The organism is Mesorhizobium erdmanii USDA 3471 (assembly GCF_000472705.1).
Taxonomy (GTDB): domain Bacteria; phylum Pseudomonadota; class Alphaproteobacteria; order Rhizobiales; family Rhizobiaceae; genus Mesorhizobium; species Mesorhizobium erdmanii.
In genome coordinates this window covers 113,256-170,668 of sequence record NZ_KI421453.1, presented here as the reverse complement: position 1 = coordinate 170,668, position 57,413 = coordinate 113,256, and the positions used below count along the sequence as shown (strand labels likewise).

At 64.4% G+C, this 57,413-nt stretch carries 50 protein-coding genes and 1 riboswitch (2 of these 51 cut by a window edge); of the genes, 28 read left to right on the top strand and 22 right to left on the bottom strand.

Features of this window, described 5'->3' with window-relative positions; all coding sequences use genetic code 11:
* The 5 genes in view from A3AU_RS01000000136245 to A3AU_RS0128225 are tightly spaced (each overlapping or abutting the next) and all read left to right on the top strand, a layout consistent with a single transcriptional unit that may run on beyond the window.
* Positions 1-172, top strand: the final stretch of a protein-coding gene (locus A3AU_RS01000000136245; protein WP_032918293.1) for a Gfo/Idh/MocA family protein. It extends 905 nt beyond the left edge of the window; only the last 172 of its 1,077 coding nucleotides appear in the window; its start codon lies beyond the left edge, outside the window; it ends in the stop codon at positions 170-172.
* Positions 172-993, top strand: a complete 822-nt coding sequence (locus A3AU_RS0128240; RefSeq protein WP_027055866.1) for a sugar phosphate isomerase/epimerase family protein — start codon at positions 172-174, stop codon at positions 991-993. The genes A3AU_RS01000000136245 and A3AU_RS0128240 overlap by 1 nt, the downstream gene beginning before the upstream one ends.
* Positions 990-1,823, top strand: a complete 834-nt coding sequence (locus tag A3AU_RS0128235; RefSeq protein WP_027055865.1) for an alpha/beta fold hydrolase — start codon at positions 990-992, stop codon at positions 1,821-1,823. The genes A3AU_RS0128240 and A3AU_RS0128235 overlap by 4 nt, the downstream gene beginning before the upstream one ends.
* Entirely contained in the window at positions 1,820-2,542 is a 723-nt protein-coding gene (locus tag A3AU_RS0128230) for a ribulose-phosphate 3-epimerase (RefSeq protein WP_027055864.1), read from the top strand. Before A3AU_RS0128235 ends, A3AU_RS0128230 begins: the two co-directional genes overlap by 4 nt.
* Positions 2,539-3,558 (top strand): ROK family protein, encoded by a 1,020-nt coding sequence (locus tag A3AU_RS0128225; RefSeq protein ID WP_027055863.1) that lies wholly within the window; start codon positions 2,539-2,541, stop codon positions 3,556-3,558. Before A3AU_RS0128230 ends, A3AU_RS0128225 begins: the two co-directional genes overlap by 4 nt.
* A 108-nt stretch (positions 3,559-3,666) precedes the next feature.
* On the opposite strand, the gene A3AU_RS0128220 is transcribed toward A3AU_RS0128225, so the two are convergent.
* Positions 3,667-4,995: a dicarboxylate/amino acid:cation symporter gene (locus tag A3AU_RS0128220; protein WP_051355493.1), complete on the bottom strand. Its 1,329-nt coding sequence runs from the start codon at positions 4,993-4,995 to the stop codon at positions 3,667-3,669.
* Between the two features lie 292 nt (positions 4,996-5,287).
* Between A3AU_RS0128220 and A3AU_RS0128215 the strand changes: the two genes are divergently transcribed.
* The 3 genes from A3AU_RS0128215 (at position 5,288) to A3AU_RS0128205 (ending at position 8,982) form a co-directional block, all read left to right on the top strand.
* Entirely contained in the window at positions 5,288-7,108 is a 1,821-nt protein-coding gene (locus A3AU_RS0128215; RefSeq protein ID WP_051355492.1) for a sensor histidine kinase, read from the top strand.
* Positions 7,105-8,490, top strand: a complete 1,386-nt coding sequence (locus A3AU_RS0128210; RefSeq protein ID WP_027055860.1) for a sigma-54-dependent transcriptional regulator — start codon at positions 7,105-7,107, stop codon at positions 8,488-8,490. The genes A3AU_RS0128215 and A3AU_RS0128210 overlap by 4 nt, the downstream gene beginning before the upstream one ends.
* Before the next feature lie 63 nt (positions 8,491-8,553).
* A complete protein-coding gene (locus A3AU_RS0128205) occupies positions 8,554-8,982 on the top strand; it encodes a GNAT family N-acetyltransferase (protein ID WP_027055859.1) in 429 nt (142 codons plus the stop codon).
* Here the strand turns inward: A3AU_RS0128205 and A3AU_RS0128200 are convergent, their stop codons facing one another.
* From A3AU_RS0128200 to murA, 9 genes are all read right to left on the bottom strand, one after another.
* Positions 8,983-10,098, bottom strand: a complete 1,116-nt coding sequence (locus tag A3AU_RS0128200; RefSeq protein WP_027055858.1) for an anhydro-N-acetylmuramic acid kinase — start codon at positions 10,096-10,098, stop codon at positions 8,983-8,985.
* Between the two features lie 10 nt (positions 10,099-10,108).
* The gene (locus A3AU_RS0128195) at positions 10,109-11,113 is read right to left on the bottom strand and encodes a serine hydrolase domain-containing protein (protein WP_027055857.1); all 1,005 of its coding nucleotides are present in this window, start codon (positions 11,111-11,113) and stop codon (positions 10,109-10,111) included.
* 229 nt (positions 11,114-11,342) lie between these two features.
* Positions 11,343-13,091, bottom strand: a complete 1,749-nt coding sequence (locus A3AU_RS0128190) for an ABC transporter ATP-binding protein (RefSeq protein WP_027055856.1) — start codon at positions 13,089-13,091, stop codon at positions 11,343-11,345.
* Positions 13,088-13,927: an ABC transporter permease gene (locus A3AU_RS0128185; protein ID WP_027055855.1), complete on the bottom strand. Its 840-nt coding sequence runs from the start codon at positions 13,925-13,927 to the stop codon at positions 13,088-13,090. The genes A3AU_RS0128190 and A3AU_RS0128185 overlap by 4 nt, the downstream gene beginning before the upstream one ends.
* Complete coding sequence (locus A3AU_RS0128180; RefSeq protein WP_027055854.1) at positions 13,927-14,886, bottom strand: ABC transporter permease; 960 nt, start codon at positions 14,884-14,886, stop codon at positions 13,927-13,929. Before A3AU_RS0128180 ends, A3AU_RS0128185 begins: the two co-directional genes overlap by 1 nt.
* 115 nt (positions 14,887-15,001) lie before the next feature.
* A complete protein-coding gene (locus A3AU_RS0128175) occupies positions 15,002-16,519 on the bottom strand; it encodes an ABC transporter substrate-binding protein (RefSeq protein ID WP_027055853.1) in 1,518 nt (505 codons plus the stop codon).
* 123 nt (positions 16,520-16,642) lie between these two features.
* Positions 16,643-17,566 carry an N-acetylmuramic acid 6-phosphate etherase gene (gene murQ / locus A3AU_RS0128170; RefSeq protein ID WP_027055852.1) on the bottom strand — a complete coding sequence of 308 codons (924 nt, stop codon included), beginning with the start codon at positions 17,564-17,566 and terminating at the stop codon, positions 16,643-16,645.
* 168 nt (positions 17,567-17,734) lie between these two features.
* A complete protein-coding gene (locus A3AU_RS0128165; protein WP_027055851.1) occupies positions 17,735-18,613 on the bottom strand; it encodes a glucosamine kinase nucleotide-binding domain-containing protein in 879 nt (292 codons plus the stop codon).
* Complete coding sequence (gene murA / locus A3AU_RS0128160) at positions 18,610-19,866, bottom strand: UDP-N-acetylglucosamine 1-carboxyvinyltransferase (protein ID WP_027055850.1); 1,257 nt, start codon at positions 19,864-19,866, stop codon at positions 18,610-18,612. Before murA ends, A3AU_RS0128165 begins: the two co-directional genes overlap by 4 nt.
* A 180-nt stretch (positions 19,867-20,046) precedes the next feature.
* Here murA and A3AU_RS0128155 point away from each other — a divergent pair, with 180 nt between their 5' ends.
* Positions 20,047-20,907: a MurR/RpiR family transcriptional regulator gene (locus tag A3AU_RS0128155; RefSeq protein ID WP_027055849.1), complete on the top strand. Its 861-nt coding sequence runs from the start codon at positions 20,047-20,049 to the stop codon at positions 20,905-20,907.
* A gap of 92 nt (positions 20,908-20,999) precedes the next feature.
* Here the strand turns inward: A3AU_RS0128155 and A3AU_RS0128150 are convergent, their stop codons facing one another.
* The 3 genes from A3AU_RS0128150 to A3AU_RS0128135 all read right to left on the bottom strand — a co-directional run bounded on the left by A3AU_RS0128150 (position 21,000) and on the right by A3AU_RS0128135 (position 25,725).
* Positions 21,000-22,355 (bottom strand): glutamine synthetase family protein, encoded by a 1,356-nt coding sequence (locus A3AU_RS0128150; RefSeq protein WP_027055848.1) that lies wholly within the window; start codon positions 22,353-22,355, stop codon positions 21,000-21,002.
* Positions 22,356-22,774: 419 nt separating this feature from the next.
* A complete protein-coding gene (locus A3AU_RS0128140) occupies positions 22,775-23,473 on the bottom strand; it encodes a GntR family transcriptional regulator (RefSeq protein ID WP_027055846.1) in 699 nt (232 codons plus the stop codon).
* Between the two features lie 191 nt (positions 23,474-23,664).
* Positions 23,665-25,725 (bottom strand): N,N-dimethylformamidase beta subunit family domain-containing protein, encoded by a 2,061-nt coding sequence (locus A3AU_RS0128135; RefSeq protein WP_027055845.1) that lies wholly within the window; start codon positions 25,723-25,725, stop codon positions 23,665-23,667.
* A gap of 441 nt (positions 25,726-26,166) precedes the next feature.
* On the opposite strand from A3AU_RS0128135, the gene ftsZ reads away from it, so the two are divergent.
* From ftsZ to A3AU_RS0128070, 12 genes are all read left to right on the top strand, one after another.
* Positions 26,167-27,201: a cell division protein FtsZ gene (gene ftsZ, locus A3AU_RS0128130; protein ID WP_027055844.1), complete on the top strand. Its 1,035-nt coding sequence runs from the start codon at positions 26,167-26,169 to the stop codon at positions 27,199-27,201.
* 332 nt (positions 27,202-27,533) lie between these two features.
* Entirely contained in the window at positions 27,534-28,508 is a 975-nt protein-coding gene (locus tag A3AU_RS0128120; RefSeq protein WP_027055842.1) for a sugar-binding transcriptional regulator, read from the top strand.
* 45 nt (positions 28,509-28,553) lie between these two features.
* Complete coding sequence (locus tag A3AU_RS0128115) at positions 28,554-29,999, top strand: ABC transporter substrate-binding protein (protein WP_027055841.1); 1,446 nt, start codon at positions 28,554-28,556, stop codon at positions 29,997-29,999.
* A gap of 160 nt (positions 30,000-30,159) precedes the next feature.
* On the top strand, positions 30,160-31,083 hold the full coding sequence (locus A3AU_RS0128110) for a carbohydrate ABC transporter permease (protein WP_023777019.1): 924 nt from the start codon (positions 30,160-30,162) through the stop codon (positions 31,081-31,083).
* Between the two features lie 9 nt (positions 31,084-31,092).
* On the top strand, positions 31,093-31,950 hold the full coding sequence (locus tag A3AU_RS0128105; protein ID WP_013896836.1) for a carbohydrate ABC transporter permease: 858 nt from the start codon (positions 31,093-31,095) through the stop codon (positions 31,948-31,950).
* Positions 31,951-31,952: 2 nt separating this feature from the next.
* Positions 31,953-33,071: an ABC transporter ATP-binding protein gene (locus tag A3AU_RS0128100; protein ID WP_027055840.1), complete on the top strand. Its 1,119-nt coding sequence runs from the start codon at positions 31,953-31,955 to the stop codon at positions 33,069-33,071.
* Positions 33,068-34,192, top strand: coding sequence for an ABC transporter ATP-binding protein (locus A3AU_RS0128095; RefSeq protein ID WP_027055839.1), 1,125 nt, complete (start codon positions 33,068-33,070; stop codon positions 34,190-34,192). Before A3AU_RS0128100 ends, A3AU_RS0128095 begins: the two co-directional genes overlap by 4 nt.
* The gene (locus tag A3AU_RS0128090) at positions 34,192-35,745 is read left to right on the top strand and encodes an FGGY-family carbohydrate kinase (protein ID WP_027055838.1); all 1,554 of its coding nucleotides are present in this window, start codon (positions 34,192-34,194) and stop codon (positions 35,743-35,745) included. Before A3AU_RS0128095 ends, A3AU_RS0128090 begins: the two co-directional genes overlap by 1 nt.
* A gap of 10 nt (positions 35,746-35,755) precedes the next feature.
* A complete protein-coding gene (locus tag A3AU_RS0128085; RefSeq protein ID WP_027055837.1) occupies positions 35,756-36,796 on the top strand; it encodes a 2-hydroxyacid dehydrogenase in 1,041 nt (346 codons plus the stop codon).
* Between the two features lie 45 nt (positions 36,797-36,841).
* Positions 36,842-38,359, top strand: a complete 1,518-nt coding sequence (locus A3AU_RS0128080; protein WP_027055836.1) for a glycerol-3-phosphate dehydrogenase — start codon at positions 36,842-36,844, stop codon at positions 38,357-38,359.
* A complete protein-coding gene (locus tag A3AU_RS0128075) occupies positions 38,359-39,417 on the top strand; it encodes a class II aldolase/adducin family protein (protein WP_027055835.1) in 1,059 nt (352 codons plus the stop codon). Before A3AU_RS0128080 ends, A3AU_RS0128075 begins: the two co-directional genes overlap by 1 nt.
* A gap of 49 nt (positions 39,418-39,466) precedes the next feature.
* Positions 39,467-40,408 (top strand): sugar phosphate isomerase/epimerase family protein, encoded by a 942-nt coding sequence (locus tag A3AU_RS0128070; RefSeq protein ID WP_027055834.1) that lies wholly within the window; start codon positions 39,467-39,469, stop codon positions 40,406-40,408.
* 64 nt (positions 40,409-40,472) lie between these two features.
* Here the strand turns inward: A3AU_RS0128070 and fba are convergent, their stop codons facing one another.
* The gene (gene fba / locus A3AU_RS0128065) at positions 40,473-41,537 is read right to left on the bottom strand and encodes a class II fructose-bisphosphate aldolase (RefSeq protein ID WP_027055833.1); all 1,065 of its coding nucleotides are present in this window, start codon (positions 41,535-41,537) and stop codon (positions 40,473-40,475) included.
* Positions 41,538-41,811: 274 nt separating this feature from the next.
* Between fba and A3AU_RS0128060 the strand changes: the two genes are divergently transcribed.
* Genes A3AU_RS0128060 through derI form a run of 3 tightly spaced genes read left to right on the top strand, consistent with a single transcriptional unit; the run spans position 41,812 to position 43,829 of the window.
* On the top strand, positions 41,812-42,582 hold the full coding sequence (locus A3AU_RS0128060) for a DeoR/GlpR family DNA-binding transcription regulator (protein ID WP_027055832.1): 771 nt from the start codon (positions 41,812-41,814) through the stop codon (positions 42,580-42,582).
* A gap of 18 nt (positions 42,583-42,600) precedes the next feature.
* Complete coding sequence (locus tag A3AU_RS0128055) at positions 42,601-43,359, top strand: triose-phosphate isomerase (protein WP_027055831.1); 759 nt, start codon at positions 42,601-42,603, stop codon at positions 43,357-43,359.
* A gap of 29 nt (positions 43,360-43,388) precedes the next feature.
* Complete coding sequence (gene derI, locus A3AU_RS0128050) at positions 43,389-43,829, top strand: D-erythrulose-4-phosphate isomerase (RefSeq protein WP_027041287.1); 441 nt, start codon at positions 43,389-43,391, stop codon at positions 43,827-43,829.
* Here the strand turns inward: derI and dhaL are convergent.
* The 4 genes from dhaL to A3AU_RS0128030 form a co-directional block, all read right to left on the bottom strand.
* Positions 43,826-44,461, bottom strand: coding sequence for a dihydroxyacetone kinase subunit DhaL (gene dhaL / locus A3AU_RS0128045; protein WP_027055830.1), 636 nt, complete (start codon positions 44,459-44,461; stop codon positions 43,826-43,828). The two genes, derI and dhaL, sit on opposite strands and share 4 nt — an antisense overlap.
* A gap of 15 nt (positions 44,462-44,476) precedes the next feature.
* Entirely contained in the window at positions 44,477-45,490 is a 1,014-nt protein-coding gene (locus A3AU_RS0128040; protein WP_209444676.1) for a dihydroxyacetone kinase subunit DhaK, read from the bottom strand.
* 62 nt (positions 45,491-45,552) lie between these two features.
* Positions 45,553-46,026 carry a 6,7-dimethyl-8-ribityllumazine synthase gene (locus A3AU_RS0128035; RefSeq protein WP_027055828.1) on the bottom strand — a complete coding sequence of 158 codons (474 nt, stop codon included), beginning with the start codon at positions 46,024-46,026 and terminating at the stop codon, positions 45,553-45,555.
* 77 nt (positions 46,027-46,103) lie between these two features.
* A riboswitch (FMN riboswitch) is annotated at positions 46,104-46,319 on the bottom strand.
* 103 nt (positions 46,320-46,422) lie between these two features.
* Positions 46,423-47,595, bottom strand: coding sequence for an MFS transporter (locus A3AU_RS0128030; protein ID WP_027055827.1), 1,173 nt, complete (start codon positions 47,593-47,595; stop codon positions 46,423-46,425).
* 48 nt (positions 47,596-47,643) lie between these two features.
* Between A3AU_RS0128030 and A3AU_RS0128025 the strand changes: the two genes are divergently transcribed.
* Positions 47,644-48,183: an Lrp/AsnC family transcriptional regulator gene (locus A3AU_RS0128025; RefSeq protein ID WP_027055826.1), complete on the top strand. Its 540-nt coding sequence runs from the start codon at positions 47,644-47,646 to the stop codon at positions 48,181-48,183.
* A 35-nt stretch (positions 48,184-48,218) separates the two neighbouring features.
* Here A3AU_RS0128025 and mtnA read toward each other — a convergent pair whose 3' ends face one another.
* Both mtnA and mtnK read right to left on the bottom strand, forming a co-directional pair.
* Positions 48,219-49,313, bottom strand: a complete 1,095-nt coding sequence (gene mtnA, locus A3AU_RS0128020) for an S-methyl-5-thioribose-1-phosphate isomerase (RefSeq protein ID WP_027055825.1) — start codon at positions 49,311-49,313, stop codon at positions 48,219-48,221.
* A complete protein-coding gene (gene mtnK, locus A3AU_RS0128015; RefSeq protein ID WP_027055824.1) occupies positions 49,310-50,584 on the bottom strand; it encodes an S-methyl-5-thioribose kinase in 1,275 nt (424 codons plus the stop codon). The genes mtnA and mtnK overlap by 4 nt, the downstream gene beginning before the upstream one ends.
* A gap of 137 nt (positions 50,585-50,721) precedes the next feature.
* Between mtnK and A3AU_RS0128010 the strand changes: the two genes are divergently transcribed.
* The 3 genes from A3AU_RS0128010 (at position 50,722) to A3AU_RS0128000 (ending at position 54,410) form a co-directional block, all read left to right on the top strand.
* The gene (locus tag A3AU_RS0128010) at positions 50,722-52,233 is read left to right on the top strand and encodes a sugar ABC transporter ATP-binding protein (protein WP_027055823.1); all 1,512 of its coding nucleotides are present in this window, start codon (positions 50,722-50,724) and stop codon (positions 52,231-52,233) included.
* An 81-nt stretch (positions 52,234-52,314) separates the two neighbouring features.
* Positions 52,315-53,310, top strand: a complete 996-nt coding sequence (locus A3AU_RS0128005; RefSeq protein ID WP_027055822.1) for an ABC transporter permease — start codon at positions 52,315-52,317, stop codon at positions 53,308-53,310.
* Positions 53,311-53,357: 47 nt separating this feature from the next.
* Positions 53,358-54,410, top strand: coding sequence for a substrate-binding domain-containing protein (locus A3AU_RS0128000; protein ID WP_027055821.1), 1,053 nt, complete (start codon positions 53,358-53,360; stop codon positions 54,408-54,410).
* Between the two features lie 67 nt (positions 54,411-54,477).
* Here A3AU_RS0128000 and A3AU_RS0127995 read toward each other — a convergent pair whose 3' ends face one another.
* Entirely contained in the window at positions 54,478-56,532 is a 2,055-nt protein-coding gene (locus tag A3AU_RS0127995; RefSeq protein ID WP_027055820.1) for a bifunctional aldolase/short-chain dehydrogenase, read from the bottom strand.
* Positions 56,533-56,614: 82 nt separating this feature from the next.
* On the bottom strand, positions 56,615-57,413 hold the 3' portion of the coding sequence (locus A3AU_RS0127990) for a sugar-binding transcriptional regulator (RefSeq protein ID WP_027055819.1). The gene runs 167 nt beyond the window's last position; the window shows 799 of its 966 coding nt (coding positions 168-966); the start codon falls outside the window, past its right edge; the stop codon is at positions 56,615-56,617.

The following is a 57,413-nucleotide window of genomic DNA, read 5'->3' as shown; positions in this document are numbered from 1 at the left end:
TTTCTTCCGCCGCCAGTTGGAAGGCCTTGCCGACACCGTGCTGACCGGCGCGCCGATGCGCGGTGCCAATGTCGACGATGGCATCGCCTCGATCCGCGCCATGGTGGCGATTGCCCGCTCTGTAGAGACCGGCGAGCGCATTGAACTCGCCTCGGTTTCGGGTGCGGTCTGATGTATCTAGGCATCTTCGCCAAGACATTTGCGGGCACCGAGCCGGCGGCTGTGCTGGCTGCGGTGAAGCAGGCCGGATACGAGACGACGCAGTTCAATCTCGCCTGCGCCAGCCTGCCATCGATGCCTGATGCCGTGCCGGAGCAGGCTGTCGCGGCGATCCGCACCGCCGCGCAGTCGACAGGCGTTTCGCTCGCGGCACTGTCAGGCACCTACAATATGGCGCATCCCGAAAAATCTGTCCGCGACGATGGCTTGAGGCGTCTGGCCGTGGTCATCGAGACGGCGGCAGCGCTCGGCATCCCGCTGGTCACGCTCTGCACCGGCTCGCGCAATGCCGCTGATCAATGGGCGTATCATCCCGACAATGCGACGCCTTCCGCCTGGTCCGACATGGCCGCCGAGATGGGGAAAGCCCTGGCGCTGGCCGAGGACGCCGGTGTCGATCTCGGCATCGAGCCCGAGCAGGCCAACATCGTCACTTCGGCAAGCGACGCGACGCGCCTGATCGCCGACATGCGCTCCAGGCATCTGAAGATCGTGCTCGATCCGGCGAACCTGTTCGAACACGCGACGCCGGACCAGGCCCGCGCCATCGTCGCCGCCGCGATCGATGAGGCCGCTGGCCACATTGCCATGGCGCACGCCAAGGACCGGCACGGCGACGGCCGCTTCGCCACGGCAGGGCAAGGCATCGTCGATTTCCCTGATTTCGTCGCGCGGCTGCGGGCCGTGGGCTTCGGCGGCGCGCTCGTCACCCATGGGCTCTCCGCCGACGAGGCGCCTGATGTTGCAGCCTTCCTGCGCGGGCTGCTGCGATGAGCGCGGCGACGACGATCATGCTGCGCGACGATGCTGCCCTCAATGTCTTCGACACCGGGCAGGGCAGCCTTCCGGTCGTTTTCCAGCATGGTCTCGGTGGCGATGCCGCCCAGGTGGCGCTGAATTTTCCCGATGGCCCGTCTCGCCGCCGGCTGACCGTCGAATGCCGCGCGCAGGGTGGATCCAGCGCCGGCGGCAAGCGTCCGTTCTCGATAGCGATGTTCGCCGATGACGTGCTGGCCGCCGCCGATGCGGCCGGGCTCGACCGTTTCGTTGTAGGCGGCATTTCGATGGGCGCCGCGATCGCTTTGCGGCTTGCCGCTTACCACACGGACCGTGTGCTTGGCTTGGTGCTGGTGCGCCCTGCCTGGGCCTTTGATACGGCGCCGCAAAACATGCGCCCTTACGTCGAAGCGGCGGAACTCATCCGCCGGCTTCCGCTCGATGAGGCCCGCGACGCCTTTGCCTCCTCCGCAACATCAGCCCGCTTTCGCACACAGGCGCCGGACAATCTCGCCTCGCTGCTCGGCTTCTTCGCGCGCGAAAACGCTGATGTCTTTGCCGAGGTGATGCAGGCGATCGCCCATGACGGGCCTGGCGTGACGCGCGACGAAGCCGCTGCTCTTTCAATACCGACGCTCGTCGTCGGCAGCGGCATCGATCTCGTTCACCCCTTGGCGACCGCACAGGAGCTCGCCGAGACAATGCCCGGCGCGATCTTCACCGAGGTGGTTCCAAAGGCCACCAACAAAGATCGCCATTTCGCCGAAATCCGCGCCGCGCTGGGCGGCTTTCTCGACAGAAATATCAACAATCAGGACCAATCATGACTTCCAAACCCCTGTCAGGCCCCGCCGCCATCGCCGCATTGCCGCGCGATCGTCTGATCGCCGAATTCTCGCTCTGGTCGGCGAATCTCGCCAATTTCGAGAGCGACCTCAGCCGCATCGAACCCTATGTCGACCTGCATCACATCGATGTCGCGGACGGCCACTTCGCGCCGTCCTTCCTGTTCTTCCCTGACCTCGTCGCCCGCATCGCCGGCCTGACGGCCAAACCCATCCACGTCCACCTGATGGTCGATGCCTCGATCGTCGAGGCGCAGACGCGCCAGTTCATCGAGGCCGGCGCCGACATGATCAGCGTCCATGCCGAGAATGGCGAAGCAGGACTGCGCGCCGTGCGGCTGGCGCGCGAACTCGGCGCCGAAGCCGGCGTGGTGCTGCGGCTGGAGACGCCGGTCGAGGCGGTGACGCCCTTCGTTTCCGAGGTCGCCTTCGTCACGCTGCTCGGCACCGCGATCGGCGTCAAGGGCCAGGGCCTGTCGGAAAAGGCCTGCGACAGGCTGGGCGAAGCCCGCGCCATCCTGAGGAAGGCCGGTCGTGAGGCGGAAGTGGTTCTTGCCGCCGATGGCGGCATCCGCCATGAGACGGTGCCGTTGTTGCGCGCCGCTGGCGCCGAGACCGTGGTTCTCGGTTCGCTCGCCTTCGGCGACAAGGATCTCGCCGGCCGCATCGGCTGGCTGCATGGGCTGAAGGTCGCGGCATGACAACCCAAGCCGCCCTCGCGATCGATCTTGGTGGCACCGAGCTTCGGGCCGCCCTGGTCGACCGTGACGGCAAGATCCTGGCCTTTGCCGCCGTGCCGACGCAGGCGCAGGCCGGCCCCGACGTGGTGATCGGCCAGATCGAGGCGCTGGCCGCGACCGTGCATGCCGAGGCGCCGGGGCTCGCCATTGTCGGCGTCGGCGTCGGCGCGCCGGGACCGCTCGATCCGCTGGCCGGCATCGCCGTCGGGCCGCCGACGCTCGCCGGCTGGCAGGATGTGCCCCTGGCCGACATCCTCGAGCGCCGGCTCGGCCTGCCGGTGCGGCTGGAGAACGACGCCAATGCGGCCGCGCTCGGCGAATGGCGCTTCGGTGCTGGCCACGGTGCGCGCTCGCTGGTCTTCGTCACTGTTTCGACCGGCATTGGCGGCGGTGTCGTTGCCGACGGGCGCATCCTGCATGGCCGCCGCGGCCTCGCCGCCGAGATCGGCCACATGACCATCACCAATGAAGGCGAGCGCTGCGTATGCGGCGTCGTCGGCTGCTTCGAGGCCATCGCTTCGGGCACGGCGCTTGGCCGCCGCGCCAATGCCGCCACATCGCCTTTCGATGGCTCGACGCTGCGCCGCCTGTCGGCCAACGCCGAGGTCACCGGACGCCACGTCGTCGAGGCGGCGCGTCTGCAGGACGACCTCGCTCTGGCCCTGCTCGAGGAGGAGGCGCGCTGGCTGGGCGTCGGCTTCACCAATCTCTTGCATCTCTATTCGCCCGACGTGCTGGTCGTCGGCGGCGGCATCGCCAATGGTCTCGACCTGATGCACCCGGTCATCGAGGCGACCATCCGCCAGCGCGCCATGCGCGCCTATCGCGACGTGCCGGTGGTCCAGGCCCAGCTCGGCCGCCACGCCGGGCTGGTCGGCGCCGCCAGCCTTGTGCTGTTCGACGATGGCAGCCTGGCAGCCCGCATGCCTGTCGGTCCAAGCACGTTTCCGGAAGCGAGGCGGGACTTCAATGGCTGAGCTCAAGCCGTGCGGCGTGCGCAAGTCTATCTGACATCCCTCAGCGGACAAAAATGGCCGGAGGCAACGTTGCCTCCGGCCATCTTCATTGCCACGCGGCTACTGGGATTACTCGGCGGGAACGATATCGGCCGGCAGGCTGTCGTCGGCTGTTCCAGCCAGGGCTCTCGCCAGCTTGGCCTCGTCGAGTTCACCTTCCCAGCGCGCCACGACCAGCGTAGCGACGGCGTTGCCGACGAAATTGGTCAGCGCCCGGCATTCCGACATGAAGCGGTCGACGCCGAGGATCAATGCCATGCCGGCGACCGGCACCGAAGGAACCACCGAAAGCGTCGCGGCCAGCGTGATGAAGCCCGCTCCGGTGATGCCGGCGGCACCTTTGGACGACAGCATCGCCACCAGCAACAGCAGGATCTGGTCGCCCATCGAGAGATGGATGTTCGTCGCCTGGGCGATGAACAGCGCGGCCAGCGTCATGTAGATGTTGGTGCCGTCGAGGTTGAAGGAATAGCCGGTCGGGATGACCAGGCCGACCACCGAGCGCTTGGCGCCGGCCTTCTCCATCTTCTCCATCAGCGAGGGGAGTGCGGCTTCCGACGAGGAGGTGCCTAGCACCAGCAACAGCTCTTCCTTGATGTAGCGCAGCAGCGACAGGATGGAGAAGCCGTTGTAGCGGCAGACCGCACCCAGCACGACGAACACGAACAGCAGCGACGTCGCGTAGAAGGTGCCGACCAGCATGGCGAGGTTGATGACCGAGCCGATGCCGTATTTGCCGATGGTGAAGGCCATGGCGCCGAAGGCGCCGATCGGGGCGGCCTTCATCAGTACGCTGACCAGCTTGAACATCGGCGCCATCAGTGCCTGTAGGAAGTTGAGCACCGGCGCGCCTCTGTCGCCGACCAGCGCCAGCGCGATGCCGAACAGCACTGAGAAGAACAGCACCTGCAATATGTCGCCATCGGCGAAGGCACCGACGATGGTGCCGGGGATGATGTTCATCAGGAAGCCGGTGACCGACTGGTCATGCGCCTTGGCGGCATAGGTGTTGACGGTCGAGGCATCGAGCGTCGCCGGATCGATGTTGAAGCCGGCGCCCGGCTGCACGACATTGGCGACGACGAGGCCGATGATCAGCGCGAGCGTCGAGAAGGTGAGGAAGTAGAGCATCGCCTTGCCGGCGACGCGCCCGACCTTCTGCAGGTCGCTCATGCCGGCGATGCCTGTCGCGACCGTCAGGAAAATGACCGGGGCGATGATCATCTTGACCAGCTTGATGAAGGCGTCGCCGAGCGGCTTCATGCTCTCGCCAATCGACGGATAGTAATGGCCGAGCAGGATGCCAACGGTGATCGCCACCAGAACCTGCACGTAGAGTTGGGCATAGAGGGGTTTGCGCGGCGCGGCGGCCGCGCCGGATTGATCTGCGATGTGCATTGAACTCTCCCTGGCCGGATGGACGGATGTGCGTGGCTTCTCCCATCGCGGCGTTCCGGTCGCCCGCCGCTGGAAGGAGTTTTGCAAGCGCCGTGCCAGATCGGGGAAAGCCCGGAATCAGAGGATTCCGGGGCTTCTTCAGTGTTCTTCGGCGAAGGCGTGTGCGGATTTCCGCACAAGAGGCGTTTTCCTGGGCGGAATTTCGCATTACACTCTAAGCAGGCTGCGAAGAAAAAGGAGAGGGCAGACGTCGCAGGCAGGCACCGATAGCGGCTCCGCAGCCGGTCGCGACTTGCTGCGCGAGGCCGTGGCGTGGCTGCGTGATGGTCGCTGGCTTATCGCCATCGTCGCCCTGGCGATCCTGGCCGGCGCGATCGCCATTGCCGGGCGCATTGCTTCCGGCCAGGCGGCCGCTGATTTGCACGATGGAGCACTTGCCGCTTTGCCGCTGGCGGCGGGAACGCTGACCGGCGAAATCGAAAAGCAGCGCCTGGTGCCACTGGTGCTGGCCCGTGACGATGCCGTGCGCGGGGCGCTGCGCCGGGCCGGAAAGATGCAGGAAGCGGCTCTCGACGAGAAGCTGAAAGCCATCGCCGCCGACGCCTCTGCGTCCGCCATCTATGTCATCGACACGGCGGGCATCGCTATATCGGCCAGCAATGCCGGTGAGCCGGCGAGCTTTGTCGGCATCGACTACAATTTTCGCCACTATTTCAACGAGGCCATGGCCAAGGGCGCCGCCAGCCAGTACGGGCTCGGCACGATCAGCGGCCGGCCGGGTCTCTACCTTGCCAGCCGCGTCGACGACAACGGCAAGCCGCTTGGTGTCGTGGTGCTGAAGGTCGAGCTCGACGGTGTCGAGGCCAATTGGCGCTCCAGCGGCTTTCTCGTTTTCGTCACCGACGAACGTGGCGTCGTGCTGGCCACCAGCCAGCCTGACTGGCGGTTCCATGCACTGGCGCCGCTTTCTGCCCAGGATGCCTCCGCAGCTCATGAGCAACTGCAATTGACGGATGCCGCGTTCGAACCCTTGCCGATACGGCGCGGTGCGGGTGACGGCCTGGCGGCAATCGACAGCGCGGGCAAGCCGCGCCAGTTCGTCGAGGTGGTGCAGGACCTGCCCGGGGCGGTCCCCGGCTGGCGGCTGTGGCTGCTGACGCCGGCCGATGCCGCTCTCACGTCCGCCGCCAACACGGCGCGGCTGACAACCCTGCTTGGCCTGCTACTGACAGGTCTGCTCGGCTACGTGCTCACCCGCCGCCGCCGTACACGCAGGCTGCGGCAGGAAGCGCTGGCGCGCATGAATGCCGAGCTTGAAAGCCGCGTGTCCACGCGAACGGTCGAACTGACGCGCTCCAACACAGCACTTGCCGGAGAAATCGCCGAGCGTGAAAATGCCGAGGCCAAGGTCCGCCGGCTGCGCGACGATCTCGCCCAGGCCAACCGGCTGTCCATCCTCGGCCAGATCGCCGCCGGCGTGGCGCATGAGATCAACCAGCCGGTCGCCGCCATCCGCACCTATGCCGAGAATGCCGGACGCTTCCTCGAAAGCGGCAAGACCGAACCGGCGAGCGGCAATCTGACATCGATCGTGTCGATGACCGAGCGCATCGGCGCGATCACCAGCACTTTGCGCACATTCGCTCGTCGGCCGGGCGTTGCAGCCTCGCCCCTGCCGGTGCGCGAGGCGATCGACGGTGCGCTGTCGCTGCTCTCCGGCCGCATCCGCGATTCCGGCGTTACTATCGTCAAGCCGCGCGGCGATGCCTCGCCGGTGGTGATGGCGAGCCGCATCCGGCTGGAACAGATCCTGGTCAACCTGTTGCAGAACGCGCTGGACGCCATGAAGGACCAGTCCGATCCGCGTATCGAGATCGGCATTGCCGAGCGCGACGACCGGGTGCTGGTTTCGGTGCGAGACAACGGCCCCGGCCTCGGCCCGGAAGCGGCCGGCAATCTGTTCATGCCGTTCCAGACCACCAAGGAGAAAGGTCTCGGCCTCGGGCTGGTGATCTCGCAGGAGATCGCCCAGGAATTGGGCGGCACGCTGCGGCTCGATCCTGGCACCGGTGCCGGCGCCTCCTTCACAATCGATTTGAGGCGGGTTGAATGACCGACAAATCAGGGCTGGTGGCGCTCGTCGAAGACGATGCCGACCTGCTGCACGCCACCACGCAATTGCTCGAACTCGCCGGTTTCGCGGTGGTGGCGCTGAAGGCCGCCGAGGCGGCGCTTGCCGTCGTCGACGCCAGTTTCGAGGGCGTGGTCGTCAGCGATATCAGAATGCCCGGCATGAACGGCCTGCAGCTGTTCGATCGCATCAAGGCTATCGACGCCGACCTGCCGGTGATCCTGGTCACCGGTCACGGCGATGTCGATCTTGCCGTCGCCGCACTCAAGGATGGCATCTATGATTTCATCCCGAAACCTTATGCCGGCGAGCGCCTGGTCGAGGCGCTGAAGCGGGCCTCGGAGAAGCGGCGGCTGGTGATGGAGAACCGGCGCTTGCGTGAGGCCGCGGCTTTGGCCGCCGATGGCATGCCGCTGATCGGCGAAGCTCCCGCCATGCTGCGGCTGCGCGACACCTTGCGGCAGATCGCCGACATGGATGTCGACGTTCTGGTCGAGGGCGAAACCGGAACCGGCAAGGAAGTGGTGGCGGACCTTTTGCACCGATGGGGCCGGCGCCGGGCCAAACCCTTCGTGGCGCTGAATTGCGGTGCCTTGCCGGAGACCGTGATCGAAAGCGAGCTGTTCGGCCACGAGGCCGGCGCCTTCACCGGCGCGCAGCGGCGGCGCATCGGCCGTGTCGAGCATTCCAGCGGCGGCACGTTGTTTCTCGACGAGATCGAATCCATGCCGCCGGCCCTGCAGGTCAAGCTGTTGCGGGTGCTGGAGACGCGCAGCCTCACCCCGCTCGGTTCCAACGAGACAAGGCGCCTCGATCTGAGGGTCGTGGCGGCGACGAAGGTCGATCTCGGCCGGCCCGACCAGCGCGGCGATTTTCGCGAGGACCTCTATTTCCGCCTGAACGTGGTGACCTTGCGCATCCCGCCGCTGCGCGAGCGGCGCGGCGACATCCCGATGCTGTTCGGCCATTTCCTCGGAAAGGCCGCCGAGCGCTTTGGCCGGCCGGTGGCCAAGGCGAACGCCGCCGTGAGCGAGCATCTTCAGTCGCACGCCTGGCCGGGCAATGTGCGCGAACTCGCGCATTTCGCCGATCGCGTCGCGCTCGGTCTCGGCCCGGACGACGACAGGAAGTTGGTTTCTCCGCAATCGCCGGAGCCTTTGGCCTCGCTGCCCGAACGCGTCGGCCATTACGAGGCGCAACTCATCCGCGATGCGCTGCGCGAGCACGGCGGCGATGTGCGTGGCGCCATCGACGCGCTCGGCGTGCCGCGCAAGACGTTTTACGACAAGCTCAAGCGCTATGGCATTGCCGCATCCGACTTCCGCAACGGCGGCGATCCGCATCCTGTTCGAGAACAGACGTAGAGTGCGCGGGCTTCACGCTTCATAACCCTTCATCCCATCCAGCCGAGCATTTCTGAAAGAGCCATGAAGACGACACTCGAAGCCACGGCAAACCCCTCGCCGGAAGACCTCGCCTTTCTCAGTGAGCGGCTGACGGCGTTCAACGACGGCGATGTCGGGGCGTCGCGGAGGAAAGCGCTCGCCGTGTTCGTGCGCGACGAGGAGGGCGCGGTGGTTGCCGGCATCTCCGGCTACACCGCCTGGGGCTGGCTCTATGTGCAATGGCTGTGGGTCGATGAAAGGCTGCGTGGCCAGCATATGGCCGGCCGGATGCTGGATGCCGCCGAGCAGGAAGCCGTGGCGCGCGGCTGCCATGGCGCGCTGATCGACACCTTCAGCCCCAACGCCGCCAAGGTCTACCAGCGCCAGGGTTATCAGCCCTTCGGCACGCTGGCCGATTTCCCCGTCGGCCGCAGCCGCATCTTCCTGCAGAAGAGGCTGGCTACCGAGTGATCAGCCCGCGAGCTTTCCGCCACGCATCGGCTGCGGCGCGCCGGTCGTGCTTGGAAAACTGATCGGCAGGCCGCGCAGCACCCGCACCGCGAGGAAGGCGAAACACTCCGCTTCCACCGCGTCGCCGCTCCAACCGAGGCTCTCGGCCTGCACCACCTCGACGCCGGCGCGGCTTGCCAGCATTGCCATCATCGTCGGGTTGTGGCGGCCGCCGCCGCTGACCACCAGTTTTTTCGGCCGGTGCGGCAGAAGGTCGAGCGCCTTGCCGACGGCGCCTGCGGTGAAGGCGGTGAGCAGGGCCGCGCCATCCTCGGCGTTCAGGCCATCGGCCATGGCGGCGCCGAAATCGAAACGGTCGAGCGATTTGGGGTAGGGCTTGCTGAGGTAAGGATGCTGCAACAGCTTGGCGAGCCTTGCCTCGTCGACCGTTCCCGCACTGCCAAGCGCGCCGTCGCGGTCCATTTCGCCGAGGCCCTTCGATTTGATGAAATCGTTGAGCGGCGCGTTGGCGGGGCCGGTGTCGAAGGCGACGACGTTGTCGGCGCCGTCCCACCAGGTGATGTTGGCGACACCGCCGAGATTGAGCACGGCGACCTCGCCGCTGGCGCCGGCGCCGCGCATCAGCGCGGTGTGATAGGCGGCGGCCAGGGGCGCGCCTTGCCCGCCGGCGCGCATGTCGGCCGAGCGGAAATCATAGGCGACCTTGGTGCCCAATATGCTGTGCATCAACTCGCCGTCGCCGAGCTGCCGGGTCTGACCGAGCCGTCCGATCTGCGGCGCGCGATGCAGCACAGTTTGGCCGTGGAAGCCGACGACGCCGATATCGGCCATCGTCATGCCATGGCCTTCGACCAATTCCCTGACCGCCGCCGACTGGGCGCGCGTCAGCGCCTCCTCGGCCTTGCGGAAGATCGCCGGCTCCGGTCCGACAAAATTCCAGGCTCTGGCCGCCGTCAGTGTCTCCTCCAGCAGCGAGCGGATCGATTGGGGATAGGGCATCAGCCGGTAGGTGCCGAAATCATCAATGCGCTCGCCATCGGTCTTGATCAGCGCGACGTCGATGTTGCCGTCGAGCACCGTGCCGGTCATCAGGCCCACGGCCCAGATTGGTTCCATCATCCAGCTCCTAAGGTCCATTCATGAGATCGCCGACCGCCTGCCGCAACGAAACGATTCCGCTGTCGAAATGACGTGTCGGATGGATCCGGTTGGTGAGCAAGGTCCATGCCTTGCCCCTGTCGAAATCGATCCACAGGCCGGTACCGGTGAAGCCGGTATGGCCAATGGTTCCCAGGCTGCACAAGGCCCCACCGGACCAGCCCTCGTAGGGCTGTTCCCAGCCATGGGTGCGGGTGGCGGACAAGGGCGCGCGCATCAGCGCGATCGATCGCTGGGAGGCGCCCGTGCCGTCCAGTAGGCCTCGCGCGAAATCGAGCACGGAGGCGGCCGTTCCGAACAGGCCGGCATGACCTGCGCCCTGCAGGGCCGAGCAATTGTCGTCATGCACCTCGCCGGACAGAACGCGATGGCGCCAAGTGCAGTCCTCGGTCGCGGCCGAGGCATCGGGTTCCGTGGACCAGGCACAGCCGGGCCCGGGATCCATGTCGCGGATGGCCTTGCCCGACAGCCGCTCCAGCGCAAAGCCGAGCAGGATGAAATTGATGTCGGAATAGACCGGTTCGCGGGCGCGCCATTCGCGTTGCAGGATGAAGGCGCGCAGCAGCTCCGGATCGCGTCCGTAAGTGTAGATCGGTTCGACGGCCGGGAAGGGCGTCTGGTGTCCCAGGCATTGGCGGAACGTCACCTTCCGCTCCCAGGCCAGCTGATCGTACTGGCGAAGGTCTGGCAGAGCCGAGATCAGCGGTGCGTCGAGATCGATGATGCCATCCTCCGCGAGTTTCAAAATGCGCGGCGTCGTGAAGATGACCTTGGTCAATGACGCCAGGTCGAACCAGGTCTCGACGTCCATCGCCCGGTACTTCGGCACGAGTTGCGCGGCGCCGATCGCCCTGGTGATGCGGTGGCCATTCCTCTCGACGATGCCGAGGACGCCGCCGGGAATGCGCTTGGCGGCCACTGCATCTGCCAGCGGTGCGAAAGCGCGGTCGAACAGCCGGGCGAGGTCGCTCAAGAACAGCCTCCATCGGAAAGGTCGCGATCCTTCGCGCCCCCCTCTGTCCTGCCGGACATCTCCCTCACTAGGGTGGAGATTGGACTTAACCCCGGCCTTCGCCAATCTGCGACGCTTGGAGGCGAGTGGGACGCTTCAACTGCCGATCTCCCCCCTAGCGGGGGAGATGCCCGGCAGGGCAGAGGGGGGCGCTGTCCCGCCGACTGAACATGTCTCAGCGCACCACCCATCACCCTTCCACCCTCGCCAGGTGATCCCCGCCAAACGTCTCCCACCGCGCCGGCGCCGGCTCGAACCCCCGCGGCCGTACCAGCGAGGGCACCTGCCTTGTATCCAGCTCGAAATGCTCGCGCCGCCGCTCGATGGTCGGAACAGCTGATATCAGCTTCTTCGTATAGGAATGCCTGGGCTTCGACAGCACCGAAGCCGCGTCGCCGATCTCGACGATCTGGCCGGCATAGATGACGGCGATCCGGTGCGCGATGCGCTCGACCACCGCCATGTCGTGCGAAATGAACAGATAGGCCAACCCGAACTCGCGCTGCAGGTCGACCAGCAGTTCCAGCACTTTCGCCTGCACCGAAACGTCCAGCGCCGACACCGCTTCGTCGAGAACGACCACGGACGGGTTGAGCATCAATGCGCGGGCAATGCACAGCCTTTGCCGCTGGCCGCCGGAAAATTCGTGCGGATACCGCTCCAGGCTATTCCTGGGCAGGCCGACGCGTTCCAGCAGGCTCGCCATCCTCGCCAGCGTCTCGGCATTCACGCGGCCGCCGGTGGCGATCACCGGCTCGGCCAGGATGCTTTCGATGGTCAGTCTCGGATTGAGCGAGGCATAGGGGTTCTGAAACACCATCTGCACGGGCTTGGCGCTGTGTCCGGCGGCGGTCTTTCGAGTGCCGACCGAGAAACTGCCGCGCGTCGAGCGCACCAGCCCCAATACCGCCTTGGCAGTGGTCGATTTGCCCGAACCGCTTTCGCCGACGATCGCCAAAGTCTCTCCCGGCATCAGGTCGAAATCGACCCCGTCGACGGCGTGCACGGCGCCTGTCGCGCGGCTGAAGAAATTGCTCTTGAGGGGGAAGCGCACTACCAGGCCGTTGACCTCCAGGGCCGGTTCCTCGGCTGCGCCCTTGTCGCGCTGTCCGTCCACGCGTGCATTGCTTCCATTGGCGAAATGCGGCACGGCGTGGAGTAGATGCTGCGTGTAGGGGTGCTGCGGCCTGTCGAGGATCTGGTTCAGCTCGCCCTGCTCCACGGCCTGGCCGTTCTGCATCACCATCACTCTGTCGGCGATACCGGCAACCAGGCCGATATCATGGGTGATGAAGATGACGGACATGCCGGTCTCGCGTTTCAGCTCGGCCAGCAGCGCCATGATCTGCGCCTGCACGGTGACATCGAGCGCGGTGGTCGGCTCGTCGGCGATTAGCAGGCGTGGATTGCAGGCGAGCGCAATCGCGATCATCACCCGTTGCAGCATGCCGCCGGAAAGCTGGTTGGGCGTGTATTTCAGCCGCCGCGCGGCATCGGGAATGCGCACGCGGTCGAGGGCATCCTTGGCCGCCGCTATGGCCTGCCGGCCGGTAAGGCCTCTATGCAGCCGGAACGATTCCTCGATCTGCGAGCCGATAGTCAGCACCGGATTGAGCGAGGTCATCGGTTCCTGGAAGATCATGCCGATCTCGGCGCCGCGAATGCCGGTCAGTTGCGCCTCGGTGGCGGTCATCAGGTCGACCAGGCTGCCGTCGGCACGCTTCAGTGTCATCGCGCCGCCGGTGATACGGCCGCCGCCGAAATCGATGAGCCGGTTGATCGACAGCGCGGTGACCGATTTGCCCGAACCGCTTTCGCCGACAATGGCCAGTGTCTCGCCATCCGCCAGATCGAAACTGACGCCGCGCACCACCTCATTGGCTTGCGGATTGCGGCCGAAGCCGACACGCAGATCGTGGACCGACAGCAGCGGGGTCATGCCGGTGCCCTCCGCATCCTGGGGTCGAGGATATCGCGCAAGGCATCACCCAGAAGGTTGAAGCCGAGGATGCTGATCATGATGGTCAGTCCCGGAAAGATCATCAGCCAGGGCGCGGTTTCCATCAGATTGCGGCTGTCGCTCAGCATCAGGCCGAGCGAAGCGGCGGGCGGCTGTGTGCCCAAACCGAGGAAACTCAGGCCAGCCTCGGTCAACAGTGCCCAGGCTAGCGCCAGCGTCACCTGCACGGTCAGCGGCGCCACCAGGTTGAGCAGCAGATGGCGCGTGACGATATAGCTCGAACTGCTGCCGAAGGTGCGCGCGGCATCGACGAATTCGCGCGCCTTGAGGGAAAGGGCAGGGCCGCGCACCACGCGCGTGAAGATCGGTGTGTAGACGATGCCGATGGCGATGACGCTGGTCCATGTGCCCGGCCCGGCGACGGTGACGATGAGCAGCGCCAGAAGGATGGCCGGGAAAGCCAGCAGCACATCCATGACGCGCATCACCACGCCGTCCCAGCGGCGGCCAAGCCAGGCGGCGGCGAGCCCGAGTATGGTACCGGCAAGGGCGGCGAAAGCCACCGAGAAGAAGGCAACCGTGAAGGATTGCCCGATGCCCGCCATCAACCGGCTGGCGACGTCGCGGCCGAACAGATCGGTGCCCATCCAGTAGGCGGCGCTGGGCGGATGCAAGCGGTCGATCCGGTATTGCGTGATCGGATTGTGCGGCGTCAGTCCGAGCAGCCCGAGAATGGCGATAAGCAGATAGATGCCGACGATGACGCCGCCGATGCGGCCGCTGCCATGGCCGAAGATGGCGCGCAGGATGCGCATCATTGCTCCCCCAGCCGGATGCGCGGATCGAGCGCGACATAGGCGAGGTCGACCAGGAGATTGACGATCATGAAGTTGAAGGCGATGAACAGCACGGCTCCCTGCACCAGCGCGTAGTCGCGCTGCAGGATGGCGTCGAGCACCATGCGCCCGAGGCCGGGCAACGCATAGATCTGCTCGACGATGACGGCGCCGCCCAGGAGGTAGCCGAACTCGATACCGCTCAGCGTCACCACAGGGATCAGCGCATTGGGTAGCGCATGCCGCCAGATCACGCTGCGCGCCGACGCGCCCTTGCTGCGCGCCGTGCGCACGTAATCGTCGCCCAGCACATCGAGCATGGCGGAGCGCGATATGCGCGTGACTGAAGCCGCGAAGGCGAAACCAAGCGTGATGGCGGGCAGGATCAACTGGCTGAGATTGCGCAGGGGATCCTGCCAGAGCGGGGCGAATTCGCCCATCGCCGGCAGTACGCCGAAGCCGGCCGACAGCGTGTAGATGATCAACAGGCCAAGCACGAAGCTCGGCGTCGACTGGCCGACCATGGCGACGATGCGCACGCCGAGATCGGACGGTTTTTCACTATGCGTGGCGGCGTAGATACCCGCCGGCATGCCGACGGCAAGCGCGATGATCATCGAAAGCACGGCCAGTTCCAGCGTCAGCGGGAAGCGCTCGAGGATGACGTCGAGCACGGGCCTGCCATAGGTGACCGAGATGCCGAAATTGCCGTGCAGGATACCGCCGATCCAGCGCCAATACTGGACGAACCAGGGCTGATCGATGCCGAAATATGCGGCGAGCGACTCTCGCTGCGCCGGCGTCAGTAGGCCGGCCTCCGTCCCCAACATCGCCGTGATCGAATCGCCCGGCACCAACCGGATCGCCACGAAGACCAGGATGGACACGCCAAGCAGGACGAGAGGAAACGTCGCCAGTCGCCGCATCAGATAGTTCACGCGAAGAAGTCCTCTCCTCTAGAGCATGATGCCGAAAAGTGTGAGCGGTTTTCTCGGACAAACGGGCGCTGTTTGTCCAGGCATCATGCTCTATCCGGCTCTAATGCTGTTGCGGCTACTGCTGGATGGTAACCTTGCTCAGGCTGAACAGCGTGCCCGTCGGCGTCGGCACGAAGCCGGCGATATTCTTCTGCTGGGCTGTGTAGCTGTAGGAGGTGTAGAGCCAGATCCACGGCGACATCTCGGCGAGGTGCTTTTCGAACGCGGTGAAGATCGCCTTGCGTTTCTCCGGGTCGGTCTCGGCGCGGCCCTGCTGCATCTGGCTGTCCAGCGTATCGTCGATGTAGTTGGCCACCTTCTGCAGATTGCCTGCCTTGGTCCAGTAGCGGTTGTACATGGTGTAGGGGTCGGCACGGCCACCGTTCAGCGCGATCGCCATGTCGAAATCGCCCTTCAGCCAGGCATCGACATAGACGTTGAGCTCCATCATCTTGATGTCGAGCTTGACGCCGATCTCGGCGAGCTGCGACTGGATGACCTGCGCTTCCGCCGCCGCCGTCGGCGGCTCTCCGGTGGCGCCGATCACGGTTGCTGAAAAGCCATCGGCGAAGCCGGCCTCCGCCATCAGCTTCTTGGCCTTGTCGACGTCACGCTTGTAGCAGAACAGCTGGCTCGGATCGGTCGCCAGCGCCGGGATGGTCAGCGGTCCGGTGACCTTGCCTTCGCCGAGCGAGGCGGTGTCGAGCACCTCCTGCCGGTCGATGGCGCAGGAGATTGCCTGGCGCACCTTGAGCTCGGTCATCGGCTTGCGCGATGGGTTGAGCTGCAGCACGTGATAGGCCAGCACCGGCACGCGGTTCAGCTGCAGGCTGGCCTCTTTCGGCACCAGCGTGGCGACCAGCGGGTCGTTGAGCAGCGCGAAGTCGATCTGCTTGGTGCGCATGGCGGCGAGGATCGCCGCTTCGTCCGGCAGCACGCTGATCTCGATGCCGTCGACGCCCGTCGCTCCGCCGGCCCAGTCCTTGTTGGCGCTCAGGACTTCCTTGGCGTTGGGGTCCCATTTGTCGAGCTTGAACGGGCCCGATCCGACCGCCTTGGTGCCAATCGAGCCGGCCTTGATTTCGGCCGCTGGAACAATCGCCGCGTTGACGTCGCTCATAGCGGTCAGGATCGGCACGTCGGGCTGCGAGAGATGGAACACGACGGTGGCCGCATCAGGGGTGTCAATGCCAGCGATCGACAGGAAATTGGCGCGAGCGGCCGCACCCGTCTTTTCGTCGAGAATGCGCTCGAACGAGGCCTTGACGTCAGCCGAGGTCACGGCGGTGCCGTCCTGGAACTTCGCCTTGGGATCGAGCTTGAAGGTCAGCTCCTTGCCGTCCTTGGAGAATTCCCAGGACTTGGCGATGGCAGGGATGATCCGCAGGCTGGCATCGACCCGCACCAGCGGCTCGTAGATCAGTTCCAGAAGCCGCAGCGACGAAAACGCCGTCTGCTTGTGTGGATCAAGCCCGGTGGCGTCCTGCGACCAGGCCATGTGCAGCGTCGCCGACTGCGCCGAAACCGCAGCCACGCCGAGCATCGCGGCAACCGCGATGCCCGACAGCAATGTTCTTGTGAGGTGCCTTGTCATTTTCGTCTCCCATTATGATTTGACTTGATGCCTTGCCGTTTCTGCCTACCGCTTCCAAGACACACATGCTTTGGAGTATCGGCCCAGTCTATGCGGCTTCGCGCCGTCTTGTCCCGTGCGGCTTTAGGCCGTGTTGCCGCCGATTGCCTTTCGCAGGAAGCCTCCGGCCTTCGCGAGGGCAGCCCGCGCCGCCTCGACGTCCTTGCCTGTTATCGTCACCAGGATCGCCAGCTTCACGTCGTTGCCGGTCTGGTGAAGCGCCTGTCTGGCCTGCTGAGCCGTGCAGCCGGTGGTCTGCATGACCATCCTGATCGCCCTGGCCACCAGCTTCTTGTTGGAGGGATTGAGATCGACCATCAGGTTCTGGAAACTCTTGCCGATGCGGATCATCGAGGCGGTGGTCAGCATGTTGAGCACCAGCTTCTGCGCGGTTCCCGATTTCAGCCGGGTCGAGCCGGTCAGTACTTCCGGGCCGACGACCGGCGAGATCGCGATGTCGGCGATGCCGGCAATAGTCGACGCCGGATTGCAGGACAGCGCCACCGTGGCGGCACCTAACTGCTTGGCATAATTCAGCCCGCCGATGACGTAGGGCGTGCGCCCGCTGACCGCGATGCCGACGACAACGTCGTCGCGTGTGAGGTTGATCTCCCGCAGCGCCTGTGCGCCCATCTTCGGATCGTCCTCGGCGCCTTCCGTCGACCGCACCAGCGCCTCCGGACCGCCGGCGATCAGGCCGATCACCATATCTTCGGGCACGCCGAAGGTCGGCGGACACTCCGACGCATCGAGAACCCCGAGCCGACCACTGGTGCCGGCGCCGATATAGATCAGCCGCGCACCTTTGCGGAAGGCCAGGACGATCCGATCGACCGCCGTCGCGATGTCTGGCAGCACCTTTTCGACAGCCGCCGGGACAATCCTGTCCTCGTCATTGACCTTGCGCAGCACGTCGATGGTCGGCAGCAGGTCGATATCGACAGTCCTCGGGTTCCGGCCTTCGGAAACCAGCCCGTCCAGCTCGGACATCAACCCTTGCTCGGTCATTCCAGTACTTTCAAATTTCTGCCGCACGACCGGCGTCGAGCATGGCTCTCCAGCCGGTACCAGCCGCGCGGACGATGGATTCGCCCGTCGCTGTTTGTTTTCGCCTGTTAACTTTTTAGAATTGGATATTCGCACCGTCAACAGGATATTGGAATATTTTATTCCTATCTATTCTGCGCCGAGCGATCTCTTGGCAAGGATGATGGCGCCGGAAACGGCGTCGCCGTCTGGGGGCTTCAGGCGGCGCCGCACATCAGGCGAAAGCCAGGGTTCAAGCGGGCTGGCAAGGCCGCCCAGCAAGGTCACGCGCGGCGCGCCCTTTTCGAACAGCACCCGCACCAGCGTGTCGATCTGCTCGGCCGCGCTCTGAACGATGCGCCGTCCGGCCGGATCGCCCTGGTCGGCATGGCGCATCACCATCGGCGCCAGCGCGGCATAGTCCGTGGCGCTGGCGCGATCCATCCAGGCGACGGCTTCCATCGGCTCGCCGTCGAAGCGCTGCATCACTTCCGCCAGCAGCGCCGTCCGCTCGTGCCGACCGTCATGGCCGCGCAGCGCCAGTTGCACCGCCTTCAGCCCAAGATCGGCGCCGCTGCCATCATCGGAGATCGGAAAGCCGTAGCCGCCGACACGCAGGTCACGCCCGTCGACGAAGCCGAGGCCGATCGAGCCGGTACCGGCAATGACGATCGCGCCATCCCTGCCGGAATGCGCGCCCAGGCAGGCGCCGACGCCGTCGCTGACGAAATCGATGCTCGCGAACGGATGCGTAATTGCCCGCAGCGCTTCGAGAGCGCCCTTGCGGCCGATACCGGCAAGGCCGATGCCGGCGCGAATCCTGGCGATCTCGGCCGGTCCGAACCCCGTCTCCTCGATCGCCGCGCCAAACGCTTTGGCAATGGAAGCCCAAGCCGCGTCGATGCCGAGCCGGGTTGTCGCCGGACCCGACAGGCCTTGTCCCAGCACGCTGCCTTCCGCATCCTCGATGCGGGCCCGGCAACCGGTGCCGCCACCGTCGACGCCGAGGAAATAGCCCGCGCCACTCATGCGCTCAGCCGCTCTATGTCGGCGCCGCAAAGACGCAGCTTGCGGTCCAGTTGCTCATAGCCGCGGTCGAGATGGTAGACGCGGTTGATGATGGTCTCACCCTCACTGACCAGCGCGGCCAGCACCAGCGACACCGAAGCGCGCAAATCCGTGGCCATCACCTGCGCGCCATGCAGTTTCGCGCCGCCGCGCACCAGCGCGGTCGTGCCTTGCAGCTTGATGTTGGCGCCGAGCCGCATCAGCTCGGGGACATGCATGAAGCGGTTCTCGAAGATAGTTTCGCGCAGCAGTGACGCGCCGTCGGCGCAACACATCAGCGCCATGAACTGCGCCTGCAGGTCGGTCGGAAAACCCGGATAGGGTTCCGTCGTCAGGTCGGCGGCCTTGAGCGGCCTCTCCCGCGAGACAATCAGCCCGCGATCGCCGGGCCAGACGCTGACGCCGGTGGCTTCGAGCAATTGCACCACCGAGGCCATGTGTTCGAGCCGGGCATGCGTCAGTTCGAGCTGACCGCCGGTGATCGCCGCGGCAATGGCATAAGTGCCGGCCTCGATGCGGTCCGGAATGATGTCGTGCCTTGCCGCATGCCAGCCGGTGTCGCCGGCGATCAGGATGCGGTGCGTGCCGGCGCCCTCGATGCGCGCGCCCATGGCGATGAGGCAAGCGGCGAGATCGGCCACTTCCGGCTCGCGCGCGGCGTTGAGGATCTCGGTCTCGCCCTTGGCCGTGGTCGCCGCCATCATGGCGGTTTCGGTTGCCCCGACCGATGGCGAGCTGAGCACGATGCGCGTGCCGGTCAATCCATTCGGGACCGAGGCGACGATCGAGCCGTTCTCGATGGCGATTTTGGCGCCAAATGCCGCGAGCGCCGCCACATGCATGTCGACCGGCCGCGCGCCGATCGCGCAGCCGCCGGGAAGCGAAACCCGCGCGTGACCGAAACGGGCGAGCAGCGGCGCCAGAACGAGCACCGTCGCGCGCATTTTCCGCACCGTGTCATAAGACGTTTCCTTCGAAACGGCGGCGCTGGTGTCGATCGTCGCGGCGTGCGCCGATCGTGTCACGTCGGCGCCGTGAAGCCGCACCACGTCGAGCATGTTTTCGACGTCCGTCACGGCCGGCAGATTGCTCAGTTCGAGCGGGTAGGGGCTGAGCAGGGCGGCCGCGATCTGTGGCAGGGCAGCGTTCTTGGCGCCGGAAATGGTGACGGCGCCTTCCAGTCTTCGTCCGCCGACGATGCGCAATCTGTCCATGGCTGAACCCTTGTGTCGCGAAACGGGCGGTAGGCCCGGTTTCGCGCTCCGGCAGGCCTGCCTCGAATCCCGGGCTTTCGCCAATCCAGACCGAGAATTAATTCTGCGTTCTTGGCTGTCAATCGAAATTGGAATATTTTATTCCTTTGACGTCGAGCACCGAAGCGCTTCAGGGGATCCATGTCCATTTTAAAGAAGATCAATGCGAAGCTCGACGGCATGGCGCCCGGCGATCGCGAGATCGGCCAGTACATCGTCGACAATCCCGATGCGATGCTGCGGCTGTCGACGGCCGCCCTTGCCGCCGAGATCGGCCGCAGCCAGTCGAGCGTCGTCAAGTTCAGCCAGAAGCTCGGCTATACCAGCTACCAGGAGCTCAAGCTCGCCGTCAGCGAGGCCAGGGCGCAGGACTGGCAGATGCCGGCCGGCGTCATCCACGGTTCGATCGAGGTCGGCGACACCTATCCGGTCATCCTGAAGAAACTGATCGGCAGCAAGCTTCTGTCGATGCAGCAGACCGTCGCCGCCAACAGCGAGCGCATCATTTCCCGGACGCTGGAATTGCTGGATGGCGCGCGGCGCATCCATCTGGTCGGCGTCGGCGCCTCCTCGCTGGTGGCGCGCGATTTCTCCTACAAGCTGATGAAGCTCGGTCGCAACGTGCTGCATGACAGCGACAGCCACATCCAGATGGCCAATGCCGCAACGCTGGGGGCGGGCGACGTGCTGTTCGCGCTGTCCTATTCCGGCGCCAGCATCGAGACCTTGCGCATCGCCGAGCTTGCCGGCAAGCGCGGCGCGATGGTGATAGCCGTCACCGGCCTGCACGACAATCCGCTGAGCCGCGTCGCCGACATCCGCCTCTACACCATCGCCGATGAGGAGCGCGCGCGCTCCTCCTCCATCACCGCGCGCGACGCACAGCTGACGCTGACCGACCTGTTGTTCATCCTCCTGGTGCAGCGGCAGCCGGACGCCAACGACTACGTCCACAACAGCGAGGCGGCGGTTTCGGTGCTGAAGGCTGAGCGGTCCTCATAGGCGCGGGCATCCGCCGTCTGGCGGCAGGATGGATCATCGCCGGCGGCTTCAGCACATGGTATGCCCTTGGCGATGCCGTTGGTCAGTCCGGCCTAAACGCTTTCCAGATAGGTCTCGATCTCGAAGTCGCTGACATTGAGCGCGAAGGTGTTCAACTCCTGGCGTTTGCAGGCGACGAAGGAGTCACGCAGGATCGCCGGGAAGATCTCCGCCACATGCGTCCCGCTTTCGAAAGTAGCGATGGCGGAGGCCCAGTCCGGCGGCAGTTTGGCCGGCACGACGCCCTGGCCATCGCTGCCGGCCGGGTCACCCGGCGACATCTGCCTTTCGATGCCGATCAGGGCAGCGCCCAATATGGCGGCAAGCACCAGATAGGGATTGGCGTCCGCTCCCGACACGCGATGCTCGATGCGGCGCGCCCCGGTCGGGCCGCCGGGAATGCGGATCGCGACCATGCGGTTCTCGTAACCCCAGGCGACCGCGGTCGGCGCATAGGAGCGCGGGCGAAGCCTGCGATAGGAGTTGAAATGCGGTGCGAAGACCAGCGTGCTCTCGGCCATCGCCGCCAGCAGCCCGCCGACCGCATGGCGCATGGTTTCCGAGCCCTGATCGGTGCCGTCGTCGAACACGTTGCGGCCTTCGCCGTCGACCAAGCTGAAATGGACGTGAAAGCCGTTGCCGGCCCGGTCGCCATAGGGTTTGGCCATGAAGCAGGCAGCAAAGCCGTGCTTGCGGGCGATGCCCTTCACCGTGCGCTTGAACAGCACCGCATCGTCGGCCGCCCGCAGGGCGTCGGCGACATGGTTCAGATTGATCTCGAACTGGCCGACGCCGTTTTCGGCGATCGCCGTGTCGACGGGAATGCCTTGCGCCCGGCAGGCTTCGTAGACGTCGTGGATGAAGGCTTCGAAATCGTCGATTTCGTCGATCGACAGCGCCGCATCTGAATCGAGACGCCGCCCGGTGACCGGCGAGACAGGCCCGACCGGGCGCTGCGATTGCGGATCGACCAGATAGAATTCGAGTTCCGTCGCCGCCACCGGGGTCAGGCCGAGCGCCTTGTAGCGGTCGAGGATGCGCGCCAGCGCCCGCCGGGGATCGCCGAGATAGGGTGCGCCGCCTTCATCGGCGAGCCAGAGCGGCACGAGTGCCGTCGGATGCGCTGTCCAGTCCACAGGCAGGATGCCGCGTCCCGTCCATTGGCAAAGACCATCGGCATCGCCGGTCGAGAAAACCAGCGTGTTGCCTTCGATATCCTCGCCCCAGATGTCGAGGCCGATCAGCGAATAGGGCATGCGCAGCTTGCCCTCCAGCGCCTTGCGCGCCTGCTCAACGGGGATGCGTTTTCCTCGCATGACCCCGTTGAGGTCGCACACCGCCGCCCTCAGGCTCTGTATGTCGCTTCTTCTTTCAAGCCAGCTTAGGACGTCCGCAATTGCATCGCTCAATTTCAAACCTCTGGTTTTGGAAGATGCCCAAGCCCTATCGGCTGCGCTATCCCCGGTAAAAAGTGCTTGTGAGTTTTGGGAGGAAATATTTGGCCTTTGCCAAGTATTTTCTCTTATTTTTTCAAGTCACTAATCGGGATGTCGGGAGGCATTTTCAAAACCAATTGCGCGATCTGCGATCGCAACATAGAGACAAGAAGGCAGAAAGCCAAGGGTGTTTCGGTCGCTTGCGGCGCCGGACCGCGGCTCTTGGTGATTGGCGGAAATATCGATGACTTCGTCATCCAGGGGTCTGCGCCGCGTCGCTGCGCTCCTTGCTCCGCCATAGGATGACGAAGTTGGAAGGCGACCGCCAATCTCCAAGGTCTGCGATAGTCCACTGGACGGAACTCTAGGCGCATTTTGGGGGGCCTCCAATCCTAGCTCCTCGCTTCCGGAAATCTGGCTTGCCGCAGGATGTGTGCCGCACCCTCTTCGATGTCGCGCACGATGGCCGCGCGGGCGCGCGCCGCGTCCTGCGCCTCGATCGCCGCCACGACTTCCTCATGATAGTCGATGTCGAGGATCGAGGAGAGATCGTCCTCGAAGCCCATGGCTAGGTTCCTGAGAAAGGGCCCAACCTGCATCCACACGGTCTCGACCAGGAAGATCATCTGTTCGTTGCCGCAATGGCGATAGATAGAGAATTTGAAGTCGTGGTTCTTCCTCAGATAGTCGTCGATACCGCCTTTGCGCGCCGCCAGGGTCAATTCCGTGCAATGGCGCCGGATCGTCCGCAGATTGTTGCCGTTGATGCGCTTTGTCGCGAGCTCCGTCGCCGAGCCTTCGAGGATCGTGCGCACGGCGGTGAGCTGCGAGAACCGGTCGGCGGAGATGACCGGCACCTCGACGCTGCCGTTCGGCATCGGGCTCAGCGCCCGCAGCGCCTGTAGCCGCATGAAGGCGCTGCGCACCGGCATGTCGCTGGTGCCGAGTTCCTTGGCGAGCTTGCGCGATGTCAGCTTCTGGCCGGGCAGGAACTGGCCGGACATCAAGGCCCTGACCAGCTCCACATAGACTTTTTCGTGCAAGGGAACGGTGTCGACGGCGGTCAACCCGAATTGTGTTCTGTCGGCCATTGGCGGGCTACTTCATTTGTTCTGAAATCTGGCCTGGCGACGACAGCCGCGTATCGACCGCCATGATAGACGCATCGATCGGAGTGCCGCAAGCTGTAGAGCGGGTCGCGTTTCGGCTTCCCCGATGCCGAACACATTTAACGCGTGGCTGCGCCTAAGCCAGTCCGGCGGCGGGTTGGCTCCCGCTCTGTTCATGTCGATCCTGGGTTCGTCCGGCCCTTTGCCGCCGCCAGATGCGTCAGCAAATTCTTCGTGATCCTGCCGACGTCATTCATCGCGTCGCCGGCCGGCAAGGCGCCGCACCAGGCGACCGAACTCGCCGAAAATATCAAACCGCCTGAAGGCAGATGGCGCAGCGTCATCTCCGCGCAGCGCCGCGAGGCGCGTTCCTCCACGCCGCCCTCATACCAGCGCGTCGCATCATGGACGAAGCTGTCGGGGAAGCCGGTTGCGCGCGCGATGACCATCGTATCGGGGGAGGTGCCGAGATGCGGGTCGGTGGCATCGACCTCGTAACCGGCCGCGCCGCCAAGCACGATGCCTTCGTCGCCGAACGTCTCGTTGGCGATGCCGTCGAACAGCCATGCGGCCGAAGGTTGGTGGCTTTGCGGCGTGCGCGTAAAGGGCCGCGCGCCGTCGAAACCCATCAGCGAGATGGCAACGCCGGTCAGCGAGAATTCGCCGCGCCCGCTGGCGCGCAGATGGCCGCCGGGCTGGTTGGTGATCGACAGCGACTGTTCGGCGATCGGTCCGTCCCAGGTCCGGCCAGCCTCGAGCGGCGACCGCCGCAGTTCCATCAGGTCATTCTGGAATGCCACCTTGCCGGCAAAGCCATTGCCGCCGAGATAGGCGATGCCGCCGCCCGCCGCCGCGAACTGGCGCAGCGCATGCTCCATCTCCACCGACATGTATTCGGGATGGCTGCCGGTGATGACCGCCTGGTAGTCCCGTAAGCCCGCAAGGCCGCGCTCATGCAGGTCGCGGTCGGTGATAAGATCGAAGGCGATGCCGTTATTGTGGCAGAAACGCAAGAAATGCAGGTCGACCGGCAGATTGTGTGGGCAGCCGCACAGGGGATAATTGTAGTCGTCGCGCAGCGTCGCCTTCGGCTTCCGGTAGGAAGAGATCGACACGCCGCTGAGGTCGCTGTGATAGTCATAGAGCGACTTCAGATTGTTATCGATGGCGAAGCGATGGCCGCGATCCTCGCACATCCATTCGTAGAGATGCGCAGGCAGGAATTCATCGGCATAGGCGAGATAGGTGGCCGTCGGCACCAGGAACAACAGCGGCGCACGGCGTAAGGACGAGGTGATGAAGAAGACGATGCGCTCCGCTCCGCCGTCATGGCCGATTTCGAAGGCATAGACGCCGGCAGAGGCCTCGGCGGGGATCCGCAGGTGATATGAAGCGGGCCAGTCCAGCGCGCCCATGTCGTCGTCATGGCAATGCACCGCATCGTAATGCGACGGCACCAGACGCGGATCGAAACTCGACCCATCCCAGCGGCGCGAGGTCATGCAGAACGTCGGCTGGTTGACCGGTTCCAGCGAAAGAACTTGATCTGCGCCAGTCGAGGCGATCGGCCCACTTGGCAGCAAGGTTGGGAACGTCCAGGCAATGCGCCCGGTCTGGGTTTGCAAGGCGATTGCCGCAAACTTGGCATTCAGCGTTTTGACATCGTTTGCCGCGCTGGCGCCGAAGACCATGTCGCCGGACGGAGACCAGCCCCCATCGAACTGACGCCGCAGGCGAAACGGCGACAACAGGTCGTCGGAGCCGATCTTCAGTATCGTCCCGCCGCCATCGGACGAAATCTCGACGCTGAGCCAGGTGTTCGCCGGCAAGCTCTCGCCGATTTCCAGCGGCTTGCCGTCATGGCCTGACGTCAGCCGCCCGTCCTGCAATCCAAGACGCAAATTGCCGCATTCGAAGAGCACGCGAGCGCCGTCATTGCGGGTCAGATACATCTCGAAGGCGACGCCGCTGATATCGGCGGCCCTGGCCAGTTCCGTCGCCGCGATCCTCAGGAAGGATCCATGGTCGAAGTCGCGATGCGACGCGGCATTGCCGGTCGGTTCGACTGGCCAGTCCATGAACTCGGCCGAGGGCGTGTCGAGCCGCACGATCCGTACATCGCGCACCGGCCGCGACGACGAGACATGAAGCGCAACGGGCGTTCCGGCCGCCGTGTGCCAGGGAACCGTGTAGCCCGAAACGGCCATGGCGCCATGATTGACGGGATGCTTCATCTCGATGGAACTCCGCGCCGCGACACCAGTGGGCGCACTCTCGTGTTTTTGATTCACACTAAGGGAGGATCTCGCGGTTTGCGACCGGCGCGCTTCAGCTATCACCCAGCGTCTGCGGCGCTGCCGGCGGCTACGTCAAATCAGGTTTACCTGTTTGTGCTCCTCGGCAACGGGCAACCAGCCAGGTTGCGGAGCGCAAGGCGTCCTGAAGGCAACCGGATTGCCCGCGATCGCCAGGGGGCCAGACGACCGCTCGAACAAGGTCGGCGTCTTCATCACAAATCTTGACCTTTCGCGCACTTGCACGCGCCGCCGCTCTCTGGCTTTTTGGGGCACCCATCCGAACCGACTGATTCGCGTCATGCCGGTCGATCACAATGTCTTGCAGGCATTGATCGGGTGGGCCGTGAAGCGCGCGCTATTGGCGAAGGAGAAGCAGGCATGGCCGAGTTCAAGAAGCCGGAAATCTCCGAGATGAGACCGAAGATCACCGTTATCGGTGTCGGCGGCGGTGGCGGCAACGCCATCAACAACATGATCGCGGAGCAGCTTCAGGGAACCGAATTCATCGCCGCCAACACCGATGCGCAGGCGCTGACCATGTCGAAGGCGACGCGGCTGATCCAGCTTGGCGCGCACGTCACCGAAGGCCTGGGCGCCGGCTCGCTGCCCGAGATCGGCCGTGCCGCCGCCGAGGAATCGCTCGACGAGATCATGGATCATCTGGCCGGCACGCATATGTGTTTCGTCACCGCCGGCATGGGCGGCGGTACCGGAACCGGCGCCGCGCCGATCATCGCGCAGGCGGCGCGCAAGGCCGGCATACTAACCGTCGGTGTCGTTACCAAGCCCTTCACCTTCGAGGGCCGGCGCCGCATGCAGATGGCCGAGGAGGGCATCGAGCGGCTGCGCGAAAGCGCCGATACGGTGATCGTCATCCCGAACCAGAACCTGTTCCGCATCGCCGATGCCAAGACCACCTTCGCCGATGCGTTCGTCTTCGCCGACCGGGTGCTTTATTCCGGCGTCAGCTGCATCACCGATCTCATCGTCAAGGAAGGCCTGATCAATCTCGACTTCGCCGACGTCAAATCGGTGATGCGCGGCATGGGCCGCGCCATGATGGGAACCGGCGAAGCCTCGGGCGAAAGCCGGGCGATGAAGGCGGCGGAAGCCGCGATCGCCAACCCGCTGCTGGACGAAGTGTCGATGAAGGGTGCCAAGGGCGTTCTGGTGTCGATTTCGGGCGGCCGCGACATGACCCTGTTCGAGGTCGATGAAGCCGCCACCCGCATCCGCGAGGAGGTCTATGAAGACGCCGACATCATCGTCGGCGCCATCTTTGACAAGAGCATGGAAGGCCGCTTCAGGGTTTCCGTGGTGGCGACGGGTCTCGACCGTGCGATCGGCGCCGATGATGCCGGTGTCGGCGTCGCGCATGGTCATGCGCCATCCGCGCAGCGCACGCTGCAGTAGAATTGGCCTGAGCTGACGGCTCATTCGCTCGGCCCGCCCTTTTTGCGCCGGTAGGTCTGCGTACGCGCGCAGCTGACGCCAATATGAGGTCCGGCATTTGTTCCTGGCGCCTGCCGCGCGTTGGCGCGCCTGGAATTCCAGTTTTCCATAAAAAACAGTGAGTTGAAACGGCTTGGCGGACCACCGCCGAGCCGCTTCTGTTGCCGGATTTCGGCGTGGCGGGTGCAGGCCTCAATGAACCCGCGTGTGATTTGCGCCAATCGGTCGCTTGACTTTGATCGCGCCTTATGAAAAATTTTGCAGCAACTGATAAAAATATCAAAAGGGCGGAAATGGTAGGGTTCGGCAACGGTCTCCTGCGCGACGATGAAACCAGCATGGCGACACGTGCCGCCTGGCTTCACTATGCCGGCGGCCTCACCCAGTCCGAGGTCGCCAAGCGGCTGGGGCTGACCAGCCTCAAGGCTCACCGCCTCATCACCAAGGCCAACCAGGAAGGGCTGGTGAAGGTCTATATCGACGGCGAAGTCTCCGAATGCGTCGAACTCGAGGACGAGCTGTCCCGCCGCTACGGCCTCGACTATTGCGAGGTGGTTCCGGATTTCGATTCGGAGGATTTGCCGCTCAAGGCGCTCGGCATTGCCGGCGCGCAGTTCCTCAAGCGCGAGATCGAGCGCGGCGAGGAGGCCCTGATCGGTGTCGGCCATGGCCGCACGCTTGCGGCTTGCGTGGAATATCTGCCGCGCACCTCGACCGACAAGATCCGCTTCGTCTCGCTGCTCGGCGGCCTGACGCGCAAATTCTCGGCCAATCCGCACGATGTCATCCATCGCCTCGCCGAGCGCACCGGCGCCGAAGCCTATGTCATGCCGGTGCCGATGTTCGCCAACACGGCGGAGGACCGTGCCGTGCTGCTCGGGCAGAAGGGCATCAGCGAGGTCTTCGATCTCGCCAAATCGGCTGACCTGTTGTTCGCCGGTATCGGCACGTCGGAGCGCGAGGCGTCGCTGGTCGCCACCGGCATGATCGAGAAAGGCGAGATGGAGGAGATCCGCCGCAATGGCGGCGTCGGCGAATTGCTCGGTCATTTCTTCGATGAAGCCGGCAAGGCGGTGGCGACCACCGTTTCCAACCGGGCGCTCGCGCTGACGCGGGAGGACATTGCCAGCCGCCGCATCGTCGCCGTCGCCGGTGGCAAGATCAAGGTTCGCGCCATCAAGTCGGTGCTCGAAGGCCGCTATCTCAAGGGCCTGATAACGGACGAGCGGACGGCGCGATCGCTCGTGGAGGAGACGCCGGTCGGGTAGCCGGTATCAGTTTGGTTGAAACTACCCTGTGGAGGAGAAGACGAAATGCATGAGAAAGAGAAAGACCTCATTGACGCCTTCCTGCGTGGACAGGTCGACCGTCGCGGACTGATCAAGGGCCTGGGTGCGATGGGCCTTGCCGCCGGCACCGCCGGCACGCTGCTCAATCTGGGGCAGACCCGCGCGCTCGCCGCCGATTTCGACTGGCAGGCGCATAAGGGCAAGACCATCAAGCTCCTGCTCAACAAGCATCCCTATGCCGATGCGATGATCGCCGACCTCGAGAACTTCAAGAAACTGACCGGCATGAACGTCGTCTACGACGTGTTCCCGGAAGACGTCTATTTTGACAAGGTCACGGCGGCACTGTCGGCAAGCTCGCCCGAATACGACGCCTTCATGACCGGCGCCTACATGACCTGGACCTATGGCCCGGCCGGCTGGGTCACCGACCTCAACGAATGGATCAAGGACCCGGCCAAGACCAACCCGAACTATGCCTGGGACGACTTCCTGCCTGGCGTCAAGAACTCCTGCGCCTGGAATGGCAAGCCGGGCGGCGCGCTGGGTTCGGAAGACGCCAAGCAGTGGTGCATTCCGTGGGGCTTCGAGCAGAACAACATCACCTACAACAAGGCGATGTTCGACAAGGCCGGCGTCGCCATTCCCGGCAATATGGACGAGATGGTTGCCGCGGCGGCCAAGCTTACCAAGGATGTCGGTGGCGGCGTCTACGGCATCGGCGTGCGTGGCTCGCGCTCCTGGGCGACGATCCATCCCGGCTTCCTGTCGGCCTATGCCAATTTCGACCAGAAGGATCTGAACGTCTCGGCCGACGGCAAATTGTCGGCCGCCATGAACACCGCCGGATCCAAGGCCTTCCACAAGCAGTGGGTGCAGATGATCCAGGAAAGCGGCCCCAAGGACTGGTCGACCTACACCTGGTATCAGGTCGGTACCGATCTCGGCGCCGGCGCTTCGGCGATGATCTTTGACGCCGACATCCTCGGCTATTTCATGAATGGCGGCGATAACAAGATGGCCGGCAAGCTCGCTTTCGCGAATTTCAAGGCCAATCCGGCTGCCAAGGCGGCGACACCCAACATCTGGATCTGGTCGCTGGCAATGTCCAACTTCTCGAAGGACAAGGACGCCACCTGGTACTTCATGCAATGGGCCTCAGGGCCGGAGCATGGGCTGTTCGGGGCGACCAAGATGGACTTCGTCAATCCTGTCCGCCAGTCGGTCTGGAAGGATCAGGGCTTCCGCGACAAGTTGAACAAGAGCTATCCCGGTTATGTCGAGATGTTCGACGCCTCGGCGCCGGGGGCCTCGATCAAGTTCACGGCGCAGCCGCTGTTCTTCGACCTCACCACCGAATGGGCGGCAACATTGCAGAAGATGGTGGCCAAGGAAGTGCCGGTCGACGAAGGTCTCGACAAGCTCGCCGAAAGCATCAACGGCCAGCTCAAGGAAGCCGGCCTCGGTTAAGTCGCAATCGGGGCCGGCCTGCTTGGCGGGCCGGCCCCCATCACACACTTTTCACGTTTGCGATGCGGTGCCGGAAGGTGACCGCTATTTCGCCCGACCGGTCGCCTTGCTCCCTTGGGCGGCCGGCAGGGCGAAGCGACAGCAACAACGGAGCAGCTCGATGACTGCGGTGGTATCGCAAAGGCCCAAGCCATCCGGCTTCAGGATCAGCAAGCGCGTGCTGCCCTATGTGCTCAGCCTGCCGGCCTTGCTGGTCTGCATCGGCATCCTGATCCCGTTCCTGACCTCGGTCGTCTATTCCTTCCAGCGCTACCGGCTGAGCCAGCCCTGGGCGCGGCAGTTCAACTGGGGCGACAACTACATCTCCTTCTTCACCGACCCGAAATTCTGGAACACGCTCAAAGTGTCATTGCTCTATGCCGGCACCACCGTCGTGCTGGAACTGCTTCTCGGCCTCGCCATCGCCCTGCTTTTGCAGAAGCGCTCGACGCTGAACAACTTCATCTCGATCATGCTGTTGATGCCGCTGATGACTGCGCCGGCGCTCGCCGCGCTGATGTGGAAGCTGATGACCAATCCCGGCTTCGGCGTGCTCAGCTATCTCGCCAGCCTCATCGGATTGCAGGATTTCCGCTGGGCTTCGTCGCCGTCGACGGCGCTGTTCACCGTCGTGCTCGTCGACATCTGGGTCTACACGCCCTTCATCATGATCCTGCTGCTCGCCGGCCTACGCAGCCTGCCGACGCAACCCTTCGAGGCGGCAGCACTCGATGGCGTGCCGCGAAGCTTCGTCTTCTTCCGCATCACGTTGCCGATGCTGACGCCCTACATCCTGACGGCAACTTTGTTTCGACTGCTCGATTCCATCCAGCAGTTCGACATCATCTATGCAATGACGCAAGGCGGGCCGGGCGACACGCTGACCGTCTTCCAGGTCGAGGCCTATCTCAACTTCTTCCAGTCGACCAATGTCGGCCGCTCGGCGGCGCTGATGATCATCCTGTGGGCGATCACCTATTTCCTCTCCAACATCTTCATCAAGAATTGGCTGCGGCTGCGCGAACGCGCCCGTGGCCAGGCATAGGAGGCAGGGATGGAACACACCTCGCTTCTCGAGCGCATCCTGCGCGGCGTGGCTCTGACGCTGGTCGTGATCTTCTTCATGTTCCCGATTGTCTGGATCTTCATGATGTCGTTCCAGACCAACGAAACCATCCTGCGCATCCCGCCGCAACTGATCTTCGAGCCGACGCTCGCCAATTACACGGCGCTGATCACCGGCAAGTTGATGACCGCGGCCGGCACGCTCGACATCGCCTTCATGCGCAATTTGTGGAATTCGGTGTTCCTGTCGGTGACTTCGGTGGCGGTGTCGCTGCTGCTCGGCGTTCCGGCGGCCTACGCCTTCGCGCGGCACAAATTCCGCGGCTCGGAGGACATCGCTTTCACGCTGTTGTCGTTCAAGTTCGCGCCGGCGCTGCTGGTGCTGTTGCCGCTCACCCTCTATTTCCAGAAACTCGGGCTCGCCAACACCTATATCGGGCTGATCTGGGTCTACCAGCTGATCTGCCTGCCGCTGATCTTGTGGATCGTGCGCGGCTATTTCGAGGATATTCCGGCCGATATCGAATATGCTTATCGCATCGGCGGCCATTCCTGGTTCGCCACCTTCCGCAAGATCGCATTGCCGCTCGCCGGGCCCGGCATCGCCGCCGCCGGCCTGCTCGCCTTCATCTTTGCCTGGAACAATTTCGTCTTCGCGCTGGTGCTGGCATCGGCCGACAAGCAGCCGGTCACGGTCGGCGCGCTCGCCTTCATCACCTCCTCGGGCATACAGTACGGCCAGATTTCGGCGGCCATCGTGCTCTCGATCACGCCGACGCTCGCGCTTGCCCTCTACGCACAGCGCTATCTCGTCGAAGGCCTCTCGCTCGGCGCGGTGAAAGGATAGACATGGCCAGCCTCGAACTCAGAAAAATCGTCAAGCGCTACAAGAGCCAGACCGTCCTCGACAATCTGTCGCTGACCGTTGCCGATGGCGAAACCCTTGTGCTGTTCGGGCCATCGGGCGCGGGAAAAACGGTGCTGCTGCGGCTGGTTGCCGGCGTCATCGATCCGGATGAGGGCAAGATATTGATCGGCGGTGACGATATGACCGATGTCGACGCGGAGTTTCGCGGCGTCGGCATGGCGTTCCAGAATTTTGCGCTGTTTCCGCATATGAGCACGTTCGACAACATCGCCACGCCGCTGGAAGCCAAGCGGTCGTCGCCGGGCGCGATCAAGGCCGGCGTCGACAGCGTCGCCAAGCTGTTGAAAATCGCCCATGTGCTCTCCCACAAGCCGCGTGCGCTCTCCAACGGTCAGAAGCAACGCACCGCGCTAGCCCGCGCTTTGGTCGGCTCACCGCCGCTGCTGCTGCTCGACGATCCCTTGCGCAATGTCGACGCCAAGCTGCGCTTCGAGATGCGGCTGGAACTGCCGCGTCTGCTTGCCGATCGCGGCGCCACGGTCGTCTACGTCACCCAGGACTACAAGGAAGCCATGGCGCTCGGCGACCGCATCGCGGTGATGTCGCAAGGCGTCATCAGGCAGCTCGGCACGCCCGAGCAGATCTATCGCGAGCCGGCCAATATCGAGATCGCGCGGCTGTTCGGCGATCCGACCATCAACCTGCTCGACGTCAAGCCCGCGCGGGACGCCCGGGGGATCTATGTCGGTCTGTCCAATGTCCAGGTTCATCTCGCCGAGGCTTCCGAGACCGCCATCGGCCGCGACTGCATCATCGGGCTCCGGCCGGAGGCGTTGCATTTCGTCGGCGAAAATGAGCCGGGTGCGATTCCCGTGACGGTCGAGGCCGAGACGCCGCTCAACGAAAAGATCGTGACGCTGGTGCGCACCGTGCGCGGCCGCGAAATCCTGGTCTCGCGTCCAGCCGGGACGCTCGGACGTAACGAGGGCAAGGCTCATATCGCCGTCGACGGCAAGAGCGCCTTGCTGTTCGATCATGCGAGCGGCGAGCGTATCGGCGCGAGGAATGTCGTCAAACTGCGCAACGGAGAAGCGGCATGAGCCCGAGCGCGCTCACAATATCAGGCGTCGACAAATTCTACGGCCCGATCGACAGGGGTGTGCACGCGGTCAAGAACCTGACGATGGAAATCGCCAAGGGCGAGATCGTGGCGCTGCTCGGCTCGTCCGGCTGCGGCAAGACGTCGACGCTGCGCATGATCGCCGGCTTCGAGGAGGTTTCGCGCGGCGCAATCTCGGTCGCCGGCCGTCAGGTGCACACCTTGCCGCCGGTCAGGCGCAACGTGGCGATGGCTTTCGAAGGCTATTCGCTCTACCCGCCGCTGACGGTCCGCGAGAACATGGCCTTTGCCCTCAAGGCGGCAAGGCTGCCGAAGAGCGAGGTCGACGCCAAGGTCGCCAGCATCGCCAAGCTGCTCGAGATCGAGGACATACTGGAACGTTATCCGAGCTCCATCTCGGGCGGCCAGCAGCAGCGTGCCAGCCTCGGCCGGGCGTTGATCCGGGAGGCGGATCTGCATCTGCTGGACGAGCCGATGGGCCAGCTCGAACCGCAGCTTCGCGCCGTCCTGCGCGGCCGCATCAAGCACTTCATCAAGGAGCGCGGCCTGACCGCGATCCTGGTCACCCACGACCAGACCGAGGCCAATGCGCTTGCCGACCGCATCGCGGTCATGGAAGGCGGCGTGCTGCAGCAGTTCGACACGCCTGACCGGATCAAGGAGCGCCCGGCGAACCTGTTTACCGGCACCTTTGTCGGGGAGCCGCCGATGAACGTTTTCGAAGCCTATGTCGCGACAGCCGCTGGCCGCATCAATTTGCGGCTGCCCGACGGACTGTCGCTCGACTACGACAAGGATGCTTTCAGCGCTCCGGTTCGCGACCAGCTGCTCAGCCGCGAACGGGTCGTCATCGGCATCAGGCCCTATGCGGTGCGGCGCTCGAAGGAGGGTGTTCCCGCCAGGGTCTCGGCCAACCAATGGCTCGGCGACCAGACGCATATTGCGGCGGACTTTGCAGGCGGCTCGCTGGTCCTGGTCGAACATGACCGCACGCGCCTCGACCTGGGTGCGCCGATCAATGTCAGCATCGATCCGAAAAACCTGCATGTCTTCGACCAGGCGAGCGGCGAGGCCATCTCGCACGGCATGGAGCTGGCGTGATGCGTGACATCCTGATCGGCATCGATGCCGGCACCTCGGTCATCAAATCCATCGCCTTCGACATAGCGGGCCGGCAGATTGCCGCCGCGGCATTGCCCAATCACTACGAAACGCTGCCGGGCGGCGGCGCCGAACAGGATCTGACACGCACCTGGGCCGACGCCGCCACGACCTTGCGCCAGCTTGCCGACAAGGTGCCTGATCTCGCAAAGCGGACCGTCGCCATCGCGGTCACTGGGCAAGGCGATGGCACCTGGCTGATCGACGAGAAGGGCGAGCCGGTAGCAAAGGGCTGGCTCTGGCTCGACGCGCGCGCCGCCGCCGTCGTGGAAGAGATCCGCGCGCGGCCCGAGGACCGGCTCCGCTTCGAAAGGACCGGCAGCGGGCTCGCCGCCTGCCAGCAGGGGTCGCAGTTCGTCTTCATGAAGCGCACCATGCCCGAAATGCTTGGCAAGGCGGCGACCGCGTTCCATTGCAAGGACTGGCTCTATTTCAGGCTGACCGGTGAACGCGCCACAGATCCATCCGAAGGAACCTTCACCTTCGGCGATTTCCACACCCGCGACTATAGCGACGACGTGCTCGACGTGCTCGGCGTCGCCGACCTCAGGCATCTGCTGCCGCCGATCGTCGACGGCACAAGACACAGCACCGGCCTGTCGCAGGCGGCGGCCGACGCCACCGGCATGCTGGCCGGCACGCCCGTCGTGCTCGGCTATGTCGACGTCGTCTGCACCGCGCTTGGCGCCGGCCTCTTGGACCGTGAGCGCAAGCCCGGCTGCTCGATCATCGGCTCCACCGGCATGCATATGCGGCTGGCCGAAACCCCCGACGATGTCCAGCTGAACGACGCGGCGACTGGCTACACTATGGCGATGCCGTCACCCGGCGTGTTCGCGCAGATGCAGTCGAACATGGCTGCGACGCTCAACATCGACTGGGTGCTTGGGCTTGCCTCCGGTATTCTCGCTTCGCAGGGCATTTCGCGCAGCAATGGCGAGATGATCGCGCTGGTCGATGCCTGGATCGCGGCCGCGCAACCCGCCTCGCTGCTCTATCAGCCTTATGTGTCGGAAGCCGGTGAGCGGGGGCCGTTCGTCGATGCCAATGCGAGAGCCGGGTTCGTAGGCATTTCCTCGCGGCACGGCTATGCCGACCTCGTCCGAGCTGTCTTCGAAGGCTTGGCCTTCGCGGCGCGCGATTGCTACGCCGCCATGGGGCCGCTGCCGCGTGAAGTCCGCCTGACCGGCGGCGCCGCCAGAAGCCCGGCGCTGCGCAAGATCCTGGGCGCGGTGGTGGGCGCCGATATTCGCACCAGCGCACGCGAGGAAGCGGGCGCGGCGGGTGCGGCGATGATCGCGGCGGTCTGCGTCGGCCTTTACCCGTCCATGGATGTGTGTGTCGGCGAATGGGTGACACCGCTGCTGGGCGAGGCCGAGCCGAGCGATCGGAACCTCGCCGCGATCTACGACAGAGTGACCCCGTCCTACATGTTGGCGCACCAGGCGTTGCGGCCGGTCTGGCGCGCAATGGCGGCATCGCAGGCAAATTGAGAAGTCGAGTATGAATAAGACAATAGCGATCATTGGCGACAACTTCATGCTTCCGGAGGTGTTTCGCGCCAAAATCGAAAAGGTGGCGAGCGGCGATCTCGATATCAGGACATTGCAGACGGCCTGGCCCGACGAGCCGATGCAGTTCGGCAATGCGGCGCTCGGCCTCGACAAGGTCAAGGAGTATTTTGGCCATCCCGATGAAGTCGTCGATTTCATCGGCGATGCCGAAATCCTCGTCACCCAGCTGGCGCCGCTGTCGGAGGAGATGATGAAGCGCCTGCCGGCGCTCAGACTGGTCGCGGTTTCGCGCGGCGGTCCGATCAACATCGACATGGCTGCTGCCAGGGCGCACGGCATCACCGTGGTTAATGTGCCCGGCCGCAACGCCACCGCCGTGGCCGAGTTCACCCTCGGCGCCATCCTGGCCGAGACGCGGCTGATCCGGGTCGGCCACGAGGCGTTGCGCAAGGGCGAGTGGCGCGGCGATCTCTACCGCGCCGATCGCACCGGCCGTGAACTCGGCGAAATGACGGTCGGCGTCGTCGGCTATGGCAATATCGGCACCAAGGTGGTGCGCCTGCTGCGTGCCTTCGGCTGTAACGTCCTGGTCAGCGACCCCTATGTGCAATTGAGCGCGGAAGATCGCAATGCCGGCGTCGAACTGGTCGCGCTGGACGATCTCCTGTCCCGTTCCGATGTGGTCACGCTGCATCCCCGCGTGACCGAGGAGACACGCGGCATGATCGGCAAGGACACTATCGCGCGGATGAAACCGGGGGTGGTTCTCGTCAACACCGCGCGGGGACCGCTGGTCGACTATGACGCGCTCTACGACGCGCTTGTTTCAGGCCAGATCGCCAGCGCCATGCTGGAGACCTTCGCGGTCGAGCCGGTGCCATCGGACTGGCCCTTGCTGCAGCTTCCCAATGTGACGCTGACGCCGCATATCGCCGGCGCCTCGGTGCGAACCGTGACCTATGCCGCCGAGCAAGCCGCCGAGGAGGTGCGCCGCTATATTGCGGGCCTCCCTCCGGTCAATCCATGCTGAGGCAGTGGTCATGACTTTTCAAATCGGCATGAAGGCCACGGCGACATGAACGGCGACCCCGAAATTGTCGACCTCTTCGTCATCGGGGGCGGCGTCAATGGCGCCGGCATCGCGCGCGACGCCGCCGGCCGCGGCCTTTCTGTAATCCTGTGCGAAAAGGACGACCTCGCCGAAGGCACCAGCTCTCGGTCGGGCAAACTCGTCCATGGCGGCCTGCGCTATCTCGAATATTACGAATTCCGCCTGGTGCGCGAGGCGCTGATCGAGCGCGAAGTGCTGCTGGAATCGGCGCCGCACATCATCTGGCCGATGCGCTTCGTGCTGCCACACAGCCCCGATGACCGGCCGGCCTGGCTGGTGCGGCTCGGCCTGTTCCTCTACGATCATCTCGGTGGCCGCAAGCGGCTGCCTGCCACCCGCACGCTCGATTTGCGCAGCGCGCCGGAAGGCGCGCCGATCAAGGATGCCTTCCGGCGTGGCTTCGAATATTCCGACTGCTGGGTCGACGATGCCCGCCTCGTCGTCATCAACGCGCTCGACGCCGCCGAGCGCGGCGCCAGGGTCTTCACCCGCACCGCCTGCACCGCCGCCCGCCGCGAAAATGGCCTGTGGGTCGTCGAAATGCAGGATGGCAGGACGGGCATTCGGACGGTGGTTCGGGCGCGCGCTCTGATCAATGCCGCCGGCCCTTGGGTCAACGACATCGTCAACCGCGTCGCCGGCCAGAACTCCAGGCGCAATGTGCGCCTGGTCAAGGGCAGCCACATCGTCGTGCCGAAGTTCTGGGAGGGGCGGCAAGCCTATCTCATCCAGAACAGCGACAAGCGCGTGATCTTCATCAACCCCTATCAGAACGATCTCGCTCTGATCGGTACCACCGACATTCCCTATGACGGCCGGCCCGAAGACGTGGCGGCGGACGAGAGCGAGATCGACTACCTGATCAAGGTGGTCAACCGCTACTTCAAGCGCGGCCTTGCGCGCGGTGATGTCGTTTATTCGTTTTCCGGCGTCCGGCCGCTCTATGACGACAATGCCGACAACCCAAGTGCTGTGACCCGCGACTATATTTTCGAGCTCGACGCGCCGGACGCGCAGGCGCCGCTGCTCTCCGTCTTCGGCGGCAAGATCACCACTTTCCGCAAACTGGCCGAGCATGCGCTGGACAAGATAATTCCGTTCTTTCCCAAAATGGGCAAGCCGTGGACGGCGACGACACACCTGCCCGGCGGCGACATCGCCAACGCCGATTTCGAACAGTTTCTCGGCGACCTTGGACGCGAATATCCCTGGATGCCGGCCACGTTGCTCAAGCATTACGGCCGGCTCTACGGAACCAGGACGCGGGCTCTGATTGGCGCGGCGCGGTCGCTCGAGGAACTCGGACGCTGCTTCGGGAAGGATTTTTTCGAGCGCGAGGCCAATTATCTCTTCGACCGGGAATGGGCGGTGACTTCGGCCGATATTCTCGAACGCCGCACCAAGCATGGCCTGCATCTGTCCGCCGAGGAGAGGGCGGCCTTCGAGCATTGGCGCGTCAACCGTCTGGCGAGGGCAAGCTGATGGTCCATCCCGTCGATAACGGCACCGGCGAATTCCGCATGCTGCGCTCCTTGTCGGCCAGCATCGGTGCCGACCCGCTGCTGGTCCAGGGCGCCGGCGGCAACACCTCCATCAAGCAGGCCGGCGTGCTTTGGATCAAAGCTTCGGGAACCTGGCTGAAGAACGCCCGCGACGATGAGATCATGGTCCCGGTCGCGCTGGCACCATTGCTCGATGCCGTGGCGCATCGCAACCCGGCAGCCGAGAAGGCCGGCCAATTCACGCTGGCGGATCTCAACCCCCGCCAGCTGCGGCCCTCCATCGAGACGACGGTGCACGCGCTGCTGCCGCAGAAGATCGTCGTCCATGTCCATTGTGTCGAGACGATCTCGATCACCGTGCAGGCCAACGCCGAAGCCCTGCTGGAGGAGCGCTTGCGGGGCCTCGACTGGGCTTTCGTGTCTTATCGCCGGCCCGGCCTGCCGTTGGCTCAGGCGATCGCCGAGCGGCTGCAGCCCGCGACCAACGTGCTGGTGCTGGGCAATCACGGGCTGGTGATCGCCGCGGATACGGTCGCTGAAGCGGCCCTGCTCCTGCAACGGGTGACCGGGCTGCTCTCCCGGCCGCCGCGGCCGGCCCCTCCGCCCGATCTCGATGCGCTGCTGCGGCTCGCCGCCGGAAGCGACTACCGGCTGCCGGCCTCGGCCGCGGCGCATGCCGTCGCGACCGATCTCGCCAGTTGCCGCATCGCCGCCTCCGGCAGCCTTTATCCGGATCATGTGATCTTCCTTGGCGTCGGCTCGGTGATCGCCGGTCCCGACGAGAACGCGGCCGATATCGTCGCCCGCACGACCGCCGCGCCGACATCCATCCTCTTTCCCGGCAAGGGCGTGCTGATGCGCCGGGATGCCAATGCCGGTGCCGAGGCGATGGCGCGCTGCCTGGCCGACGTCGCCCAGCGCGTCGATGGCGCGGCGCGCGTCAACTATCTCGCCGCGGGAGAGAATGCCGAGCTGCTGAACTGGGACGCTGAAAAATACCGCCAGCAACTCAACCGCGAGGGAGCAACGCTGCAATGACGGCATTCCGCTTCACTGTCGTGCCGTGGCGCCGGGAGGGATAGCGGCCTTGGCCTTCACGCTCTCCCTCAACACCAATCCCTTGGTGAACCGTTTTGCCGATCCGGATGATCTGATCGACACCATCGCCCATGAGATTGGCATCCGCGACGTGCAGCTCACGCATGAATTCGTCAATCCGAGTTGGCCGGCAGCGACGATCGTCAAATTCGTCCGCCTCTTTCGCAAAGCGCTCGCCCGCACCGGCGTGCGGATTACCTCGGGCATGACAGGCCCTTACGGCCGGCTCAATCATTTCGGTCACCCCGACGCCGATGTGCGCCGCTACTATGTCGACTGGTTCAAGACCTTCGCCGACATTTCGGCCGAGCTTGGCGCCAGCGGCATGGGCACGCAGTTCGCCATCTTTACCCACCGCGACTTTGACGACGCCGCGCGCCGGGCGCGGCTGTTCGATATCGCGCTGGATTGCTGGCGCGAGGTCGCCGAACACGCCAGGGCGGCGGGCCTTAGTTACCTGTTCTGGGAGCCGATGTCGGTTGGCCGCGAGTTCGGCCACACCATCGAGAACTGCAGGCAGCTGCAAGGCGACATCGACGCCGCCGGCTTCGCCATTCCGCTGGAGATGATGGTCGACATCGACCATGGCGACGTCACCTCGAGCAACCCGGCCGACATCGATCCCTATGCCTGGGCTGAGGCCTTTCCCCGCAAATCGCCGATCATCCACATCAAGCAATCGTCGATGAACAAGGGCGGCCATTGGCCGTTCACATCGGCCTACAACAAGGACGGCCGCATCACGCCGGAAAAACTGCTGGAGACGGTGCGACGCGGCGGCGGCACCGACAACGAGATCTGCCTCGAACTGTCGTTCCGTGAGCGCGAGCCGGTCGACCATCAGGTCGTCGCCATGATCCGCGAGTCGGTTGACTACTGGGCGCCGTTCATCGACGCCGGCAGGGCCAGCCTTTTGCCAAGGGCTGAATAGAGATCGGGCAGGAGCCTGTGCGGCTCCTGCCCGAAGATGCAGCCAGATTTTCGGTGGGCCGAACTCAGCCGAATTTCGGGTCGAGGCTGCCCGACTTGTAGCGCTTGGCCATTTCCGAGACCGGCAACGGCTTGATCTTCTGGGCGTTGCCGGCGGTGCCGAACTCCTCGAAACGCTGCTTGCACAGCTTACGCATCGCCGCCATTGCCGGGGTGAGGTATTTGCGCGGGTCGAACTCGCTCGGGTTTTCGGTCAGCACCTTGCGGATCGCGCCGGTCAGCGCCATGCGGTTGTCGGTGTCGATGTTGATCTTGCGCACGCCATGCTTGATGCCGCGCTGGATCTCTTCCACCGGCACGCCCCAGGTCGGCTTCATCTGGCCGCCGTACTTGTTGATGATCTCCTGCAGATCCTCCGGCACCGAGGACGAGCCGTGCATGACCAGATGCATGTTCGGCAGGCGGCGGTGGATCTCCTCGATGACGTTCATCGCCAGCACCGCGCCATCCGGCTTGCGCGAGAATTTGTAGGCGCCGTGGCTGGTGCCCATGGCCACCGCCAGCGCATCGACATGCGTGTCCTTGACGAACTGCACGGCCTGTTCCGGGTCGGTCAGCAGCTGGTCATGGCTGATCGCGCCTTCGACGCCGTGGCCGTCTTCCTGCTCGCCGCCGCCGCTCTCCAGCGATCCCAGAACGCCGATCTCGCCCTCGACGGACACGCCGCCCCAATGCGCCATGTCGACGACGCGCTTGGTGATACCGGAATTGTAGGCGTAGTCGGCCGGCGACTTGCCGTCTTCCTTGAGCGAGCCGTCCATCATCACCGAGGTGAAGCCGTACTGGATCGCGGTGACACAGGTGGCTTCGTTGTTGCCGTGGTCGAGATGCATGCAGACCGGGATGTCGGGGTGGATTTCGACCAGCGCGTCGATCAGCTTGGCCAGCACCACGTCATTGGCATAGGCGCGCGCACCGCGGCTTGCCTGCAGGATGACAGGCGATTTGGTCTCTTCCGCCGCCTCCATGATGGCGAGGCCCTGTTCCATGTTGTTCATGTTGAAGGCCGGCACGCCATAGCCGTATTCGGCGGCGTGATCGAGCAATTGTCTCAGTGTGATGCGAGCCAACGAATAGTCTCCCGTATCTGGTTTCAAACCTGGTGGTTGCGGACTGTCCGCGCATCGTCCAGCCCACCGATGCTTCTGGCTGGATTTCGGCCCAACCGCAACCGTGACAGGCCGTTCCGGCAGCAATTCTTGTTACAGCGTCGCGATCAGCCCCAACGGGATATCCCAAATAATTATCCCATTATCACAAAATTTCTGATACTTTTGCGACGATGGATGTTATCTCTTGATCTGGGTCAAAGGCCTGAGGTCCTGTGTTGGGCGGTCGACGGCGATGAAGAGCGATAGCAGGCGTCAAGGCATCATGGAGATTCTGATGGACGCCGGTCAGGCGGGCGTCGACGACCTCGCCTTGCGTTTCGGCGTCTCGAAGATGACCGTGCACCGCGACCTCGATGAACTCGAGGAAAGCGGCTTCCTGCGCAAAGTGCGCGGCGGCGCCTCGATCCAGCCGAGCAGCCTGTTCGAAAGCGATTTCCGCTATCGGCAGAAGCAGGCGATCGAGGAAAAGCAGCGTCTGGCCGCTGCCGCCGTGGCCATGATCGAACCCGGCCAGACGGTGATCATCGACGACGGCTCGACGGCCGGCGGCATTGCGCGGCATCTGACGGAGCTGCGGCCGCTGACGGTGATCTCCAACAACCTGGCTGTCATCCAGGACCTGGCCGGTGCCGGCGGCATCAACCTGATCGCGCTCGGCGGCCATTACAGCAAGAAATTCCACGGCTTTTTCGGCCTGCTCGCCGAGGCTTCGCTCAAATCGTTGCGCGCCGACGTCGCCTTCCTGTCGTCTTCAGCCATCCATGGTGCTTCGGCTTTCCACCAGGACCAGGAGGTGGTGCAGGCCAAGCGGCTGATGATGGCGGCGGCGACCCGTACATATTTGCTGGTCGATCACGGCAAGTTCGGCCGCACGGCGCTGCACTTTCTGACCGATCTCAGCGCGTTCGACACGGTCTTCACCGGCCGCGAACCCGAGCCTTCCATGCGCGCGGCGCTGGATGACGCCGGTGTTTCGCTGACCGTGGTCGGCGGCAACGATTGAGGATCAGGGAGCGTACGCGTGGTTTATTGGGTTGGTACAAGCTGGAAGATGAACAAGACGCTTGCCGAGGCGCTGCGTTTCGCCGAGGCGCTGGCCGGCTTCATCCCCGGTTTCGATGACCGCATCCAGCCTTTCGTCATCCCGCCCTTCACGGCGGTGCGCGAGGTCAAGCGGGCGCTGTCGTCGACGCGCGTCAAGGTCGGCGCCCAGAACATGCATTGGGCCGACGCCGGCGCCTGGACCGGCGAGATATCGCCGCTGATGCTGAGAGACTGCGGGCTCGATCTGGTCGAACTCGGCCACAGCGAACGGCGCGAGCATTTTGGTGAGACCGACCGCACCGTTGGACTGAAGACGGCGGCCGCCGTGAAACACGGATTGATACCGCTGATCTGCGTCGGCGAGACGCTGGCAGAGCGCGAAAGCGGGCAGGCCGATGCCGTTTTGAGCGCCCAGGTAGAAGGCGCCCTGCAATTCCTCGAAGGCGAGGCGAAGGGCGCAAAGATCCTGTTTGCCTACGAGCCGGTCTGGGCGATCGGCGACAAGGGCATTCCGGCCAGCGCCGACTATGCCGACAAGCAGCAGGCACGGATCAAGACGGTAGCCGGCGGCCTGCTGCCGTCCGTGCCGCCGGTGCTCTATGGCGGCTCGGTCAACCCCGGCAATGCGGCCGAACTGCTCGGCCAGCCTAATATTGACGGCCTGTTCATCGGCCGCTCCGCCTGGCAGGCCGATGGCTACATTGACATCCTCCGCCGCGCTTCCGCGGCGATCTGAAATCATCCGAACACGAAAGGGAAAAAGCCATGAAAATAGCCATTGGAGCCGACAGCGCCGGCAAGCCGCTGCTCGACGTCATCGCCGCCCACCTGGCGACCAAGCCCGGCCTCACCGTCAGCGATCTCAGCCAGGCCGGCTACTATGCCGACCTGTCGCAAAAACTCGCGCAGACGATCATCGACGGCGAGAACGAGCGCGGCATCCTGTTCTGCGGCACCGGCATCGGCGTCTCGATCTCGGCCAACAAGGTGCCGGGCATCCGCGCCGCGCTCACCCACGACACTTATTCGGCCGAGCGCGCGGCAAAATCCAACAATGCGCAGATCATCACCATGGGCGCCCGTGTCATCGGCCCGGAACTGGCCAAGGCGATCGTCGACACGTGGCTGGCCTCGGAGTTCGACGAGAAGGGTCCGTCGGCCGGCAATGTCCAGGCGATCGACAGGCTCGATGCTGCGAAGGGCTAAGCAAGACCGTCGCGCACCGCGCGGATCACGGTGACGGCCGATGCCGCGCCCGGATCGATGTGCCCGAGCGATCGCTCGCCGAGCCGTGAGGACCGGCCTTTGGCGGCGATCATGTCCTTGGTCGCTTCAGCCCCGGACTCGGCGGCGGCAAGGGCCGCCTCGAGGCTCTGAGACAAAGTCTTGCCGGCGGCATGCGCGACAGCGGCCGCTTCCGCCGCTGGCTGCCAGGCATCGACCATCGTCTTTTCGCCGGGTTCCGCCTTGCCGCGATCCCTGATGCCTTGCGCCATGGCCTGGAACAGGGCGACGACATCCGCGTCTGCAAGCTTGGCCTTGCCCTTGACGGCGGCGGCCGCGCGCATGAAGGCCGTCGCATAGAGCGGGCCTGACGAGGCGCCGACGGCATTGAGGAACGACTTCGCTGCCAGGTTGAGCAGAGCCGTCGGCTCGATCGTTGCAAGGTCGAGCGGCGCCAGCGCGTCGCGTACGGCATTGAAGCCGAGCGCCATTGCAATGCCGTGGTCGGCGTCGCCAATGACCCCATCGAGTTGGCAGAGACGGTCTCTGTCGGCCTCGATGGCCGCGGCGATCGTATCGAACAATCTCTTCAGGTCAGCTGCGTCGATGGTCACGGGAATGCTCTTTCGTCAGCCGGCACGGAACATGGCGCAGTCGCAGGGGTGGTCGAGCATGGTCCGCAACTCCTCGTCGAGATGAAAAAGCGTCACCGAGGCGCCGGCCATTTCCAGCGACGTGCAGTAGTTGCCGACCCAGGTCGCATGAATGGAAACGCCGATGTCGTCGAGCCGCTGCTTGGCCCGCCGGTTCATGATGTAGAGCTCCATCAGCGGCGTCGAGCCGAGCGAATTGACCAGCACCGCGACCGTGTCGCCGCGTTTCGGCGCCATCTCGGCGAAAATCTTGTCCAGCATCTCGTCGGTGATCTCGTCAGCGGTTTTGAGCGTGCCCCGCGCGATGCCGGGTTCGCCATGGATGCCCATGCCGATTTCCATTTCGTCGGCGCCGATCTCGAAATTCGGCCGCCTTGTCTGCGGCAGCGAGCAGGGCGACAGCGCCACGCCCATGGTGAAGGTGTGGTCGTTGGCCTTGCGTGCGATGCGCTCGACCTCGTCCAAGGGGAGCATCCGGTCGCAGGCGGCGCCGGCCGCCTTGAAGATGAAGAAATTCCCGGCGACGCCGCGGCGCTTGTGCCGCTGGTCGTGCGGTGCCGAGGCGACGTCGTCGGTGGTCAGCACGGTGCGCACCTCGATGTCGTCCATGGCTGCCATCTCGGCCGCCATGTCGAAATTCATCACGTCGCCGGCATAGTTGCCATACATGAACAGGACGCCGGCGCCGCCGCTCACCGCCTTGGCGCATTCCAGAATCGGATCGGGCGGCGGCGAGGCAAAGACATTGCCGATGGCCGCCGCGTCCGCCAGCCCCTTGCCGACAAAGCCGAGAAAGGTCGGCTCATGGCCGGAGCCGCCGCCGATCACCAAGCCGACCTTGCCGGGCCGCGGCCCGTCGCGGGCGATGATCGAGCGCGGGCTGCCGTCCGCGCTTCTGAGGTGGCGAGGATGCGCAGCGAGGATTCCTTCGAGCATCTCGTCGACGGCGCGGTTGCCGTCATTGATGATCTTCTTGGTCTGCACCGGCATCCTCCCGACTTTTCGCAAATACTACCGGGTGTTATCGCGATTTCCACCCGGCCGGGAAGATTTCATGCCGGGATCTTTTCCCGTGCGGCGAGAATTTCCACACACGCCTTGGCCGCTTCCTTACCCTTGACGGTGAAGTGCTCGAAGAAGAAGCGGTGGTGCTCGGCGCTGTCGTGGTAATTGTGCGGCGTCAGCACGGCCGAAAGCACCGGCACGCCGGTCGACAACTGCACGTTCATCATGCCGTCGATGACGGCGCCGGCGACGAACTCGTGCCGGTAGATGCCGCCATTGACGACGAACGCCGTGCCGAGGATCGCGGCATAGCGGCCGGTCTCAGCCAGGGTCTTGGCGTGCAGCGGGATTTCGTAGGCGCCGGGCACGTCGAAGACATCGACGGCAAAGCGATCGCCCCCGATGTCGGCAAGTTCCGCCTCGAAGGCCTTTACGCACTGGTCGACGATATCGGCGTGCCAGCGCGCACGGATAACGGCGATGCGGGTGGTTTCATAGTCTTTGTGGGAATGCTGATTCATGGGTCCATCCTTCCGTTTCGAACCAGAATCAGGACGCACGATACGCAATCCGGCCCGCCGGAGCGGTCCGTTTTCCGTTTCGTTCTCTTTCATCCGGACTCTAACCGTCGGCTCCGGAATCACACCGGATCTGCTGACCTTTCCAACTAGAGCGCCACGCGTCTTTTTGGACGCGTTGAGGACGCACTAGCACTTAAGAGTCCACGCAGATGCGTGGACTTGGAAAGCGCTCGCGGGCTTCGGCCGAAACCGTTACCGCCGGTGGGGACTTTCACCCCGCCCTGAGAACATTAACGGGCTTTGTATGGAAGGGCAGGGCTGCGCTGTCAACCGGACGAAAGGCTGCTGGCCAATCACGTTCCGTCGACTGGAACAATGGTGTCAAGGAAGCGCGCTTTATCGCGTGCGCCATGCCGCCGCCGCTGCGGCAACCAGCATGAGCAGCGCCGCGACCATCGCGCAGAAGGCAAACCCGAAGCTGGAATAGAGCGGCCCGAATCCGGTGGTGCCGATAAAGACCGCCAGATAGGTCACCGCGCTGTTCAGGCCCATGATCGTGCCGCGCCGTGAGGGATCGAGCGCCGAGAGGCACGTCACCAGGACGTTCAAGCCGAAATGATTGGCTAGTCCCCACACCGCCACCATGGCGAGCGTCAGGCTGAAACTGTCGCTTGTCGCGGCAATGCCGACATAGACGGCGGCGACAAGAAGATAGGCGAACGGCATGACGCGACGGGCACCCATCCGATCGATGGCACCGTCGAGAAGTGCTGCCGTGCCGAAGCCCACGCCATAGGCGAGCGCGGCCAGCCCATTGGCGCTGACCGGCTCTCCGAGGCCGACATGAAGATGGTCACCCAGATAGCCATAGACACCGTAGAACGAGGTCATGAAGGCGGCGCAGGCAACCAGCAGCGGCAGAATTCCGGGAATGCTCAGCGCCTCCGATGGGGCGGGTGCGGGCCCGGCTTTCCGGGCGTCGCTTAACGACGACATCGTCAGCCCCACCCATGCCAGGGCGGTAAGTATCGCGACGGCGGCAAAGACGGCGCGCCAATGCACCAGATCGGCAAGTACCGCCGACAGCGAAACGCCAGCCACCATGCTGAGTGTCCATCCGGTCAGCACGACGCCGATGGTGCCGCTTTCGCGGCCGGGTGGCGCGATCGCCGCCGAACTGGCATAGATCGCCGGCATGGCGACGCCGGCGGCAATACCGGCGACCAGCTGGGCCGCGACCAGCATGATCAGTATCGGTGCGGCAGCGCTGGCAATCAGGGCCATGGCCAGCAACAGCAATGCCCCTTGCAGCATCCGGCGGGCGCCGAGCCGGTCGATGTGGCGGGCCAGGAACAGGGCGCTCGCCGATGTCCCAAGGCCAAAAGCGGCTGCCGCGATCATCACGGTTGGCACGCTGCTTGTGAAGGACGCGGCCACGGCCGGAGCTATCGGCCCTAGGACCAGCGAATTCGAGCCGATCACCGCGATGCATCCGGTCAACAGATAGGCGAGGGCCGGGATTGGCGGCCTGGTATCGGCTGGCACTGCGGCTTGATTGCTGTTCGACATATCAGCATAATGGCCGTATTAAATTCCGTGGCAATCAGGATTGTCGATATGGATGAAGAAACAGATACCATTCGGCGGAACACACCAGCGGCCCGCGACATCGACGAGATTGACCGAAGAATATTAGGCGTCCTCGTCGACGATGCCACGGTCAGCTATGCCGAACTGGGGGACCGCGTCGGTCTTTCGCCGCCAGCCGCTCACGAGCGCGTCAAGCGCCTTCGACGCAGCGGCGCCATTCGCGGCACCGCTGTCATCATCGATCCCAAGGCGGTGAAGAAGCCACTGCTTGCCTTCGTCCATATCGACACCAGGGGCTGGGGCAAGACGCCGGAACTGATGGCGGTCTCGCAATACCCGGAGGTGGAGGAGATCCACACCGTCGCCGGCGATACCTGCATGCTGCTGAAGGTCCGCACGGAAGATACGAGAGCGCTGGAAGGCCTCCTCGCTCGGCTTTACGAGACACCTGGCGTCACCTCGACGCGCAGCTATGTGGTGCTGTCGACCTATCTCGAGCGTCCGGTGCAGCCCGGCGTCACCGAGAAGTGGCCAACGCCGAACCACATGAGCAAGCCGCTATACTAAATCCGCGCGGTAGTTGGTCGGCCCGATACTGCCGGCTATCCCCTCTCGGGGAACATTGCCTTCAGGCCCTCGCGCGAAGCCTTGGCGACACCGCGTTCGGTGATCAGCCCGGTCACCAGCCGCGCCGGGGTGACGTCGAAGGCCGGGTTCGCGGCCGGCGTCGCCTCGGGCGAGATGCGTACCTGGGCGATTTCACCGCCGGCGGTCTTGCCCCACACCAGCGAGACCTCGTCAGCCGAGCGCTGCTCGATGGGGATTTCGGCCAGCCCGTCATGGACCGTCCAGTCAATGGTCGGCGAGGGCAGCGCGACATAGAACGGCACGTCATTGTCGGCAGCGGCGAGTGCCTTCAGATAGGTGCCGATCTTGTTGCAGACATCGCCGTCGGCGGTGGTGCGATCGGTGCCGACGATGACCATGTCGATCGCACCGCGTTGCATCAGGTGGCCGCCGGCATTGTCGACGATCAGCGTATGCGGCACGCCATGGCCGGCCATCTCCCAGGCGGTCAGCTGGGCGCCCTGATTGCGCGGCCGCGTTTCGTCGACATAGACATGGACCGGGATACCGGCTTCGGTTGCCAGATAAATCGGCGCCGTCGCGGTACCGTAGTCGACGGTCGCCAGCCAGCCGGCATTGCAGTGGGTCAGGATATTGACGGTTTCGCCCGGCGGCTTGCGCGCCGCGATCGCCTTGATGATGGCAAGTCCGTTCTCGCCGATGGCGCGGTTCAATCCGACATCCTGGTCGGCGATCTCACTGGCGCGCCGATAGGCGGCCGCGGCGCGTTGTTCCTTTGGCAGCGGCTCGAGGAAACGCCGCATCTCATCAAGAGCCCAGCGCAGGTTGATCGCCGTCGGGCGCGTCTCGTGCAGCGCCTCCCAAACCGCATCGAGCGCTTCGTCGGACGCGTCATCCGCCATCTGCATGGCAACGCCATAGGCAGCGGTAACGCCGATCAGCGGCGCACCGCGCACCCACATGTCGCGGATCGCCGTCGCGATGCCGGCGACGGTGCTGACCGTCTCGATGCGAAAGTCATGCGGCAGCCAGCGCTGGTCGATGATGTCAACCGAACGTCCGTCATCGCTCAGCCAGATGGTTCGGTAGTGGCGGTCGCCTACGTTCAAATGCTGTTCTCCCGTTCGATCAAGGCGGCCAGGGTGTTGACCTCGTCGATGCTGTGTATCTGGCGCCGGTTGACGGCGATGTGACGGCCGAATTTGAGTGCCTTCGCCTCGCAGGAGGCGCGTAGGTCCTCATCGCCGATGGCCTCGAAATCGGCATTGTGGGCTAGGCCGAGGATGCGCCTGTGCACCTCGATCCCGGCAAAGCCGAGCAGGTCGGTCCAGATCCCGTGCAGCACATGGTCGAGCGCCTGCTCGGCGCCCAGCCTGTCTCCCTGATCCTCGAACAGGCTCTTCTGGTAGAGCATGCCGGTCCGCTCGCTGCGCCATAGATGCGAGAACTCGGCGCGGAACACCGCCCAGGTCTCGGCGGTGACCCCAAGCAGGTAGGCGCGCATGGCATCGCGCTTTCCGTTCTGCTCATGCCCGCGTTGCGAGAAAAAGGACATCCAGAAATTGGCGAGCAGCATGCCGACGTCGAACGCCATCGGGCCGTAAAACGCGAACTCCGGGTCGATCATTCGGGTCTCGCTGTCGGTGACCATGATCGAGCCGGAATGCAGGTCGCCATGCAGCAGCGTCTCGGCATTGGCGGCGAAGATGTGTTTCAGGCGTTGCGCCTCGACCTTGAGGTCGCGATCGGCGCGCAGTTCGGCAACCAGACCGTCGAGCTGCGGCGACGTATGCCGGTTCATCTTGGCGTCGAAATAGGGATCGGAGAACACGAGATTCTCGGTGATATCGCAAAGTTCGACATTATCGGCGAACAGCGCCAGGTCGGCCTTGCGGTCCCTGGCAACCATCGAAAGATCGGAGCCGCGGAACAGCGTGCGGGCCATGAACAGGCCGATATCCCTGGCAATGTTGGGCAACTGGCGCCCGTCGATCAGGGCGCGCCTGAGAATGACGTGCGGCGGCGCCAGATACTCCATGATGATCAGCGCCTGGCCTTCGTCAAAGTGATAGATCGCCGGCACCGATCCCGGCGCGCGCGCCTCTTGCCTTGTCAGAGCGTGATATTCGAAGAAGGATCGCTTCAGCGGCAGCGGCCAGCTGTCGCCGACCAGGCGGACATAGGGCAGGGCCTGCTTGACCACGGCGGCGCCGCTGGCGCCCTCGACGATGAACACCAGGTTCAGATTGCCGTCGCCGACCTCACGGACCTTCCAGTGTGTCGTGTCCTTGCCAATCCTGGCACTCAACGCCTCGTTCCTGCCGAGGCGCGTTGCAAGCGTCTCCACCGATAACGCTTCGAATGGCAATTTCCCGGTCATTCTTCTCCCTCCCGCCTGTGCGCTCCGATCATAAGGGAGCCTTGGCAGCGAGGCCAAGCTAGGAAGCCGTCTGGCAATTGTCAATCGTGTTGACAATTGCCGACATAGTCCATAGCGTCACGGTCAGGGAGGAACGCATGGTCGGCAATGCCGTGTTCCGCGTAGAGGGACTGAGGAAATCCTTTGGCCGCAACGAGGTGCTTGGCGGCATCTCGCTCGAGCTGCATTCCGGCGAAGTCACCGTGCTGATGGGTGCCAACGGCGCCGGCAAATCCACCCTCGTCAAGATCGTCAGCGGCGTCTACGAGCGTGGCGGCGGCACCATGACGCTTGCCGAACAGAATTTCGCGCCGAGCACGCCGGCGGAAGCGATCCGCGCCGGCGTCGTCACCGTGCACCAGAACATCAATGACGGCGTGGTCGCCGATCTCGATGTCGCCACCAATCTGACGCTTGACAGGTTGAGCGGCAAGGGCGTGCCGACCCTGTTCAATCCGGCCCGCGTGCGCCGCGAGGCCAAGGCGGTCGCCGACCGCATGGGGCTGGCCATCGATCTCAAGGCCCGCGTCAACGACCTTTCGCTGGCCGATCGCCAGATGGTGGCGATCGCGCGCGCGCTGGCGCATCAGCCGAAAGTGCTGATCCTCGACGAGCCGACCTCCTCGCTCTCCAGCGCCGAGGCCGACCGGCTGTTTGCCCTGGTCGACAGGCTGCGCGAGCAGGGCGTGGCGATCCTCTATATCTCGCACCGCATGTCCGACATCAGGCGGCTCGCCGACCGCATCGTCTCGATGCGCGACGGCATCATTTCGGGCGCCTTCGATACCAAGCCGCTCGACTATGAAGGCGCGGTCAACGCCATGCTCGGCCGCAAGATCCATCTCGACCAGATCGTGGTCAGGAGTTCGGCCAAGCCGGTCCTGACAGTTGAAGGCCTGCGCATCGCGCAGGGCGCCAAGCCGATCTCGCTAACGCTTGGCGATGGCGAGGTCGTCGCCGTCACCGGGCTCGTCGGCGTTGGCAAGACGGCACTTGCCGAAACGCTGTTCGGTGTGCGCAAGCCGCTTGCCGGCACCATGACGATGAATGGAATTCCCTATGCGCCGCGATCGGCGGGCGATGCGATCGCTGCCGGCGTGTTTCTCGTCGCCAAGGACCGCGCCAGCAGCGGCATCGTCGGCGGCTTCAACATCGAGCGCAATGTCAGCCTGCCATTCCTGAAGCGGATGTCAAATCTGGGTGTGCTCAAGCGCCGTCTCGAACGCGCCACCGCGCGCCGGCAGATCGAGGAACTCGGCATCGTCTGCCGCTCCGAGAAAGACGAGATGTCGGCGCTTTCCGGCGGCAATCAGCAGAAGGTCATGGTCGCCCGCTGGATGGCGCAGGATGCCACGCTGTTCATCCTCGACGAGCCGTTTCAGGGCGTCGATATTTCAGCAAGGCGCGACATCGCCGCCAAGCTCAGGGCAAGCGCGCATGGCCGCGCGACGCTTCTGTTCGTCACCGAACTCGACGAGGCGCTGGAAACGGCCGACCGCATCCTTGTCATGTCGGAGCACACGATCGTCGGCGAACACCGCAACGCCGATGTCGATCTCGACCGGCTGCTGGCCGAGGTTGCCGGCGGACCGCTGCACAGCGCCGCCTGAGCGTAGCGATCGATAGAATTGGAATGGAGAGCATATGGGTCCGAGTTGGGTAAGAATGGTGGCGTCGCGCGGGAGCGCTGAATGACGCTGCGCGACTACGCGATCCGCTATGGGTTCATTGTCCTTTTGTTCGGGCTCGTCGCTTATTTCGCGATCGCCGCCGACGGTTTCGTCTCGCCGCAAAGTGCCGTCTTCATCTTCCAGTCGGTCGCCATCACCGGCGTTCTGGCGCTCGGTGTCACCGCCACGCTGGTCGTCGGCGGCTTTGATCTGTCGATCGGCTCGGTCGCCACCTCGGCCATGATGGCAGCGGCCTATGTCATGGTGGTGCTGGAGCAGAACGCAGTCGTGGCGGTCATCGTCTGCCTGCTCATCGGCGCCATTGTCGGCCTGATCAATGGCTGGCTAATCGTCTATATGCGCGTGCCCGATCTGCTGGCGACGCTCGGCATGATGTTCCTGCTCGTCGGCCTGCAGCGCATCCCGACCGAGGGCCGCTCGATCGCCACCGGCATGACCATGCCCGACGGCTCGGTCGCCAACGGCAAGTTCGGCGATGCCTTCCTGGCGCTCGGCCGCCACCGCTTCGATTTCTTCATCCCGAACCTGATTCCGGTGTCGGTCGTGGTGCTCATCGTGCTCGCCGTGCTGATCTGGTTCTTCCTCGAATACACCCGCTTCGGCCGCATGATGTATGCGGTCGGCTCCAATGAACGGGCCGCCGAACTCGCCGGTGCACCTGTCAAGGCATACAAGATCTGGGCCTACGTCATTTCGGGTATTTTTGCCTCTATCGGCGGCATATTGCTCGCCGCCCGGCTTGGACGCGGCGACATCGCCTCGGGTAATAATCTGCTGCTCGATGCGGTTGCCGCGGCGCTGATCGGCTACGCGGTGCTCGGCGCCGCCAAGCCGAACGCCTTCGGCACCGCTGTCGGCGCGCTGTTCGTCGGCATCTTGCTGCAAGGCCTGACGATGATGAACGCGCCTTACTACACGCAGGATTTCGTCAAGGGCGTGGTTCTGGTCGTCGCCCTTGTCTTCACCTTTGCCTTGTCGGGCAGGGGCAGGGGGTAGTTCGGCCGGACAGGATTTTGGGTTCAACAAGAGTGGAGGAAAACAAGGTGAAGATCACAAGAAGACTTCTAGGAATGGTGGCGCTCGGACTGGCCGGCGCAACCATGTTGATGCAGGTCCCGGCGCTTGCCGCGGACAAGCCGGCGCCGTTCGACAAGCCCGGCGTCAGGATCGCGCTGGTGCGCTACCTCTCGACCGGCGACTTCTTCCAGGCTTATCTCTCGGGCGTCGAGGCGCAGTCGAAGGCACTCGGCATCGACCTGCGCGTGCTCGACAGCCGCCAGGACGCTGCCCTCCAATCCGACATGGTCGACCAGGCCATCGCGCTTGGCGTGCAGGGCATCATCATCCAGCACGGCCTGACGGAGTCGATGAAGGACGCCGCCCAGCGCGCGGTCGACGCCGGCATCAAGGTGGTGGCTTTCGACGTCAATGTCGAAAATCCCAAGATCCCGCAGATCGAACAGTCGGATAAGGATCTGGCGCGGCTCGCGCTGGAGCAGGCGGTCAAGGACAATGGCGAGAGCTGGAACGCCGGCTATGTCTATGTCGCCGGAATCGCGCCGCTCGACCGCCGCAACGAGACCTGGGTCGATGTGAAGAAGAAATATGCCGGCATCAAGGAAGTCGCGATGTTTGGCACGCTCGACAACCCGATCGCGAACTCCGTCGCCAACCAGGCGCGCTCGGTGCTGACGGCCCACTCCGACATCAACGTGATGTTCGCGCCTTACGACGAGTTCGCCAAGGGCGTGAAGATTGCCGTCGACGAAGCGGGCCTGAACAAGAAGATCAAGATCTATTCGGCTGACATCTCGACCTCGGATATCGCAGCGATGCGCGAACCCGACAGCGCCTGGGCAGCGACCGCGGCCACCAATCCGGCCGTTGTCGGCCAGGTTTCGGTGCGCGCGCTGGCGCAACTGCTCGCCGGTGAAGATCCCGGCCACAACGTGATCGTGCCGCCGACGCTGATCACCCAGAAGGAACTGATCGACAAGGACATCAAGAACATGGAGGACCTGTCGGCCAAGCTGCCGCAGTTCGCCCATGCCGATGTCGCCATGCCTGCCTGGATGCCGAACCCGAACGCGAAGTAGGTATGGTCATCGCACAAACGAAAAGGGCGGCCCGCGAGCCGCCCTTTTTGTTGTTGGTTAGAAATGCCTACCGCAGCGCTGCCGCGATGTTGCCGCCATCGACCGTCGTCACGTCGGCGGTGGTGCGTTCGGCCAGCGCGTGATGCAGGAAAGCCTGCGCGACGTCCTGTGCCGTCACTTCCTGGCCGAGCAGATTGCCCGACATGTATTCCTTCTCCGATACGCCGCGCGCGCCGGAGCGGCTGGCGATCATGGCGTCGGTCAAAATGCCGGAACGGATGCGGTCGGCGTTGACGGCGTTTGAACGGATGCCGTGGGCGCCGTAGTCGAGCGCGTATTGCCTGGACAGGAACAAAGTCGCCGCCTTCGGCACGCCATAGGCGCCGAATTTCGGGCCTGGATTGACCGCCTGCTTGGAGGTGTTGAACAACAGCACGCCGCCGGTGCCCTGTTCGAGCATGATGCGCACGGCGTTCTGCGCCACCGACTGGTGGGCGAAGAAGTTGAGCTCGAAACTCTTGCGCAGCAGCGCATCGTCGAGTTCGCCGATGCGGCCTTCCCAGGCAGCGCCCGCATTGGACACCAGTATGTCGACGCCGCCGAAGACGGCTACCGCTCTGCCGAAGGCGGCACGCACTTGGTGCGGATCGGTGATGTCGGCGCCAACGCCGATCGAATTGTTGCCGGCTTTCCTGGCGGCATCAGCGGCCTTCTCCGCGTCGAGATCGACGACGACCGCATGGGCGCCATTGTCCGCGAACAGTTTTGCTGTCGCCGCACCGATTGCGCCGGCGCCGCCGGTGACCAGAACCACCTGGCCGGTCAGCGGCTTTGGTTTGTTCGAAGCGAGCTTGGCCTGTTCCAGCGACCAGTATTCGAGCGGGAACAAATCGGCCTTGGACAGCGGGTGGAAACGGCCGACGGCTTCCGCGCCGCGCACCGCCTCGATCCACATCTCGCCGACATCCGATGCGATCCTCGCATCCTTCAGCGTGCGGCCGTGGCCGAACATGCCGAGCCCCGGCACCAGCGTCAGCCGCGGCATCGGGTCGAGCATGGTGCGCTTGACGTCGTCAAGCGCATCGTTGGTTTCGAAATAGGCGCGGTAATCCGCGACGAAAGCGTCGACGTGGCTCTTGATCACGGCCTTGTAGTCGCCGACCTTGTCGGCATCGGGCGCCGGCACCGCCATCGGTCCTGTCTTGATGCGGATCGACAGGTCGGGCGTCGACACGCCGCGTCCGGCATAATCGGCGATCTCAGAGGAGTTGATGAAATCGACGATCGCGTCGGAGGTGCGGAAGTCAGAGATCATGCGATCGAAGCGGCCTTCGCCGCGCGCCACCGCGACGGCGCCGCGGAGCATCGGCGCTATGGCTGACGGTGTGGCGAGCTTTGCCGGCAGCGCAGCCTTTGCCGCCTTCGGCTTGGCGTGCTTGGCGACATAGTCCTCGGCGACGTTCACATAGTGGATCATCCGGTCATAGGCTTGCCTGGCATCGTCGCCGAACGTGAAGATGCCATGCTTGTCGAGGATCAGGCCCTCGACCGTCGGGTCGGCATCGAAGACGTCGGCTGCCGCCTTGGCGAGGTCGAAGCCGGGCATGATGTAAGGCACGTAGCCCATCTTGTCGCCGAACACCGTCTTCACCAGGGGCTTCGAGTCTTCCTGATCAACGATGGCGAGGACGGCGGTCGAATGGGTGTGGTCGACGAACTTGTGCGGCAGGAAAGCATGCAGCAACGTCTCGACCGAAGGATTGGGCGAGGATGGGTCGATGAGGTTTGCCCGCTGCAGGGCGACCATGTCCTCGTCGGCGAGTTTGTTGAGCCTGCGCGCCTTGAGCAGCGCGCCCATCTTCACCGCCGGCAGCCCCTGCGGCTCAATGACGGCCATGTCCCAGCCGCTGCCCTTGACGCACAACACATCCCATTCGTCTCCAAGGAGGTCGGTTGCCTTGGTCTTGCAGGAGGTGTTGCCACCGCCATGCAGCACGAGCCGCGGCTCGCTGCCGAGCAGCCGCGTCGTGTAGACGCGCAGTGCCAGGTCGCCGCCGACGCCTTTTCCCGCATAGTCGGCAACCATCTTTTCCGCGTCGCCGTCATTCCAAAGGTTCTTCATTTCGCTTCGTCCGATTCCGTCTTTTGTTGGTCTTGAACAGGAAGCCGCGACGTGCTGATGACAGATGCGGCAGGGGTAATTTCTACGGTGCGTTTTTGCCGGCTGCGCCGGCATGGTCGAGAAGGCGCTGCGCCATCTGCGCGCCGACCACCAGATGTGTGCACAGCCCTCCGGCGAGCGCCGCCAGCAACGGTTCGAATTTGCTGTCCTCCTGCACCACCATCAGACGTTTTTCGATGGCTCGCAGCGATTGCAGGTCCGCCGAGATGACCCGCCGATTGTGGCTGCAGTCGAGCGCCGCGCCGGCGGAGTCGATGATCTGCCCGGCGATCACACCGGCCGCGCCCGCCTTGCGCAGCATCTCCATCTCGCCTGATGTCAGCGCGCCGCATTTGACGACATGGCTGTCGGCATCGACGGTACCAACGGAGAAAAGCATCAGATCGCAGTCGCCAATCCCCGACAATTGTTCGCGGATCACCGGCTCGGCGCGAAGGCCCCGCGCCAACTCCTCCGTGGTCAGCACCAGCGGCGCGTAGAAATTCAGGCCCTTGGCGTTGAGCCGCCGGGCGATTTCCATGGTGCACTGGTCGGGCCGGTAGGAATAGGGCGCGCCGAGATTGCCGCATAGCTGCACCACCGTGACGTCCTGCAGGTCGGCATAGGACATGATGTCGGCGATGGTGTAGACGGTGCGGCCCCAGGCGACGCCGATGCGATCGCCTTTCTTCACCAATTCGAGAAACACGCTCGCCGCCAGCACCGCTATGTCGGTCGCGGGATCGACGACATAGGCATTCTCAGGCGCGATCCAGACCGAGTCGAGGCCCAGCGCGTCCTCGAGCCGGCGCGCCAATACGTCGTCAGTGAACAGCTGGGTC

Coding starts and splice junctions, on each gene's coding strand:
- murA (WP_027055850.1), bottom strand. CDS start 19,866: ATGGACAGATTGCGCATCGTCGGCGGACGAAGACTGGAAGGCGCCGTC.
- derI (WP_027041287.1), top strand. CDS start 43,389: ATGAAAATAGCCATTGGAGCCGACAGCGCCGGCAAGCCGCTGCTCGAC.
- A3AU_RS0128115 (WP_027055841.1), top strand. CDS start 28,554: ATGCATGAGAAAGAGAAAGACCTCATTGACGCCTTCCTGCGTGGACAG.
- A3AU_RS0128200 (WP_027055858.1), bottom strand. CDS start 10,098: ATGGAACCAATCTGGGCCGTGGGCCTGATGACCGGCACGGTGCTCGAC.
- mtnK (WP_027055824.1), bottom strand. CDS start 50,584: ATGACCGGGAAATTGCCATTCGAAGCGTTATCGGTGGAGACGCTTGCA.
- A3AU_RS0128155 (WP_027055849.1), top strand. CDS start 20,047: ATGTCCATTTTAAAGAAGATCAATGCGAAGCTCGACGGCATGGCGCCC.
- A3AU_RS0128085 (WP_027055837.1), top strand. CDS start 35,756: ATGAATAAGACAATAGCGATCATTGGCGACAACTTCATGCTTCCGGAG.
- A3AU_RS0128090 (WP_027055838.1), top strand. CDS start 34,192: ATGCGTGACATCCTGATCGGCATCGATGCCGGCACCTCGGTCATCAAA.
- A3AU_RS0128060 (WP_027055832.1), top strand. CDS start 41,812: ATGAAGAGCGATAGCAGGCGTCAAGGCATCATGGAGATTCTGATGGAC.
- A3AU_RS0128175 (WP_027055853.1), bottom strand. CDS start 16,519: ATGACAAGGCACCTCACAAGAACATTGCTGTCGGGCATCGCGGTTGCC.
- A3AU_RS0128025 (WP_027055826.1), top strand. CDS start 47,644: ATGGATGAAGAAACAGATACCATTCGGCGGAACACACCAGCGGCCCGC.
- ftsZ (WP_027055844.1), top strand. CDS start 26,167: ATGGCCGAGTTCAAGAAGCCGGAAATCTCCGAGATGAGACCGAAGATC.
- A3AU_RS0128135 (WP_027055845.1), bottom strand. CDS start 25,725: ATGAAGCATCCCGTCAATCATGGCGCCATGGCCGTTTCGGGCTACACG.
- A3AU_RS0128040 (WP_209444676.1), bottom strand. CDS start 45,490: ATGCCGGTGCAGACCAAGAAGATCATCAATGACGGCAACCGCGCCGTC.
- A3AU_RS0128080 (WP_027055836.1), top strand. CDS start 36,842: ATGAACGGCGACCCCGAAATTGTCGACCTCTTCGTCATCGGGGGCGGC.
- A3AU_RS0128165 (WP_027055851.1), bottom strand. CDS start 18,613: ATGAGTGGCGCGGGCTATTTCCTCGGCGTCGACGGTGGCGGCACCGGT.
- A3AU_RS0128240 (WP_027055866.1), top strand. CDS start 172: ATGTATCTAGGCATCTTCGCCAAGACATTTGCGGGCACCGAGCCGGCG.
- A3AU_RS0128075 (WP_027055835.1), top strand. CDS start 38,359: ATGGTCCATCCCGTCGATAACGGCACCGGCGAATTCCGCATGCTGCGC.
- A3AU_RS0128030 (WP_027055827.1), bottom strand. CDS start 47,595: ATGTCGAACAGCAATCAAGCCGCAGTGCCAGCCGATACCAGGCCGCCA.
- A3AU_RS0128190 (WP_027055856.1), bottom strand. CDS start 13,091: ATGACCCCGCTGCTGTCGGTCCACGATCTGCGTGTCGGCTTCGGCCGC.
- A3AU_RS0128100 (WP_027055840.1), top strand. CDS start 31,953: ATGGCCAGCCTCGAACTCAGAAAAATCGTCAAGCGCTACAAGAGCCAG.
- A3AU_RS0128035 (WP_027055828.1), bottom strand. CDS start 46,026: ATGAATCAGCATTCCCACAAAGACTATGAAACCACCCGCATCGCCGTT.
- A3AU_RS0128235 (WP_027055865.1), top strand. CDS start 990: ATGAGCGCGGCGACGACGATCATGCTGCGCGACGATGCTGCCCTCAAT.
- A3AU_RS0128230 (WP_027055864.1), top strand. CDS start 1,820: ATGACTTCCAAACCCCTGTCAGGCCCCGCCGCCATCGCCGCATTGCCG.
- A3AU_RS0128205 (WP_027055859.1), top strand. CDS start 8,554: ATGAAGACGACACTCGAAGCCACGGCAAACCCCTCGCCGGAAGACCTC.
- A3AU_RS0127995 (WP_027055820.1), bottom strand. CDS start 56,532: ATGAAGAACCTTTGGAATGACGGCGACGCGGAAAAGATGGTTGCCGAC.
- A3AU_RS0128185 (WP_027055855.1), bottom strand. CDS start 13,927: ATGCGCATCCTGCGCGCCATCTTCGGCCATGGCAGCGGCCGCATCGGC.
- A3AU_RS0128005 (WP_027055822.1), top strand. CDS start 52,315: ATGACGCTGCGCGACTACGCGATCCGCTATGGGTTCATTGTCCTTTTG.
- A3AU_RS0128105 (WP_013896836.1), top strand. CDS start 31,093: ATGGAACACACCTCGCTTCTCGAGCGCATCCTGCGCGGCGTGGCTCTG.
- A3AU_RS0128140 (WP_027055846.1), bottom strand. CDS start 23,473: ATGGCCGACAGAACACAATTCGGGTTGACCGCCGTCGACACCGTTCCC.
- A3AU_RS0128010 (WP_027055823.1), top strand. CDS start 50,722: ATGGTCGGCAATGCCGTGTTCCGCGTAGAGGGACTGAGGAAATCCTTT.
- A3AU_RS0128110 (WP_023777019.1), top strand. CDS start 30,160: ATGACTGCGGTGGTATCGCAAAGGCCCAAGCCATCCGGCTTCAGGATC.
- A3AU_RS0128225 (WP_027055863.1), top strand. CDS start 2,539: ATGACAACCCAAGCCGCCCTCGCGATCGATCTTGGTGGCACCGAGCTT.
- A3AU_RS0128210 (WP_027055860.1), top strand. CDS start 7,105: ATGACCGACAAATCAGGGCTGGTGGCGCTCGTCGAAGACGATGCCGAC.
- A3AU_RS0128120 (WP_027055842.1), top strand. CDS start 27,534: ATGGTAGGGTTCGGCAACGGTCTCCTGCGCGACGATGAAACCAGCATG.
- murQ (WP_027055852.1), bottom strand. CDS start 17,566: ATGACCGAGCAAGGGTTGATGTCCGAGCTGGACGGGCTGGTTTCCGAA.
- A3AU_RS0128220 (WP_051355493.1), bottom strand. CDS start 4,995: ATGCACATCGCAGATCAATCCGGCGCGGCCGCCGCGCCGCGCAAACCC.
- A3AU_RS0128095 (WP_027055839.1), top strand. CDS start 33,068: ATGAGCCCGAGCGCGCTCACAATATCAGGCGTCGACAAATTCTACGGC.